We start from the raw sequence: 56711 nt of genomic DNA, 5'->3' as shown, positions 1-56711 counted from the left end.
AACGTGAGCTCGACACGCCGCTTTTTGAACTCATCAAGGACCTCCGCAATGGTCTTACCGCTTCCTATTGGAATACGATGGGCAGCCTTTTTGGCCATGACATAAAGGAAGGGTATGTGGAAGGGAAAGACCCCATCCTCGACTCCGTTCTCCGCGATATGAACATCAGCTATGAGATTCCGGCCAGCCGCCCGGGCGGAGCTGTGGGGGGAGAGTAGCACGCAGTGAGGTCAGCGTATTATGCGGGCAAACATACAATGGCCCCGGCAAAGGCAATGCAAACCTTTACCGGGGCCGTTTTTTTTTAGAGCGTGTTGGGACTTTAGTAATCGGTCTGTCCCGGTGCACCGGGACACTTTTTCGCTTATACTTCGCCCCGAAAATCCTTCCCGCAAACTGCGGGACAGGCTATTTAGCTTTGGCTAAACTCCGGTTTTCGGGTCTCGTCTAATCAAAAAATTGCTAGTTTTCGACTAGAAGACCAAAATCCCAACACGCTCTTAGAACTTGATACCGAAATACAGATTGGGCTCAAACAGGAAGTAATTCCGCCATTTGTCGTCCAGGGCTTTAAATTCATCAGGCGTATTGGTGTCAAACATCCAGTGCTGGCAGTGGACCTGCGGTTCTATGAAAAACCGTTTTTCCTTGCCGAAGGCAAAATGGTAGCCCAGGTGATAGGAATTGTACAGCTTGAAGCCATCTCCAACCTTGTTGTTGTCCTCGTCCAGGTAGGTTTTGAACTGCGGGAGGACTTCAACGGTTGCAAACAGCCCTTTCCACAGCATACGCTGATAGGTGATGCCTATTCCTGATTCCCGCACATGGCCGGGGTAGAATTCGCTTTCAGACTCTAGCTTATCCAGCAGGCCGTCCCACCACACAATGCCCATAGGCTGGAATAACCGCCAGGTCGCCAGCTTGAGCCCGATGATGTTCTTGTCATCCAGATCGCGTTTGATGTGGAGTTCTATGTGCTGTGTATGGGTCCGGTCGTCCCATGACTTCGTGGCCAGCTGAGGCAGCGTAATGACGGGCAGGCTAACCCTGTACTTACGGGCTACTTTGGCTGCGCTGCCGGTCTGCAGGTCGCGCTGAGCAAAAACACTACTAAGGGTGCAGAAGGTTAAAATGAGGAAGAGTGTGTTTTTCATTTTGAAAGAATTAATGGTGAAAAGTCGAGTGATTGATTACGCCACAAAGATGCAGGGGCAGGGCGCGGCGGTCGTCCTGAAATGAGATTGAGGACGTTTAGGAGGCTGTACCAAAATTGATGGGCGGCCCGGGCAGCCGCAGCCTATGAAAACCCGCAGGACTTCAAGCGGACAGGCGGTTTTGTAATTGTGTGGATTGGGTTTAAAAAGCTAAGGAATAGGGCCGAAACCCTGGTTTGGTGAGATTTGGGACTTTTTTGAGGGGGAGGTGTGGGCTATAAATAACCTTTTTGGAGCTTATCCAGGGTTAGGCTTCATGATTTGTGGACACGTAAGTTTGATGAAGCCATCGCTCGCAGAAAGGTAGATCAGTGCAGCTGAATAATTAGAAAGCCAGGTTGGATCTATGCAGGCCTCCAGTCAAACGAAAGGATTTTTCACCGTCAGCTCTTTATCGAAGACTTGCCCATGCTGTAAATCTTCAGAGTATAGAACTGAGCAGCCCACTTCTAAAGCAGAGGCTATAATCAGGCTGTCGTAGAAGGAAAAGCCGGAGCGGTTCGCTATCTGGCAAGAACTCTGTATCGTATTGGTAGTGTTGGTGTACACCTCATTGTTTTGTTCCATCTCAAGTAACACCTGTTGAATGTCCTGCCAGGCAAAATTGAATTTTTTGAACAGTACATTTGCTGCTTCCTTGAACACCTGAGTACTAATAATGGTCTGTTCGATTGAAATGATACTTTGAATTTTATGCTGTTTAGGCGTGTCTAAATTGGTATGGGCATAGATCAACAGATTGGTATCCAAGAAACTTTTTGATTATCGTTCATTGGCCTGATCTCGGTTAAAACGGTAATTGAATTTTTGTTCGTTTGTCACATTCAATACGGTGAAGGATACCTCTTTCTCGGATTTCTGGATAGCTTCATCAATGACAAAGGCAATGACCTCAATCTCTTTCCCGAGGAAATCATCAGGCAAGGTCAGCGTCAATTGATTGCCCTGAGCGGTAACAATAGTTCGTATCATAATAGCTTTAATTTAGAGTGCTGTGATTTTTTTGAAAAAGTCTCAGTCCATCTGCGAGGCATAACGGTGCCTGTAGTGCTGAAGATAGTGCCTCTGTTACTTTCGTCCAACTGACTCATCCGTTTACTTGTTCAAACCCTCATTTGTCCTTAAACATTGATTGTACTAGGTAAATTATCCATTGAGTACGAAACCCATAATTATGATTAAACAACCTGATAAATATTTAGAGTTCCTTTAGATATGTTGTTCTAACTGTCATTTTTCAGGTAGCTGCAACCAAGACAGTTGATATACTGACAATTAAGTGGTTTGCCACAGCAAACCTACTCAATGTCAGCATTTACGCTGAGAATTGGCTTGCTCCGATGTCGCAAACCAATTCGTATTGCGTATAACTGGTTTTGCACTACTGTTTTTGAAACGTTTCCTCAAAGTAAGGCTGATTAGCGGCATCATACTCCAGGCTGATGGTATATTCAAAGGGCTGCCCGTGCAAGCGCAGGGACTGTCCATCTGCAGACAGCTGTAGCTGAAACCGTCGGACGGGAGGTTGCTGTTTTTGTTTTGCTGTGCGTTGACCGCAGACTACGTAGGCACCATCGTAAGCTGTGGGCTTTAGCTCCAGCCATTGGCCCTGTTGTTCAAAACGGCCTTCTTCGGTGAACGCTGCTTTGTTTTCGCAGCCCTGCGTGAAATTGTCGTAGGAATAAGTCAGCCGGTAGCTGCCATTCTGCCGGAGCTCGAGCAGGTGCCCGTAGCCGTAGGTGCCGTAGCTGATTTTCCCGGATACCGGCTCCTCATACACCTCACCGGTCTGATAACTGACCACCTGCATCCAATTGCCGGTAAGGGCTGCAGCCGGGCTGTCTTGTGCCAGTGTGTCGCCGGTTTTTTCGGCATAAGCCGCACAGTCCCTTGAAAGGCTCGCACAAAGCAACCGCATACCACCGAGCCGCCCGAAGTCAGCCGGCAGGGCAGAGAAATAACTGCAAAAGACATAACCCGAAGACGGATCATAGGTATAGTACCCGGCTACCTTAGCCTGTTGCCCTTCAATGCTGGCCCGAAACCACTGCAGCTGGTCTGCCCCAGCCTGCTCCGTCCGCAGAACCTCAACGGTGCCCACCAGTTGCTGTAAGAAATCCTGAAGTAATGCAGGGGTGGGCGCAACGGAAGTGGCCGGCATAGCCGCTACGAGCAGGCCAGGGCTCTCAGGGTCACCGGGCCGGGCTTCGGCGGTCCAGAGGAACAGTTGCTGTTGTTGCTGTACCTGTGCGGTCCATCCGGCCGGGCAACGGTACTGAGTGTGGCCGCTAGGGTCTGTGACAAGGCCGGGCACCTGTGCGGATAGCGGCAGGCAATAGCTAAGAAATAAAAAGAGGATTAGTCGCATGAGTCCTGGATTGGTATTTGGGTACCGAAAAATAATATATTTTGGGCATAAGGTCTTATAGAGGGAGTGTAAAAGACTAAAAGCATCCAGGCAATGAGTAGATTATTTGATATTGGGTTAATGCTGTTTTTGCTGATTCTTCTGTATCGTATCACCCTGCTGAATAAAGAAAGAAAGCGGTTGAAGGCTGCTCTTGAGCAAAAGCCCGGCGATGAAGGAGCTGGAAAGTATCGTTTCTTTTTGTTGTTCCGGTTGAGCATGTATGTATTATGGGGCGTGATTTTCTGTTACTATGTCTGTTTCTTTCTCGTGGGGTAAGATTTCAGCGTATCTGAAAACTGATGGGCTCCGGACAACGACTACCGCTGTAATGGCAAGGAGCTGAATGGGGATTATGGGATTGGGAGCCAACTTGAAACTGCATGAAGCGATTAGCCTGCCTGATAACCCTTGTGGATTCACCCGGAATCGTTTAACTTGTAACTCGCAAAGTAAAAAATAAGCGATAATGTCAGAGTCATTTATATATGAGGAAGTGGTTGACTTCATTGCCAGGTCAAATCCACAAAACGTATTGGAGTTCAAACCTTCAGAATCCGTCAATCAAAAAGTGAGCATACTTTTGGAGAAAGAACGGGAAGAAAAGATAACGGCCGAGGAGAAGAAAGAGCTTGATTACTTTCTTATGCTGGAGCATATCATGCGTTTGGCTAAAGCTAAAGCCCGCCAATTATTGAATGCTGCATGAGCAGGTATGTAAACCGGAAAACAAGAGATGCAGTCGCAAAACGCGCCCGTTCCAGATGTGAATATTGCTTATTACATGAAGGCGATGCTTACCTCGCTTTTGAAATTGACCATATCATCAGCCTAAAACACGGAGGGAATAGCGAACTGGATAATCTAGCCTATTCCTGCGTGGCTTGCAACCGGATGAAAGGGGCTGATATTGGCTCCATAGTTCTGCCAGAAAAAGAATTTATCAGGCTGTACAACCCAAGAACAGACTCCTGGGAGGAACACTTTCGAATTATGGGTCCAAGAATAGTTCCCATTTCTGATATTGGAAAGGTCACTACCAAAATTCTCTTGCTAAATGATGACCTTCGGATATCTGAACGAGAGGCGCTGATTAGCGTCGGGCGATATCCCCCTCAGCTCCTCTAGGCCTCGCTCGCCACTTCCTACAGATATAACTAAGAAACAGGCTACGATTACTACTGAATTAACGCTGTGATTCGAAGTGGAAGTTGGTTGATGTTGGTAGATCCAATTGCGAAAACTCTATACTGCGCTAATAAAAGTTTAAGGTATGAATGATTTACCGCTAATAGGATTGGTGTTCAAAGCAACGGATTTTTCAAAAAAACCCAAAAGCATATCGAAGGTATTCGAGTTTTTGCCTTTTTCACCAACAGATTTTTGGGATAAAGGAATAGAAGGGAGTTTCGCCAATAGTAAATTAAAATCTAGACCCGGTAATTCTTCTTGGGTATATAAGGAAGTCTTTAGTTACGGAATTAATCTTCTTATCGAAGATAAATTAGAGCGCTTCCTCCTGAAATTCCATACGTCCAAAAGAGATTTGTTGAGCGTGTAACAGCCCCCTAAATACTCTGACAAAAGTCTAAAAACTTTTTTAGAGATTTAGATATGGAAAAGCAAGAAAACAGAGGCCGGAAATTCAGCAAAAAGGAGAAGCTGGAGATTCTGGATGAAGCTAAAGCTTATGGGGTCAAAGTAACTTTGGCGAAGTATGATGTGTACCCTGCAACGTACTATTACTGGAAAAAGCAGTATCAAGCTGATGGTGCTGATGGCTTAGACCATAGCGTAGCTAAGGCCAACCGGAGCCGGATACGAGAGCTGGAAAACGAACTGGTCCATTACAAGCTCATGCTTGCAGAAGAGCAGCTGAGAAGCCGGTTAAAGGATGAGCTATTGAAAAAAAAGTACCCAGAGTTGAGAAAGTAATGTTAGCAAAACTGGAGTTCCCCCAAAAAACTAGACAGGTAGCTTGATTTATAAAAACCCTTAAATTAGCTATCATGAGCAGAAGAAATTTCAACGCTGATTTCAAGACAAAAGTAGTCTTGGAAGCCCTCAAGGAGGTGAATACTTTGGCTGAGATTGCCAATAAGTATAAGATCTACCCACAGCAGATTACCAATTGGAAAAAGGAGTTTTTGTCAGGCGCCTCTTCGGTTTTCCGCAAAGGCAAGGCACTTTCCGGCAAATCGGAGGCCGAACTTGAAAAAGACCGGCTGATGCGCAAAATCGGGGAACAGGCCATTGAAATCGATTTTCTAAAAAAAAGGCTGCCCTGATGCCACTAGCAGAAAAACGGCTGCTTCTGGACAGCAGCCACCCCAAGTTGAGCTTGAGCAGGCAGTGCAGGCTGTTGAGTATTAACCGGTCCTCGCTATATTATAAACCGAGGGCAGCTTCGGAGCTGAACCTGGAGCTGATGCGCCTGATGGACAAGCATTACATCGACCACCCCTACAAAGGCGGCCCAAGGATGTACGTTTACCTGACCCAGGATAAAGGCTACAAAGTCAGCCGCAACCGGGTCTATCGGCTGTACTACGATGTGATGGGGCTCAGGGCTGTTTTCCCGGGCCCTCACACCTCGAAGCGGGGCAAAGACCATAAAGTTTATCCTTACTTATTGAGGGGCTTAGCAATTGAGCAGCCTAATCAAGTCTGGGCTACCGATATCACTTACATCCCGATGCCAAGAGGCTTTTTGTACCTTACAGCCATCATAGACCTGTACAGCCGATTTGTGGTCAACTGGTCTTTGTCCAATACAATGGACGCTGAATGGTGTGCAGGCTGCTTTGAGGAGGCTGTAGCTGAATGGGGCGCCCCTCAAATCATCAATACAGACCAGGGCAGCCAATACACCAGCGATGCGTTCACCAGCGCTGTGCTGGGCAAAGAAGTGAGGCTAAGCATGGACGGCAAGGGGCGGGCAACGGACAATGCGTTCATCGAAAACTTGTGGAAGATGGCCAAGTACGAAGACATCTACCTTAAAGCTTACGAGGACGGCATAGAGCTGCATAACGGCTTGGCCCAGTACTTCTATAATTGGAATTTCCACAGGCGGCATTCCAAGATTGGGGACAAGTACCCGAGCCAGTTGTACCTGCAATCTAGGCCAGCCTTATGTCAATGAACTTATCCACATTTTTGCTGTGGAAATCAAAAGAAAAAAAGAAGCAAAAAAAGAAAATATTATGATGATTATGAATGTGTTTTTTGTTTAATTTGTAAATCATAAATACAGCTAAAGCTGTCTAGACAATTGGGGTAAGTCCAAACAATACATGTCGCTGGGTTTGATGCGGGAGGAAGTGTTAACGATAACGGGGCTTACCCGCCATGATTTATACTATCAGCCAACGGGCCGAAAAGTAGGCAAGCAAGCCACCCATTGGACACTGTTCAAAGACCCAGTAACTCAACTCTTAACGCGTCGTAGTAACGAGGAAGTAGTCACCGGTATTATCTCTATTTTGGCTGATAAAGATTTGCCAAATTGGTATCGTTTGGTGAGTGCTACTTTACAAGTCCGAGGTTGGTATATCAACCATAAAAAAGTGTACCGGCTGGAACAGGAAAATGGCCTTTTGTGTAAGGCCAGAAAACGTAAAGGGCGTAATTTTGTCCAGTACCGCAGAGTATGCCCGCAAGGCCCATTAAGGATCATTGAAATGGATATCAAGTACGTCTGGGTAGCTGGAAAGTCCTGCTACGCCTACGTCCTGACGATATTGGATACTTTTACCCGCTTTGCCTTACATTGGGCTGTAGGCTACGTCATGAAGCAAGAACAGATCAAGGATGCCTGGGATCAGGTCATCGTGAAATACTTGCAGCCAGCGGACTTGCTCAAAGCTCAAATCAGCGTCGAAATACGCAATGATAATGGCAAGCAATTTTGCAGTAAAATGGTCCAACAATACTTTCGGGACAATCACCTTAATCAGGTTTTTACGCATCCTTACACGCCCGAGGAAAATGGCCACGTAGAGAGCTTTCACAAGACCTTAGGCAGCTCTTTGAAAGGAGCCTGTTTCCATACGCTCAAAGACTTGGAAAACCGGTTGAATAAGTTCTACCAGACTTACAATAACCACCGCCAGCATAGCTCTATAGCGATGCTCAGTCCGAGTATGTTTTGGGCACTCTGGGAGGATAACCAAATCGAAATGGAAACCTTCGATAAAAAGAAAGCTCGGTTCAAATTGAGGCTAAGTCTTCAGGATGTTTTATCTTGGAAAGAGATACACCGCTATGACTGTTCCTTCGGGTAATCAGAACCAGCAGGTGTTCCTCGCAATAATGAGGTTCCCTCGATGGGGCCTCATTATTAAAAACGTAATGGTAGGCCTACGCATTACTACCTTCGGTACAATCGTCACCGTTGGTGTTCTCGCAGAGCAAAGATAATACCATCACGAATGATTATTATTCACTAATAGAATTTTGTCCGATTCTTAGGGGGCTGAACCAGAGCGTAAAGCATGAGGAAATGGAATATAATTTAGAGGTGCATTACTCTCACGAAGATGTTCATAATGGTTTGATATTTAATAGGGCTGTAATGACTTTGATAATGGAGCTGGAAATGGATTTGGGTATTTACCCGATAAGTAAAAATGTCTTGCAAGAACAGCTTAATTCTGATAGCCGCTGACATTTTACATGCTCCGTTTTCTTGTTGAGGGGGGCAATGAACTGCATTGGAGTGACCACTGCCCCCGCTGACAGTAGCTTATTAGCAACCGTCCAAAAGTAGCCGCTGCAAGTCAGTTCCACTGACGCGGCAGCTATCCAGCCAGCATTAAGACCATAGCAGTTGCACTGCGGCTGGTGAGAGTGTATTTTGGAGGTTTTCCCCCGGTGGAAAAGGAGCTGGAGATTACGTAGGCTGTAGCGCAGCGGCAGAAAAATGGTTTTACGATTCGTTTGAACGAGTGATTGAAGTCGTCCTTCCTTCGTCTGTGAATAAGGAACAATAAGAACTATGCAGTAGCTAAAGTACTCCCTGAGAAGGGATCACCCCGCTGGCAGTAGCTTGTAAGCGGTTGTCCAAAAACAGCCGCCGCAAGTCGCTTATCCCGATGCGCCTGCTATCCGGTCAGAATCAAGACCGTAGCAGTTGCACCGCGGCTGGCTAGAGCGTATTTTTGAATACTGCGTCCCCCGGTGGAAGAAAAGGAGCTGGAGATTACGTAGGCTGTAGCGCAGCTGGGCAGCTGTACCGTCCGCCGTAACTGTAGTGCAGGCGGCCTACAGCACCGTTGCCCCGGACAACGACTATCGCTATAATGGCAAGGAGCTGAATGAGGATTATGGGATTGGGCTATATGATTATGGGGCTCGGTGGTATGATGCGGCTATTGGGAGATTTACAACAATAGACAGGTTTGCCGAAAAATATTATTCCTACTCTTCTTATGGATATGCTGCTAGCGATCCGATTAAACACATTGATGTCAATGGGGACTCACTAAATGTTTCAGAATTAATTAATGGTGATGAAAATGTTGCTGGTGATCCTGAGGGGGCTGCAAAGTTAATAGGTGATTTAGAAAGTGTTACGGGTTTAGATTTGAGCGTTGGAGAATCAGGGAATGTGTCTATTTCTGGAAGGTCAAGAGATGAGAATGGGAAAAAAGTAAAAGGGAGTAAAACAGCCAGAAAAACACTGAAAAAGCTAATTAAAAGTGAAACAACTGTTAGTATATATAACAATCCAGGAGGAGGAAATGAAGTGATTAATCACGAAAATAGAATTGGATATGATAGCAATCAATTTGGATTTTTACAAATTTATTTATCACCTGATTTGAATAAGCAAACATGGGGACCAGGCTTAACATTTTTTCATGAACTTGGGCATACCGAATATGGTGGCGGCTTAGCTGATCCTGGAGGTAAAGAAGCCTATATCACTTCTGGTGAAATAGAGATTATACCTAACAAAATCAGGAGGGAATTAGGGCCTAGATATGGACAGAGGCATGCTTACAAACATACAACAATAGGAAGTAATAGGTATCTTCCTTTTAGTAAAGGAGCACTTGATCAAATAAAGAGAGGTATCGTTCCTACAAATGGCTATCATGGCATATGACTATAGTACTGATAGCAAGAATTACTAAGGAACGTTAAAAAAATAGATTCGACATTTTGAGTCGATTATTCTTGTGCTGGGCAAGGCGCGAAGAAGGAAGATAGCCAAAGCTACCTGACTGACCTGCCCGTGTCTCGTCGCCTGTGGGCTTTGGTCACCGGAGACCGTACAAGACTTTGGCAGGCGGGTGAGCAACGTAGGCCAGCGCAAGAAGAAGCAGTCATAAATGGTGAAGTTATTATTTAAACGTTCCTAAGTGGTTGTAAGATTCGATTGACCAGAAGAACCATGATTAACAGCTTACAAAGCTTCTAATTTATTATTATGAAATTTAAATTGTTTTTTTTCATCATGTTTTCCTTGTCGATAGTTTCTGCTCAGGATGAGCATTGTTATTATTTAAATGCAATTGTACATTTACATAATGATGAACAAATAACTGAAAAAGTTAAAAATGTTTTCGGTAGTCGAATAGAGGAACAAAAGAACCCAATTGCTTATTATGTGGCAGATAGTTTAACCTTTGTAGATATAGGTATAAACTTAATAAACGAAACAGAAGATAAAGCACTCGGGCTGGATTCAAGAGCTTTTAATAGGGGTGTGACGGATTTTTGATGTAATTATTAAGCTGCATACCGCATTCTCTTTTTCCAATATTGCTCGTATCTGCCCGCAGACAGCTTGAGCGCACGGACGATAAGCATATCATCGGCATGCACATTAAGCCACCTCATGCCACTACCTCCCAAACGGGCTTTGATCAGCGTCTTGCACCCTGCCTCTACGGTGCCGGAACCGATAGGCAGCCCTTTTTCCTGCATTTGAAAATAATTCATCCGGTGCTGCTGGTTTTCCAGGTATACAACTTGCTGGCGGGCGATTTCGCGCCGCTTCTGCGTCTTGACACCCGCAGCCGCCTGACGCGCGCGCTCCACAACGAGGGCTGCGCCGCCCGGCTCGTTCAGCAGCGTACTCTTTTGCTGGCTTACCCACTGCGCACGTTTTTTGGAGGGCAGGGGCATTACTGCAGCCAGTTTGTAAAGCCGTTCAGTGACGTGGTAGTAGTCCGTTACCTGGTAGTCGGTTAACCGCTCCAGCTGTGTCCAGTTGTCGGGCGCCCCATCTGCAACCCCCACGTAAACCGGCCGTAGCCCAGCCTCTTCGAACTGTGCCTTAAGCCGCTCAGCCTCTTCTTCCAACAGATGGGTGAAAGCCCCTTTTTTCTCTTGCGCGCCAACCCCCAAGTAAATAGAGTGCAGCAACTTGCCCTCATGCCCGTAAAGGCTGATTACGCCGCACATCGCTTCCCGGTAGCCCGGTTTGCGCTTAGGCTTGCCAGGCAGGCCGTCAAGAAGGTGCACCATCGCACCGTCCCGGCTTATGCTCACTGAGCTGACCCCGCAAAGGCTTACCTCTTCCGGCATGGCGTAAGACCAGCGGCTTTCTACTTCTTTAGCGTGGCGGCTGATGCGCAGGCTCACATCACGCACAAGGTCTTTGCTCACTTCGACTTCATGGTGCTCCTTAAACCGGGCTGACACTTTCCTGGCTGAGCCCTCACAATAGTCGCTAGCCAGCAGCTTGGCCAGCCGTGGCGTCGATTTGCCTACTATGCCTGCCGTGCTGTCAGCTGGTACGTAGCTCACGCCGCCACAAACAGGCTGGTAGACGTGGCGCTTGACGCAGACTTTGCCGTAAGGTGTGGACATTAACTTTTTTTTCGCCCCTTGCTCGAAAGGCGCTGCCCTTTGTGGGTGATGGCAGTACCATCCGTATCGAAACGCTCGGCGGCAGCGCGCGTGGCGAGTTTGCCTGCTTCGTTTAGGGCTAGCTGTATCGCTTCTTCCTGGCTCAGCATGCTGCCGTTAAGCTCCATATCAACCTCTATCGTGACCTTACCCCCATCTTGCTTTACTATTCGTGCGCTCATACCTTCTTTTTGCTTTAAGATACGTATCTTTCTGTACATCAAAAATCCGTCACACCCTTTAATAGTAGGCACGCATATAAGCGTTTATATTATTATGAAAGCATTTTGCTAGAGCCTCACATAACAAACCCATCTAGAGAAAATAAGCCCTTGTATGTGTACATATCAAAAATGATAGGAAATACAATAGCTCTGGAAATTACCGAAGATGAAGTATACCCAACTCATCATTATTTTATTTCTGGACCATCATTAGTGATTGTTCTTTTAGTAGATGAAAAAGGAGATATCGTAAAGAATAGATTTATTGATGTAGTTCACCGCAACTAAAAAAGTAGCAGCCGCCGCCAGTCGCTTACACCGCCACGGTAGCTATCCGGTCAGCATTAAAACCGTAGCAGTTGCAAGGCAGCTGGCTAGAGCGTATTTGGATATTGCGCCCCCAGCCGTCCCGCATCATGCCAGTCGCTGCAGCAGCAGCCAAGACCACAAAAGCCACCAACTTGGATTCCGCCTCGCCAGGATTGCAAAATAGGCCTCCATTTTTTTAGCGGCCTGGTAATTTCCCTATTCCGCTCCGACTTTGGTCTATCAACAACATGCTGGATGCCAAGATAGCAGTAGTATTTGATTAGGAAAGAGAGGAGAAAAGAACCTAAATGATTTACTTTTTGTTTGCAATCGTGTATTTTGTCAACCAAAGAAGGTTCCAACATGCATTCAGCATTTCCTAAACGGCTCAAAGCTGCACGTCTTCAGGCAGGCGCCACTCAGGCAACCCTGGCTGCTGGCATAGGGGTGAGCAAACAGGCTATTAGCCAGTTTGAGCATGGGCGAAAAAGCCCGGAGAGTGGTACCCTCATTAGGATTGCGCAGTTTTTTGGGAAGCCGGTAGGGTACTTCATGCGCCCACTGTCCATTCAATTAGAACAGGTAGATTTCAGGAAACGGGCAAGCCTAAAAGGCAAGGCACTCGAAGCCGTAAAAGCTAAAGTGCTCGACCGTCTTGAGCCCTATCTGGAGCTTGAGGAAATCCTTGGAATAGGTATCGGGTTCACTAACCCGATTGCTGATGTCCAGATTACTCAGATTGAAAATGCTGAAGAGGCGGCCAGCCGGTTGATGGAAGCTTGGAAGCTGGGCAACAATCCTATCCCCAATATTGTGGAGATGTTGGAGGAGCACAACATTAAGGTAGTCATGGTAGATGCCGACCGTCAGTTTGATGGCTTAAGCACTATGGTAAATGGCAGGATACCGGTTATAGTGGTCAACCGCAATTGGGATACCCTTCGTGTCCGGTTTACTGTTCTGCATGAGCTTGGACATTTAGTGCTTCAGTTTCCGGAGGAAGCCGGGTACCAATTCTGTGAAAAAGCCTGCAATCGGTTTGCAGGCGCAATGCTGTTGCCAGCAGAGGTGTTTCAGGAAGAAATAGGATTAAACCGCAAAAGGGTCGCATTATCTGAATTGATCCCAATAAAGGAATATTATGGCCTCTCTTTAGCTGCAATGATCTACCGTGGAAGTGAGCTGGGCATCTTTACCCGGGGCGTTGCTAATAGGTTTTGGAAAATGAGAAACCAAAATCCGGCGCTAAAAAAAGAAAATCCTGAACAATTCGGCCACTACCTTGGGCAGGAACGATCTTCCCGCTTTGAGCAATTGCTCGCAAAAGCGCTGACCCTGGAATTGGTCACCTACAGTAAAGCAGCACAGATGGCAGGGAAATCTCTGAATGATCTCAGGAAGGAACATCAATTGGTTTAGATGCAGCCTGTTGCGGTAAAAGATGCTAATATACTGATCGATTGTGTAGAGCTGAGTTTGCTTGAGCAGGTTTTAAAGCTTTCAATCACCTTTAAAATCCCTGATTTTGTTTGGGCAGAAATCGAAGTCCCTTCACAGCGTGAAGTGATACAGCCACTTATAGAGTTGGGTTCATTAGAGGTGATTTCATTTAGCCCCGCTGAGATAGAAGGCATTCTTTCAATTAGTGATGCCCACAGCGGTATTTCCTTTGAGGACAGCTCAGCTTTATTTTTGGCTCGGGCGCTTTCAGCGATCTTACTAACGGGCGATAAAAAGCTTCGGAAAGTGGGGCAGAAAACAGGTGTTGAGGTACATGGAATACTGTGGTTGCTTGATCAACTGTTTGCTGAAGGTATGATCAGTCCGACAACAGCCTGTGAAAAAATAAGACTGCTAAACAAGGTGAACCCGCGACTACCCCCATCTGCTATTCAAGATCGGATGAAAATTTGGTGTGCTTGACTAAGTATAACGACCCTAATACGCCGCAGAACGATATTGAGGTCACTCAGGCTGAAGCAAAGCGGAAGTCCCGGTTCTTACCGGGAAGCTGCACTACTACCTACCGCTTACAGCGGCACAGGCTATTGGGCATGGAGCAGCTGGGCAGCTGTACCATCCGCCGTAACTGTAGTGCAGGCGGCCTACAGCACCGTTGCCCCGGACAACGACTACCGCTATAATGGTAAGGAGCTGAATGGGTAAGAGGTTGCCTTGCCAAGATGTAAAGGGCTAACTACCCGGTTTGATTAGTCTTTCATAAGTGGGTTTGATCCGCTCGCTAATTAGTTTTATTACCTCCGAAAGCTGAAGACCAGTGTCAAGTTTTGCTTTGTTGAGCCAAGCCCTCCAAATAATATTCCTGTCTTTATCTTCATGGAATGCCGGCTTAAAAAGACTGTGGTCTGAGCTTACTGGTGTGCCCCGTTGCCCGAATGTTTGCCGGATTGCTTCCTCTAGAGTTACATCATCCACTGTATGGTTTTTCAATAAGTGATAGACATCATAGAAATCTTTCATTCTAGTGTTCATTTCACCCAGGTCGATCATAGCTTCGAATTTTTCTGCGATGGCGGATTCGATAGAATAGGTATAAAGAACGGGAGGCTCCATATCAAGAATAACAGGGTAGGTCATTTTAATTGGGGCAGGTACGACTTTATCTCCAAAACCAATGTCTATTTGTAACCGTTGCTTAGTCCGGTGGAGGTGTGCTGTAACGCCGATTCGGACTCCCCGATAGTTGCCATCCTTAATAATGTCTTCTGTGGAAAGGGAATCTAAATTAAAGGTTACGCCATCTTCTTTGTATGGCTGCTCACAAATGTGTGTTATTGCCGCTCTAAGCGCCCGATGAGTTGGGTCAAGCTCAAGCCCCAGAAAGTCAATATCCTTTGTGACCCGGCTACGCTCTCCTTCCAGTGCATAGAGGAACGCAGCACCTTTGAGGCAGAAGTGATGCTTGTATTTTGACTGGGATATTCGGTACAGAAACCGTTCCTGAAAATAGCGAAGTAAAAGCAATTGATGGCTTTTGCCTTCTGAACGGGCGATGTGTAACAGCCGTCCCTTTACCGAAGCCACGATGTTCTTCTTTTCCTTCATAGCAGAATATTCAGATAGCGCTTTATAGTATTTTCAACCCTTAGCAGGCGGGCGAAGCGGAGCAATTTATCAATGTTTCGATCTCTTTCTTTTAGAAAGTTTTTCAGTACTTCTTTTTCAATATCCTTTCCGACTTTATTCTTAAACCGAATTGCATCACAGACTGACTTTTCCTTTTCGTAAATCGGAACTTCCGTGTTCCCTATTTTGACGTAGGTGATGCCCAGCTGCCAGTAGGCTTCACTCCAATAGTAAAGCTTTATTGGTGGGTAATCTGGCAGCGCAACCTTTTGGGACTTCTCAATGGCAATGTGGTACTCAGGAGGTACAAAGTCCGAAAGCCCGTAGTAATCCCACGCGGAAAAGAGGCATACGACACCCTTCGGGACGATCCGGCAAACCTCTTCCAGCTCGCTGTCTGCACTGACCGAAGTAAGACGGTACAGCCCCCGTTTAAGCTTAATAATGGCTCCTTTTTCCAGCAGTAGGTCAAGGTAGTGGTTGTGGAAGCCTGCTTTGAGGATCTCACCTGTTCTTGCATAGCCGTTATTCCGGCGGAATATTCCGAGAATAGCCTCTTCTTTTTCCATATTGTAGAATATACTGCTAATTTAAATAAAGGCAGTATATTTTACAAATTTTGATTACATTCATGATATTGGACAATTAGCAACCGCGCTTTTGATCTGCTGCCCAGGCTTTAGTATAGAGAGAAGCTTGGTTATCAAAAGCCTATATTGGTTACCTTTGTTTAGACTACTACGAAGTGATGTAATTACCCATTTGGCATGGAGCACCTGGGCAGCTGTACCGTCCACCGTAACCGCGTGCAGGCGGCCTACAGCACCGTAGCCCCGGACAACGACTACCGCTACAATGGCAAGGAGCTGAATGAGGATTATGGGATCGGGCTGCATGATTATGGGGCTCGGTGGTATGATGCGGCTACGTCCCGCTTCACCTCTATTGACAGGTTTGCAGAAGACTTTAGTTTTCAATCTCCTTATGCTTATGCGCAAAATAATCCCATTCTTTACGTGGAAATCAATGGAGATAGCATCGCTCCACCTGGTAATGGGCTTTCTCTCCAAAACTTCGGTCAAGCTTTGAAATGGGTTTATGGTCAAAAACTACCAACTGCTTTAGGGTTACCTTCAGTAGATGAGTGGTTTGGAGAAGGCTCTCCTTCGGCTGGGGATTATCACGATTCTGGAGATACTCAGCCTAGTGGAGTGGAAGTACTTACTGGAGGGGATAAAAAATCAGCAGGAACAGCAGATACTCCCGAAGCTGAAAATGGCTCTACTGACATAGTTGATGGTATGCCGACTCCCGCAGGAGGTGGGGCTTCAAATACAAATGGTATTCCAAATATAGTATCGACAGTAGTTAATTATCATGAAGGGGTTGGCGCTCAAGATAAACCTTGGACAAAAGATTGGAAAATAAAGAGACCTACCTTTAACTCTCCAACTAGGACTAGTGACGGTAATACATTTTCTCATAATGGGCGCGATTCAATAATGAGAACGGGAACTAATGGTAATGGTAAAAGGGATACTATGATTTATATTAGGCGCACTAAATTTTTGAGGAGAGACAGCATTGAGGTGATTTATAAGTCTAAAAATTGATTAATATGATTTTTTTTCATGGGCATCGATTTGCAATTTTCGCATTTGTGTTTTTGGTGTCAGGGTGTGACGGATTTTTGATGTACAGAAAGATACGTATCTTAAAGCAAAAAGAAGGTATGAGCGCACGAATAGTAAAGCAAGATGGGGGTAAGGTCACGATAGAGGTTGATATGGAGCTTAACGGCAGCATGCTGAGCCAGGAAGAAGCGATACAGCTAGCCCTAAACGAAGCAGGTAAACTCGCCACGCGCGCTGCCGCCGAGCGTTTCGATACGGATGGTACTGCCATCACCCACAAAGGGCAGCGCCTTTCGAGCAAGGGGCGAAAAAAAAGTTAATGTCCACACCTTACGGCAAAGTCTGCGTCAAGCGCCACGTCTACCAGCCTGTTTGTGGCGGCGTGAGCTACGTACCAGCTGACAGCACGGCAGGCATAGTAGGCAAATCGACGCCACGGCTGGCCAAGCTGCTGGCTAGCGACTATTGTGAGGGCTCAGCCAGGAAAGTGTCAGCCCGGTTTAAGGAGCACCATGAAGTCGAAGTGAGCAAAGACCTTGTGCGTGATGTGAGCCTGCGCATCAGCCGCCACGCTAAAGAAGTAGAAAGCCGCTGGTCTTACGCCATGCCGGAAGAGGTAAGCCTTTGCGGGGTCAGCTCAGTGAGCATAAGCCGGGACGGTGCGATGGTGCACCTTCTTGACGGCCTGCCTGGCAAGCCTAAGCGCAAACCGGGCTACCGGGAAGCGATGTGCGGCGTAATCAGCCTTTACGGGCATGAGGGCAAGTTGCTGCACTCTATTTACTTGGGGGTTGGCGCGCAAGAGAAAAAAGGGGCTTTCACCCATCTGTTGGAAGAAGAGGCTGAGCGGCTTAAGGCACAGTTCGAAGAGGCTGGGCTACGGCCGGTTTACGTGGGGGTTGCAGATGGGGCGCCCGACAACTGGACACAGCTGGAGCGGTTAACCGACTACCAGGTAACGGACTACTACCACGTCACTGAACGGCTTTACAAACTGGCTGCAGTAATGCCCCTGCCCTCCAAAAAACGTGCGCAGTGGGTAAGCCAGCAAAAGAGTACGCTGCTGAACGAGCCGGGCGGCGCAGCCCTCGTTGTGGAGCGCGCGCGTCAGGCGGCTGCGGGTGTCAAGACGCAGAAGCGGCGCGAAATCGCCCGCCAGCAAGTTGTATACCTGGAAAACCAGCAGCACCGGATGAATTATTTTCAAATGCAGGAAAAAGGGCTGCCTATCGGTTCCGGCACCGTAGAGGCAGGGTGCAAGACGCTGATCAAAGCCCGTTTGGGAGGTAGTGGCATGAGGTGGCTTAATGTGCATGCCGATGATATGCTTATCGTCCGTGCGCTCAAGCTGTCTGCGGGCAGATATGAGCAATATTGGAAAAAGAGAATGCGGTATGCAGCTTAATAATTACATCAAAAATCCGTCACACCCTGGTGTCAAGTTGCAGGAATGGAGAAGCTACTGATGACTACATCATTAATTTTGAGGGAAAAGATTTTGTTTGTGCTTTGGAAGAAGGGTATGAATATCACCATGTACTTGAATGTTATTCATCGGATCGCTACAAATTAATTATGTCCTATGCTGGAGAGGTAAAGCATGGGCCGGTGAATATTTATTTTCCAAATGATTCCCTATACATTGAAGCGAAGAATGTGAATGGAAAATTGGAAGGTGAATGGAAAGAGTATTCTGAAACCGGAAAACTTAAATCCTATAGTTATCTCGTCGACAACATAGAATTTTATAGTAAATCCTTAGACACGGCAAGAAATGAGTTTGTCGGTAAATTGCCTGTTGAAATGAGCGTAAATCGCTTAGCAGATAGTACTGAGCTTTACTTTAAGCTATTGTACTCTAATCTTGAGGTTTTTTACACTGGAGCTACTTTTGAGTATAGATTGGATCAAAATCGGATTGTAAGATTTAATTCTTCCTCAGAAACGAATAATCTGAAGCTTAAATTACCAATGACCCTCAATGGCGAAATCGACATATCCTTCATTGAATTGGACACGGGATATTTATTTCAGGCAGGTGAAGAAATGACAGTGCTTGTTGATAGTGCACATACGGACATCAAACTTATCGGAAATATTACTTCGGATGAAGGTAATCTTGAAATTCTGAAGAGCCATCTCAGGAAGGGTAGAAAATAGAATTAAGCATAGAGAAGAAAAACCATGCAGGCGAGTTTACTAATGTGCATATTCCAGCGTCACTGGTTATTCGTCAATGTAAGTGATTTGCAACAAACCCCTGAAACTGGAGGTGCTTCAGCGGTGGCAATACCCTTTACATTAGGAGAAGCAAGTATTGGCTTCGCCCAAATAGCAGATGGGCTTTTTGGCGAAGCAGATCCTAATTCAAGCCTTCATAGCACAGGTAGTATTCCTGGTATTGTGACAGCTGAAGCAGGTGGGACACCTGAACAAGTTCAACTAGCTGACGCAATGGGTCAATTCATACCTGGAGTCTTTTCAGGAGGAAATATTCTAGGAGGGGCTAAAGATGCCACCGGTGCTGCCGTCTCTATCTATACAGGTCGGCTAAAGCAGGGCAAGGTACAAGGATTACAAGCATACGATGCGTATAATGATACCAAGGGTGTTGTTGAAGCATCAAAAGCTTATGTAGAAAGTAACCAATACCAATCCTCAGGAAAAGAACTTTCTAAAAAAAGAAGTAAATGACATTAAAAACTTTATAGATGGACAATAAAGAAAGGGTTTATTCTAATTCAATAAATAAATTCTGGGGCCTATTTCTAGTGATTAATTGTCTCACTATCATTGTTGGTTATATTTTTGATGAGTATGACTTTGTTACACATATGTTGACTTTAGGTGTTTTTGATATTGTGGTTTTATTTTACGTTTTCTGTAAACAAAAGGTCAAACGAGTTGAGGTTTATGAAAAAGACAAAGAGGCTGTGATTGTTTTCTCTTATTTATTTGGGCGAAGAAAAAAGAAACGTATAATTATAGATGAGCTTCGCATTAAGTATGAGGAAGAGCAAGTTAGTAGGGCAACAAGGTATCGTATCTTAAAACTATTTGATAATGAGGGCAACATAATTTGTCAAATATCACCTAGCTTGATGATTTGGGACAAAGCAACGATAGATGAACTTACTCGTGATCTTTTATCTTTAAAAGAGGTTCAAGGTAACAAATTGCCAAAGTGAAAGGGGGGGGGCACTGAACTGTATCTGCGCCCAAAGCAGATACAGGGGTATTTCAAAACATACCCCGCTGAAAGTAGCCTGCAAGCAGCCGTCCAAAAGCCTCCGCCAGTCGCTTACACCGCCACGGTAGCTATCCGGCCAGGAATAATACCGTAGCAGTTGCACTGCGGCTGGTGAGAGTTGTATTTTGGATGTTGTGTCCCCCGGTGGAAAAGGAGCTGGAGATTACGCAGGCTGTGGGTCAGCGGCAGAAAAATGGTTTTACGATTCGTTTGAACGAGTGATTGAAGTCGTCCTTCCTTCGTCTGTATACTGACGATTAAGTGGTTTGCCACAGCAAACCTACTCAATGTCAGCATCTACGCTGAGAAGTGGCTTGCTCCGATGTCGCAAACCACTTCGTATTGCGTATAAATAAGGAACAATAAGAACTATGCAAGAGCTGGAGGACTGCCCTAAGAAGGTATCACCCGTCGGGCGGGCGTAGCCTTAATAAGGACCTCCCTTGAAGTAAAGAGCAACTTATTTTATCGTAAAACCGTTAACTTCGTACAACCACAGATTAATCCACTCAAACCGAAAACCATGGGTATTGATCTAATGAAACAGCAGTTAATGGAGCGCATTCAAACGGGTGATGAAAAGCACATTCGGGTATTGCTTGCCGTTAGTAATGCCCTGGTTGCAGAAGACTTCGACCTTGAGGCTTACGAGGCTTCACTCAAGCCAATGACTTTGCAAGAACTAATTGCCAGAGCAGAGGCTTCTAACGAAGATATTGAAGCCGGAAGGGTTTACACTCGTGAAGAAGTGGAAGCAGCACTAGGTCTATGAAGTTGAAATATACGGCTAATGCGCAAAGACGCTTACGCCAGATCATGGACTTTAATGGTGGACGTAAGGGGAAGAAGATCGTAACCGATATTCTGGATCGGGCTGATGAACTAGAGGATTATCCTGAACTCGGCCCGGAGGAATACAACCTCAAATCTTTAGGTCAGGGTCACCGCTCACTACTGGTCGGAACAATGTAAAAGGTCATTTACCTGATCGCTAAGCCTTTCATTGCAATTACTGATATCTTTGACGTTCGGCAAGATCCGGACAAGATGAAGCCGTGAGTGAATACAGCGGTTGTGCCCTCTTTGGACGCAGTAAAGCAGTGTTCGGCGTGTAACCAGCCCCCCTACCGCGCCTCATCCTCATAATCATCACAGTGGTAGTGGCGGTACTGCCGTTGGCTGCTCACTTTCTGGGTTTTGCCGCCGTTTTTCTTGTCGTCCAGCATCTGCTGAATGAGGCGGTGGCGCTCGGCAGCGATGTCTTCCCGGGCCTCCAGGTCTGCGGTCCGGTCAAAGAAGAGGGTGCCGTCGATGAACGTCTTTTCTGCCCGGCTGTACATGGACAGGGGGTGGCCGGACCAGAGCACTACATCGGCATGCTTGCCTGCTTTGATGCTGCCCACGTATTCATCCAGGTGCAGGAGTTTGGCAGGGTTCAGGGTCACAAACTTCAGGGCGTCTTCTTCGGATACGCCACCAAAAAGTACGGCTTTGGCAGCTTCCTGATTGAGGCGGCGGGCCATCTCGGCATCGTCTGAGTTGAAGGCCACCGTGACGCCCTGCTCATGCATCAGCGCACCATTGTAAGGGATGGCTTCCTGCACTTCGTATTTGTACGCCCACCAGTCGGAGAAGCTTGAGCCACCGGCGCCGTGGGCCGCCATTTTGTCCGCCACTTTGTAGCCTTCCAGGATGTGGGTAAAGGTATTGACGCGGAACCCAAACTGCTCGGCTACCTTCATCAGCATATTGATTTCGCTTTGCCGGTAGGAGTGGCAGGTGATGAAGCGCTCTCCGTTGACAATCTCCAGTAGCGTCTCCAGGTCGAGGTCGCGGCGGTAGGGGGCACCCGAGGCTACCTTTTCGCCGTAAGCGACGGCCTGCGTGAATTTATCCACATACACCTGCTCCACGCCCATGCGGGTCTGTGGGAAACGGATGCGGTAGTCTTCGCCCCAGTTCGACTGCTTGACGTTTTCGCCCAGCGCAAACTTGATGAAGGGAGCGGCTTCCTTAAATTTCATTTCTTCCGGCGTGTAGCCCCACCGCAGCTTGATGATGGCCGACTGCCCGCCAATGGGGTTGGCAGAGCCGTGCAGCAGTTGGGAGGTCGTCACTCCGCCCGACAATTGCCGGTAGATGTTGACATCTTCGGAGTTCACCACGTCGCCAATGCGCACTTCGGCTGTACTGGCTTGTGAGCTTTCGTTCACGCCCCGGCTGATGGCAATGTGGGAGTGCTCGTCAATAATGCCGGGCGTGAGGTGGAGCCCGGTGGCATCGATGACCGTTGCGCCCTTGGCCTTCAGCCCCTGCCCAATGGCCGCAATTTTGCCGTCCCGCAGCAGTACATCGGTGCCTTCCAGTATGCCGTCCGCTTCGTTGGTCCAAACCGTGGCGTTTTGGATGAGATAGGTTTTGGGCTCAGGGCGCTCTGTCCAGCCATAAGCGGTGAAGGGGTAGATGAGGTCGCCCATCTCGGGTAATTCCGGAGTAGGCGCCGGTTTTTCTGATGCCTCGTCTTTTTTATCCGCTTCAACTGGTTTTTCGAAGGCCGCCCGCCAGTCTACCCATTGCCCATCGGCCGATTGCCCGCGGCCGCTCCAGTTGCGCCCGTTGAGGGTACCGGAGAGGCGAACCTGCCCGGTGGAGTCGGGGGCAAAAGAAAGGGTCAGCAGTTCATCCGCTCTTTCCAGTTTGACCTTTACGGAGGTGGAATCCGTGGTGTTGATTTTGGCAGCGGGCTGCTCGTCGGTGCCGGTGATTTCCAACGCATAGGTGTCGCTGCCGACTTTGAGCTCGTACTGCCCGGTCAGCTGAGGGGTGGTGATGGCTTTGTGGGTGTAGGCTTTGCCCTTGACCCAGGTCTGGTAAATTTCCGTGCCGTCCCCAAAGAGGGAGCCATCGGTGACGATAAAATTGGCCAGCTTGCCTTTTTCCAACCCTCCGAGGTGGTCCGTCGCCTGCACCAGTTCTGCCGGGGTGTAGGTCAGCGCTTTCAGGGCGGCGGTGGTGTCGAGCCCGTACTGTACCGCTTTGCGCAAATGCTTGAGGAAGTCGGTCTTCTTTTCCAACCCATCTGCCGTAAAAGCGATGGGGATACCGGCATTGGCCAGGCGGGCAGGATTGGAAGGGGCAAGCTCCCAGTGCTTCAGCTGTGCCAGGGTGACCTGTTGGGCATCGTAAGGGTCGGTCACATCGTAGGCATCCGGGAAGTCGAGGGGGAGAATGAAGGCGGTATTGAGGTTTTTCAGGGCATCCAGGCGCTGATATTCGTCTCCCGTGCCTTTGAAAATATAGGTTTTGTCAAATTCTGCCCCCAGCTTCGCCGCCCGCAGGATTTCCAGCCGGTCGCCAATCGCAAAAAACTGAGGCAGCTCCTGCACGGCATTCCAGGCTTCCAGCGACAGGTTGACCTCTTCGCTTTGCTGTTGGTACCAGCCGGCATCGTAGTAGGTTTGGCGGAGCAGTGCGATCATGCCCATCAGGGAATTGGGATAACTCTGCGTGGAGGTCCCTTTGCTGAAGGCAAGCGCATGGCCGGCCTTTTCGGCGACAATCATTTCGTGGGCGCGTTCGTCCCCCAGCCCTACCAGCGTCATCGTGCCGCGTGAAATCCCATCCATCCGCTGAGCTGCTACGGTACCAAAGCCGATTTGGCGCAGGGTTTTGGCCGCTTTGGCATCCGGGTTGAAATGGGCATGGGCTTCAAAGTCGGGCTTCAACGCTTCATTCCAGCTGTAGGCCCCCTCTTTATTGGACAGCATCTGTGGCTTGCGGTCAGGAGATTTGCCTTCCGCCTTAGGCTCCGGCATGCCGTAGTCGCTGTAGAGGTCGATAAAAGCGGGGTAGATGACCTTGCCTTTGACTTCCACCTCCACAGCGCCCTGTGGTACCTGCCCACCGGCCACCACGGAGACCACATAGCCATCACGGATGACAAGCGTGGCATTTTCCACTTTGGTGTCATAATCGGTGAAAACCGTCGCCCCGGTTAGGGCGTAGTAGCGTTCGCGCGGGTCTTCCACGCCGTTGTTGGGGAAGGTAACCTGTGCGGATAATTGGATGGAGAGCATGCCCAGCAAGAGGAGAATGGTGTTTTTCATACGTATCGCAGTAGTTTGGAACAAAATATAAAAAATCCGGCTTTGTTTAGACTATGTTTGGGGCGGGTTCGTCATGAAAAATCAAGGAATTGTGGTTCTGGCGTCATCTTTTTTGGCGCGTTTGGCGGGCCAAATAAGCTAAAAAAGATGACGCCAGAACCACAATTCCTTGATTTTCAATAGGACTAAGCTCCAAACATAGTCTTAGACTTTCAACCATTAGTTGCTGAAAAGACTTAATAGAAGTATGGAAGCCAAGGAAACTTTTTTGCAGCATCTGCAGCGCAGCCTTTCGCAGGGCACTTTCGTAAACTGACCCTTAGCAAGCCGGGCGGTGCGGACAAGTCGTTTAAGAATGTCTACGCCCGCCTCATCGAGCTGAAGGGGGCGTCGCAGGTGTCCTTTACCCTGCGCTACAGCACCAGGGACATCACGAAGAACCATCCCCCGGAGGAAGCGGTGCCGATGATCGGGCTGTGGCTGGGAGAGGACTTCCTGAATGCAGATTTACTAACCACCGAAGCGGATTACAGCCTGCAGTACAACCGCAAGCGGAAGCCCCGTCTGCATCAGCGGCAGGCCTCAAAAGCGGCACCACCCCCGAAAGCGCACAACAAGCCCAAGCAGTATTTCATCGAAGCTTCCGGCAATGCCTACCTGCAGGCCATGGGCATCACCACTGCTGAAGGCAAGGTACGGGCGGACGGGCAGCGCAAGTTCCGCCAAATCAATAAGTACATCGAGATTGTGGATAGCCTCCTGCAGCAGCACGGAGACTTCCCCCGGCAGCCACATATTGTCGATATGGGCTCGGGCAAGGGTTACCTGACTTTCGCTCTTTATGACCACCTTGTCAACAACCGGGGCTGGCAGCCTTCCATTACAGGTATTGAGCTACGGGAAAACCTGGTCGGCTTTGGCAATGAACTGGCGCCCAAAGTGGGGTTTACCGGGCTGCAGTTCCGCGCCCAGGATATTTTTGAGTACGAGCCAGAGCGCATTGACATGCTCATCGCCCTGCATGCCTGCGACATCGCCACGGATATTGCTATTGCCAAAGGCGTACAGGCGGGAGCGGAGATCATCATCGTGGCGCCCTGCTGCCATAAGCAGGTCCGCAAAGCCATGCAGCCCACCGAAGGCTTACAGCCCATGCTCCGGCACGGCATCCTGCAGGAACGGCAGGCCGAGCTCGTCACCGATGGCATCCGCGCCCTGCTGATGGAAGACCGGGGGTATGAGACCAAGGTATTCGAATTCGTCTCCACCGAGCATACGCCCAAAAACCTGATGATTGTGGGCATTAAGGGCCGCCGCAATGCTTCCGCCCTGGCCGAGGTGGAGCGGATTAAGTCGGACTTTGGGGTGGGGGAGCATTACCTGCAAGGGCTATTGGACTGATAAGGGCATAAAAAAAGCCCTACCAAAAGCAGGGCCCTGAAATATAAAGCTATGAAAACTAAAAAATCTTATAGTTGAACCCATTGGGGCGGTAAAGAGCCCGCCCCAACAGTTCCTGTGTTTTACTCTTTCTCGTCGCTAACTTCGCGACCACCATCAAGGCGGTCCTGAAGTTCTTCGAGCTCTTCCCACTTACCTTCGTGCGCAAGTTTAGCTTGCTTAGCCCAGGTAGCAGGGTCGTGCATCCGGTAGCGGGGACCTGCCTCATCGAGGATCGCCTGTACCTTTTCAGTAGGTGCATTGGCGAGGTCTTCCCAGGTGTGGATACCGCCTTCGTTCAGCAGACCTTCGATTTTCGGGCCTACGCCCTCGACCATCTTCAGGTCATCCTGATTGATTTTCTTACCGGAAGGTAAGGTAATTTTTTCAGATTTGGAAGCTTTTGCCTTTGGCGTTTCTTCTTTTGCCTTTGGAGCAGGTGCTTCTTTCTTTTCAGGAGCCGGAGCCGCTACTGCTGCTGCGCCGTTGCCGTTAGCAGAACCATTAGGCATAACGTTAACGTAAAGGCGGTTCTTGCGGCGGCGGCGGAAGGTTACGGTGCCTTCGATGCCTGCGTGCAGCGTGAAGTCTTTGCCCATGTAAACGTTTTCGCCCGGGTGGTACTTGGTACCGCGCTGACGAACGAGGATGTTGCCGGCTTTAGCGTGCTGGCCTCCGAATAGTTTAACGCCGAGTCTTTTCGATTTACTGTCCCGGCCGTTGTCCGTACTACCTACACCTTTCTTGTGTGCCATGTCTTAAACAATTTTAGGTTTTACAAAAACCGCACCCCTGGCCGGGGATTAAACGGCGATACTGTCGATTTGGATTTGGGTGAAGTGCTGACGGTGGCCGTTCTTACGACGGTAGCCCTTGCGGCGCTTCTTTTTGAAGACGATAACTTTGTCTCCTTTCTGGTGGCCGAGTACCGTAGCGCTTACCTTGGCGTTCAGCGTCGGCGTGCCTACAGAGACTTTGCCGCCGTTGTCGACGAGCAGTACGTCCTCGAAGGATACGTTGTCTCCTTCACTGGCTTCTAGCTGGTGGACGAAAAGCTTCTGCCCTTCCTCAACTTTGAACTGTTGACCAGCTATTTTTACGATTGCGAACATGATTCTATCTGTTTGAAAAGATGAATATTGAAATTGAGGGGCAAAGATACAATACTCGCGCCAGATTACCAAGCCTTTCGGGCTTCCCTACTTTCCTTTGCCCTGCAGGAGCACCAGCAGGGTGTAGAACATGATTTTAAAGTCCAGTGCCAGAGACATATTCTCAATGTAAAGAATGTCAAACTTCAGCCGCTGTAGCATTTGGTCCAGGTTGGAAGCATAGCCATATTTTACCTGTCCCCAGGAGGTGATTCCAGGGCGTACCTTGAGCAGGTGTTTGTAGTGCGGGGCTTCTTTGGTGATCAGGTCAATGAAATACTGCCGTTCCGGCCGCGGGCCAACGAGCGACATGTCCCCTTTCAGCACATTCCAGAACTGCGGCAGCTCATCCAGCCGCCACTTGCGCATCACTGCTCCCCAGGGCGTGCATCGGTTGTCGGTATCGGAGCTTAGTTGTGGCCCATCCTTTTCTGCATCTGTAAACATAGACCGGAATTTGTAGATCATAAAGGGCTTGCCGTTCAGCCCGATGCGTTCCTGCTGAAAAATAATGGGGCCTTGTGAGGACAAGCGTACCCGGGTGGCGATGTACAGGTACAGGGGCGATAGGATCAACAACATCATCGCGGAGGCCGTCAGGTCAATGAGCCGCTTGACCAGGCGTTGCCACTTCGGCATCAGGTCCTGCCGGATTTCGATGAGTACTGCCCCGTAAATGTGGCTCATCTTTACGGTGCCCAGCATAATATCGTACATGTCCGGGATGATCTTGACCAGTACCTGCTCATCAAAATCAAACAGGATGTTAAGCAGCTCCCTGAGGCGATTGTGCTCTGAGGTCTCAATAGCGATGATGACCTCTTCTATATTCAGGTCTATGATACTTTGCTCCAGTACATCCATACCGCCAATCCGGGGCAGGTGAGCGGATAGTTCCTCCTCTTCTGTACCGTTCAGGCTGATGAAGCCGATAAACTTATTGCCCAGCCCTTTCTCCCGGCCACTGATTTCTTCGTAGAGTTCCACGGCTTTTTGGTTGCTGCCAATGATGAGCGTATTGTAGGTGATCAGGCCTTTCTTCAGGCGTTGGCTGGCGCGGGTCAGAATGTACATGCGCACCGTGGCCGTCAACAGGAAGTGCAGCAGGAATAGTGTGGTGAAGGAGGCCCGGTAGGTCGTGTAGTTGGTAACGAAGTCATCCAGAATGAGGGTGAAAAACAGGAAAGTGACCCCCAGAAAACTTAGGAAGAAGGTCCGGGCAAGCGTAGCCAGGCGGGAAAGGCGGTAAATATCCCGGTACTGATCAAAAATGGAGTAGAAAAGCAACCATCCGGTAGGAATAACCAGTACGCCGTACCAGAAATTCGTATCCGTACTGATCACCGACCAGTCCGGTTGAGGGGCTTCCAGCTGCTTGCGGTACACGAAAAAACAAGCCCAGGACAGCATGGCTGTAATGAAGTCTGCCACCTGATATTGCAAGGTGTGCAAACGGCGCTGTCGGTTCATGTTTTTTTGCATGTAGATAAGTTGCTTGGTTCAGGACTGAGCAGTTAGAAATGCAACAGCTTTATATTATCCATCAGGACTACTGCTTCATTCCGTACGAATTGCCCATTCTCAATAGGGATAAGAGCCTGAAAAACAATTTGGTATTCATCAAGCCCGGATTCCACAACGGCAGCGGAAAGGTTGAAGTAGATTTTTTTCCATTCCCCGGAAGCGTTGAAACCAGAAAGGAAAATAGCCTGCCCGTTGCCTATAGTCCCTGCATTGTCAAAGCCAATGATCCCGAAAGTAACCGGCACATCGGATTTATAGTCTACCTCCAGATATACGCTTGTGGTAAAAGGGCCGGTAAGGTCCGCGTAGCGCTCAAAGGTGGCTGCCTCTACAATGGCTGCGGAGGTGTCCAGCTCAATGCGAAGGGAGCGGCCTTCAAAGGCATCTTCATCTACAGATGACATTTGTGAAAGGCTGCCTCGTCGTATTTCGGAAAAAATCTGCGTCCCTTCATTAAAATCCTCAATAAAGGCAAATTTGGTGTTGTCGCTGTAGCGAAAGACCGGGCGGATGGTATCCGTGGTGTTAGGCCCCAGGTCAGCTTGTGTTTCAAAGTTGGCAAAGAAAGGGTAAATATCCGGGCTGTTGCCCAGCCCATTGTCCTTTACGCCGGCCTGCACCACTACTTCGGATACGCCCTCCTCCAGTACGGGCACCGTAGCCGGCAAAGAGTAGGCGCCTACAAAGCTACCGTTTACAGACACCCAGGCTTCGGAGATATTTGAGGAAGCTGAGCCCTCGTCAGCAGCTGTTTGTACACTCACGGAAGGAATGTGCAGGTAAGCTGGGACTGGTTCTTCCGGATTGATGATTTCACAGCTGGTTAGGAAAGCCGCAGCTAAAAACAGAGCGGGTAAGAGGGAAAAGTTTTGCTTTTTCATAGCTTGATAGTTTGTCGGCTCTTATAAGCAAGAGCCAGAATTTAGCGTCAAAGGTTGGGTGGCAGAGGGATTAAAATCCCAAAAACGTTGTCCGGCTTGCCAGATTACACCGCCTTCGTCATTTAACAGACGAAGTCAGGAGGGTGACTTGGCAGCTATCAGCCGCTTTTCGATCTGGTCCATGATCTGATGTGCCAAATCCAGGGCGCGGTAACCATCTTCAATACTGACTACCGGTCGTTCATCCCTTTCAATGCTATGGGCCAGGGACTCCAGCTCCATTTTGATGGCATTGACCGGGGCGGTTTCCGGCATGGAGAGATGGATGTAGCGCTTGCCGCTCTGCGTTTCCAGCTCCATGAGGTTATCCTGTGGCAACTGAGCAGGGTCGGCATCGGTATCGTAAAGGCGGACGACCTGTGCTTCCTTTTCCAGGAAATCGAGGCTGATGTAGGCGTCCTTTTGGAAAAAGCGCACCTTGCGCATCTGCTTCATGGATATTCGGCTGGCGGTAAGATTGGCGATGCAGCCATTCTCAAACTCTATGCGCGCATTGCAAATATCGGCGCTCTCGCTTACCACCGGCACGCCACTTGCACTGATGGATTTCACCGGCGATTTCACGAGGCTTTGAATGATGTCCAAATCGTGGATCATCAAATCCAGGATCACACTGACGTCCGTACCCCGAGGGTTGAAGACCGCCAGGCGGTGTGCCTCAATGAACATGGGGTTGAGTGGCTGATCGCCCAATGCCAGCAGTGCCGGGTTGAAGCGCTCCACATGGCCTACCTGCACCTTTACGCCCTTTTCTTTGGCCAGTTGCAGCAGGGTTTTGGCTTCGTCCATGGTGTTGGTCAGGGGCTTCTCTATAAACAGGTGTTTGCCCTGCCCGATGACCCGTTTGGCGAGCTCAAAGTGGGTGGTGGTTGGTGTCACGATATCGATCACATCCGCTGCAGCGATTAAAGCATCCAGGTCGGTCCAGCGCTGCACGCCATACTGTTCCTCTGCCTGCCGGGCGGCCGCATCATCGGGGTCATAGAAGCCAATCAGTTCGTAAGTCTCCTCCGCCAGCTGAATGCACTTGAGGTGGATTTTACCGAGGTGGCCGGTGCCCAAAACGCCAATCTTTAACATAGGTGGTCCTTTTTTTACGGCTGCAAAAGTAGGGGATTTTCGGCATATTCCCCATTTCACGGTTTACCGGGTGTGTATAACAAATTGCACAAAACACAAAGGCAACCCTCTGCATTTAAGCCCTATGGCTGCTGGGGTAGAGCTTCCCGCTCTGCTCCAGCTTATCCAGGAGAGGCAAACGGCAAATGCTGGCAAGCTATTCAAAAAGTGCAATTTGTTATGCACACGTTTACCGGTAGTACATCAGGATCGCCCCAAAGAGCGTGATCAGCGCAATCAGCACCGTAGCCATGCGCATGGAGTATTGTATATGGCTGGTGAAGGTCTCGATTTCCTCCCGCATATCCGGGTACTTGGGCATCACCTCAGCTTCCATTTTTTCTTTGTTGAACAAGTGCGCCGCGCCAAATTCCACCCGCGCCTTGATCAGCTTGCGGTAGCTCTTCAGCACCTTCACCCGGAAGTAGACATTGACAAACAGCATGGCCACAAACAGGCCGATAACGATAGATATGAGCAGGATGTACATGGTCTGTAGATTCGTTGGTGGACAAAAATACGTTTCTGCGGGGGCTTTGGTTTGAAAAAGAGAGAATTCTGTTGCTGCTTTGAATGGCTTTGGCAACAATTCCCCAAAAATCCTCATTTTAAGGGCAGACAATCATCAAAACCAACGCTAATGAGTCATAAGCCCGCTCTGCTAGTCTCCCTGCTGGCTTTTTTCGCCCAACTAAGCTTCGCACAGCAACCTTTAAGCTACTACCTGCCGGACATTGAATACGATGAGCGAATTCCGACTCCGGAGTCCTTTTTCGGGCATCAGATTGGGGAGTGGCACCTGAGCCACGATAAACTGGTGTACTACATGAAAGCATTGGCGGAAGCCTCTCCCCGCGTGACGTATACCGAGTATGCCCGCAGTTACGAAGGCCGGCCATTGCTTTACCTGACCATCACCTCCCCGGACAATCACAGCCGGCTGGACGAAATACAGGCGCAGCATGTGGCTCTTTCCAACCCGGAAACCAACCGCAAGCCCGCGAAAGAGCAGCCCGTGGTCCTCTATCAGGGCTTTAGCATACATGGCAACGAAGCGAGCGGGGGCAATGCAGCACCTCTGGTTGCCTATTACCTGGCGGCGGGGCAGAGTCCGGAAGTCCTGCAAACCCTGGAAGAGGCGGTTGTTTTGCTTGATCCCTGCTTCAACCCGGATGGCTTCCACCGCTTTTCCACCTGGGTAAATATGCATAAGAACCTGCACCTCACTCCCAACCCTCAGGATCGGGAGTACGACGAAAGCTGGCCCGGCGGCCGCACCAATCACTACTGGTTTGACCTCAACCGCGACTGGCTGCTGGTACAGCATCCGGAAAGCCGGGGCCGCATTGAGGTTTTCCATCAATGGAAGCCCAATGTGCTGACGGACCACCACGAAATGGGCTCCAATGCGACCTTCTTCTTTATGCCGGGTATTCCGTCCCGGACCAACCCCATCACTCCGCCCCTGAATCAGGAGCTGACCGGGCGCATCGGCAATTTTCATGCGGAAGCCCTGGACGACATCGGCTCATTCTACTACACCAAGGAGAGCTACGACGATTTTTACTACGGGAAGGGCTCCACCTACCCGGATGCGAATGGCGGTATTGGCATCCTGTTCGAGCAGGCGAGCTCGCGCGGGCATGTGCAGGAGACGGAGAATGGCCTGCTGACTTTCCCCTTTACCATCCGCAATCAGGTACGCACGGCGATTTCTACCCAAAAGGCGGGGGTGGCGCTGCGTCAGGACCTGCTGCAGTATCAGTATGATTTTTACCGGGAGGGGCTGGAAGATGCGCGGGGCGCCAAAGTCAAAGGCTACGTATTTGGAGCACCGGAAGACCCGGTACGGACTTCGGCTTTTCTCGATCTTTTGCTGAAGCATAAAGTGCAGGTCTATCAGCTGGAGCGGGAGGTGGAAGCTGATGGGGTGGTGTATGCGCCGGGTCAGAGCTATGTGGTGCCTGCAGAACAGGCGCAGTACCGGCTGGTGAGAGGCATGTTTGAGACCATGACCTCCTTTACCGACAGTATTTTTTACGATGTGTCCAGTTGGACGCTGCCCTTGGCTTTTGGCATGGACTACGCGGAGCTGGGCGATGGGCAGTTTAGCAATCGCTTGCTTGGTCAGCTCGTAGAGGCGGTACCGGAAGCTGCTTTTGCTGCTCCGGAGCAAAGTGCCTACGCTTATCTGCTGGAATGGGAAAGCTACTGCGCTCCGAAAGCGTTGTACCAGATTCAGGCAGCTGGCCTGCGCACCAAAGTCGCTACCGAACCCTTTGTGTTAAATGGAAAGGCCTATCAGCGGGGCACAATTTTGGTACCCGTTCAAAATCAGGAAAAGTCTGCCACTGAAATCCATGAGCAAGTCAAAAAGGCAGCGGAGGGCTGTGCGGCGATTACGGCTGTTAATACGGGGTTGACCCCAACGGGCATAGACCTCGGCAGCCGGAGTTTTGAACGGCTGGAGGCGCTGAAGGCCGCCCTGATCGTAGGGGAGGGCGTTTATGCCTATGAAGCGGGCGCGGCCTGGCACCTGCTCGATCAGCGCTACGGCATCCCGCTCACGATGCTGGAAACCAATGAACTTGGACGGGCAGACCTGACCGATTTTAATACGATTATCATGGTCAATGGCAGTTACGGCAGCATTAGCCAAAGCGGCAATAACAACTTGCGCGAATGGGTAAGCGATGGCGGCAACCTGATTGCTGTTAAATCCGCCATTGACTGGGCTGACCGGCAGGGGCTGGCGAAGGTGAGCCCCATTGGAGATGCCCGGGAGGCTTCCGGGCAACGGCCCTACGAAAAGCTTGGTGCGGACCGGGGCTCTGATCGCATTGGTGGTGCCATTATGGAGATCGAAGCTGATCTGAGCCATCCACTGTTTTTTGGGTATTCCCGCTCCTCTATTCCTGTTTTCCAGCGGGGCACTACAGCCTATCGCCCCACCAGCAACCGGTACGCCACGCCTGCCGTTTATGCGGAGCCACCCCTGATTAGTGGATATGCCCGGCCGGAGCATGAGCGCAAGCTGGCGGGAGCTGCTGCCGCTATAGTCAGCGGTGCAGGGCAGGGACGGGTCATCTGCCTGCCTTTTGACCCCAATTTCCGGGCTTTTTGGTACGGCACCAACCGTATTTTCGCCAACGCGCTTTTCTTTAGCGATGCAATTAGTGGCAGCGCAGTGGAGCGGGCGAGTGGAAAGCCGAACGGCCGGTAGCCTAAACTATCAAACCTGATTAATAGCAACAACCATGAAGGCCATATAAGCCCAATCCTATTTCCCGCCTTCGCTGCCACCGGATGTTGATCCGAAAGGGGTGGAAGGGGATATGCCGGAGGTAGCGCCTGAAGGAGCGGATATGGCCTCCTGACGTTATTGAGCTATCTTAACTCTTAACGGAGCCGTTGCAAGATCTCCTCTGACGGGGGCTGTAATTTTTCCGTCTTACCTGCATAATCAAGGAGGTAAAGCACATGGCGCATTGCCGCAATTCTGGCGCGCTCCCGCTCATTGCCTTTGACAACGAACCAGGGGTTGGCCTCAGTGGAAGTCTGTTCGAACATACGCGCTTTGTATGCCGTAAAAGCATCCCATTTTTCCTGGGCAAGGAGGTCGACCGGGCTGACTTTCCATTGCTTAAGGGGGCTCGACAGGCGGTCTTCGATACGGCTGCGCTGCACCTCGGCATCTATGGAAAACCAAAACTTGACCAGAGTAATGCCATCATCGGTGAGCATGCGCTCCACGGTATTGACCTGCTGCATAAACAGCTCGTACTGCGGCTGCGTACAGAAGCCCATGACCGGCTCCACCACCGCCCGGTTGTACCAGCTGCGGTCAAAGAAGACCATTTCCCCGGCATTGGGCAACTGCCGGATATAACGCTGAAAATACCACTGCCCGCGCTCTTCCTCCGAAGGCTTGCCCAGGGCTACGATGCGGTAGTGGCGTGGGTTAAGAAATTGAGAAAAACGGGCAATCGCACTGCCCTTACCGGCGGTATCCCGGCCTTCAAAAAAAATCGCCAGCCGTTGCCCCTGCTCATGAATGTGCTTTTGCAATTTTAGCAGTTCCACCTGCAGGAAATACAACTCGTGTACATAGTCCGGATTGACCCCATAGTGGCGCAGAACGTCCTCGTCAAACTGCTTGTCCTCTCCTTTTTTCAGGCTCATTACTTCTTTAGTTTTACCTCGTAGAGGTCTTTGCGCCGGTCTTTGAGCGTATTCACACTACCGTATTCGTGCAGCTCTTTGAGCAGTTCCAGGTTGACATCCGCAATCACCGTCATCTCGGTATTGGGAGTAGCCTCAGAACGGATGGCATTGGTAGGGAATGCAAAGTCGGAAGGGGTAAAGATGGCAGACTGAGCGTAGTTGATGTCCATATTATTAACGCGGGGCAGATTGCCCACTGCCCCCGCCATGATGACATAGCACTCATTTTCGATCGCCCGCGCCTGCGCACAGAGCCGGACCCGGTTGTAGCCATTCTGTGTATCGGTGAGGAATGGCACGAAGAGCAGCTGCATGCCCTGATCTGCGTAGATGCGGGCCAGCTCCGGAAATTCCACATCGTAGCAGATGAGAATGCCCACCTTGCCGCAGTCGGTATCAAAGACTTTCAGCTCACTGCCTCCCTTCATGCCCCAGGCGTCCCGCTCAGAAGGTGTGATGTGCACTTTCTGGTATTTTTCCCATGTACCATCGCGCCGGCACAGGTAAGACACATTATAGAGATGCCCATCCTCTTCTACTTTAGGCATACTGCCTGTAATGATGTTGACGTTGTAGCTGACGGCAAACTCCGTGAATTTCTCGCGCAGGGCATTGGTATACCCGGCCAGTTCCCGTATGGCACGAGCCTCCCCCAGGTGGTTGTAATCTGCCATAAGGGGCGCTTCGAAAAACTCCGGAAAAAGGATGAAATCGGACTGATAGTCGCTCACGGCGTCTACAAAGTACTCCACCTGCCGGATGAGGGCATCAAAGTTGGGAAACAAGCGCATCTGCCACTGTACGATACCAATACGCACATCCGATTTAGGGACATTGATGAGCTTTTCCTCTTCCTGATAGTAGATGTTGTTCCATTCCAGCAGGGTGGCATACTCTTTCGAGGCTTTGTCCTCCGGCAGGTAATTTTGAATGATTTTACGGACGTGGAAATCATTGGACAGCTGAAAGGTCAGGGTGGGATCGTAGATTTCCCGCATCTTCACCTGATTGATGTACTCCCGTGGCGTCAGCTCATCGGCATATTCCCTGTATTTGGGGATACGCCCTCCGGCAATGATAGAACGCAGGTTGAGCGATTCGCAGAGTTCCTTGCGGGCATCGTACAGCCGCCGCCCCAGGCGCATACCCCGAAACTCAGGGTGTACGAAAAGCTCAATGCCGTAGAGTACATCTCCGTTTTCATCATGTGTATTGAAGGTCTCGTTACCGGTAATCTGATCGTAGGTGTGTTTATCGCCATACTTGTCATAGTTGACGATGATAGAAAGCGCACAGGCCGCCACTTTATCGTCAACGACTACGCAAAGCTGCCCTTCCGGAAAAACCTTGAGCAGTTTTTGTATGGCCTTTTTATTCCAGTGCGTCACCCCACCGCCCGAATAGGCTTGGATCATGGCCTCTTTAAGGCCGATGTAATCATCCAGGGTGAGGTTGCGGAGTTCTATTTTCTTTGTTGCGACTTCCATGTTTCGATTGTTGTACTTCGAATAAACGAGCGGGCAGTGGCCCTTGTTGAGTCTGGTATTAAATTCAGCCCAGTCAGGACCGCAGGATGTAGCCCATGCCGTAGAGTGTTTCGATGAGGCCCTCCGCGCCCAACGCCTTTAGTTTCCGGCGGAGGTTCTTCAGGTGAGCGTACAGAAAATCATACCCATCTATGTCTTCTGCCTCTTCGCCCCAAAGGTAGTCAATCAATTGGTCTTTGCTCACTACGCGATTGCGGTTGCGGGCCAGGAAAAACAGGATGTTAAACTCTTTTTTGGTGAGCTCCAGACGTTGCCCGCCAATCCATACAGTGGCTTCGTCAGGCCGGACAACCAGGCTGTCCAGCCGGAGCTCCCGCTGATACAGCCCGGTGCGGCGGCGTACGATGGCTTTCAGGCGGGCGTGGGCTTCTGCTAAATCATATGGCAGAGAGAGTACGTCATCGTAGCCCGATTCCAGGGCCTCAATCCGATAAGCGGGTAGGGTAGCGGGGGTGAGCAACAGCAGCCCACCCTGCATCTCCTGCTGCCGGAGCAACTGCCCCAGGCGTATGGCGCTGCCTTTTTCGAGCGGCTCTGTTACCACTACAGCATCGAATTCCACCTGTAGCACTTTCTGTACAGCAGCCTTCGGCTGAGCAACCGTTTGGCCCTCCAATCCCTGTCTTTTCAGGTATCGCTGCAGGGCTATTCGGGAGGAGGATTCAGCTCCGATAAGTAAAACCTTCATATTTTTTTATTCAGGGCGGTAAAATTCAGTTTTTATTCAGAATCTGCGCGCTTTTTTGCCTGAAAAAATGAGCAGGAAAGGTAAATCCACAGACAAAGCACGCCCTAAAAAGCGGAGCACTGGGCAGGAGGATGCCCCCCGGCCCAAAAAGGCCGGCAGGGCCAGCAAACCACCAAAATACAACCATCCGCAGTACTGGCTAAGTGAGGAAGCCAATCTGCAATAGCAAATATTATGACCAAAACGATCGCGCTTCTTCAGGAAGCTACATACGAACAGGCTTCTATTGAGATTGCAGAGCGGGGTTATAGCATCATTGATGGCTTTCTCAGCCCTGCAGAAGTGGATCTGATCCTGCAAACCATCCATGCAGAGGAAGCAGAAGGTGCATTCAATCCCGCTGGTGTTGGGCAGGGGGCTGACTTTCAGCGCAACCGGACCATTCGCAGGGATGAAATCCGATGGATAGACCACAATGATCCTCCCGTATCCTGTTTGCCTTACTTTGAACGCCTGCAAAATATGATCCGATACCTCAATCGTACCTGCTACCTGGGGATTCGGGACATGGAGATGCACTTTGCTGTTTACCAGCCGGGTGGTTTTTACAAACGCCACCTCGATGTTTTCCACCGCACGCAGTCGCGTAAGTTGTCCGCTATTTGCTACCTCAATCCGGAATGGACGGCAGCCGATGGTGGCGCCCTGAAACTATACCTGCCTAACGAAGATGGCACAGAAGAGACGCTTACCGTACTGCCGGAAGCCGGACGCCTGATGCTGTTTGAAAGCCATGCCATTGAGCACGAAGTTGAAGTTGCCCACCGCGAACGGTGCAGCATAACCGGTTGGCTCAAGGACGAAACCCAATTATTCTAAACAATGATCCATCCGCATACTCAACTGCAATACATCGACGACCACAAAGGCTATGGTGTATTTGCTACCCGGTTTTTGCCCAAAGGCACCATTACCTACGTCAAAGACAGCCTGGAAATGGAGATCAGCCCGAACACCTACCGGAATCATAATCCCGAAATGCAAGCCGCTATTGAGAAGTATTCCTACATTGACGAACGCGGGTACCGTATTGTCAGCTGGGACTTCGCCAAGTATGTCAATCATTGCTGCAACTGCAACACCATGAGCACCGGCTATGGCTTTGAAATTGCCATTCGTGACATTCAGCCCGGTGAGGAAATCACCGATGAGTACGGCCTCTTCAACCTGACACAGCCTATGGACCTGCAGTGTGCGCATGATTGCTGCCGCAGACAGCTCCGCCCCGAAGATTTTGAGCAATACTATAAGGATTGGGACCTGAAGCTGCGCGATGCCCTGCCCCAAATCTGGAAGGTCGACCAACCGCTCGCAGCCCTGCTCGACGATGGTACTAAAATCGGTGTCGATGCCTTCCTGAATAATCCGGAGGCTTATCGCTCGGTCTACCAACTCAAGGCGCAATCCCTGGAAACTTACACGCCTGGAGACAACGGCATACAATTGCATCTGACCTGACCCATTTGTTTTCTTTGATTTTCGTATTTTGGACTTCCTATCCGCCCCGTAAACAAAGAACAGTTGCGGGGCGTATTTTTTAGGGTTTAGGGCTTACCTTTGTTGCCCCCATGTTCGCTCAGCTAAAAAAAAGTATATGGAATCCACCTACTCTGCACTACCCGATGACGCCCCCGTCATCCGGGAACTCGATTTAGAAGCTGTACCCCAAGGCACTTTACAGCGTTTTTGGCTCCACCTCGTGACCGATGGCATGGGTATGCCCGTATTCATCCCGGTTATAGTGGCAAGAGGTGTGGAAGAGGGCCCGGTAGTGGGGTTGACCGCTGCGGTGCACGGCAATGAGCTCAATGGGATACCGGTGATTCAGCGCCTTTTTCGGGAGATTGATGCCCGGGAAATTAAAGGCACTATAGTAGGTGTGCCTGTGGTGAACCTGCCGAGCTTATTGCGCAAGAAACGGCGCTTCATCGATGGCACTGACCTCAACCATATTATGCCGGGCCGGGAAGACGGCAACGTCAGCCAGGTATATGCTTACCGCATCGTTAACTGGATAGTTGCCAAATTTGACTACCTCATTGACCTGCATACAGCGAGTTTTGGCCGGGTCAATTCCTATTACATCCGGGCAGATATGAGTAGTGAAATTACCCGCCGTATGGCGTTGTTGCAAAACGCTCAGATTATCGTCCATAACCCGCCTTCCGATGGTACGCTCCGTGGGGCTGCCGATGAGTTAGGCATACATGCTATCACACTGGAAGTCGGCAATCCCAATACTTTTCAGAAAGGGCATATTCGCTCCGGGCTTACCGGTATCCATAATGTGCTGGCCCACCTGGGCATGACAGGGGATACGGTGGAAGAGCCGGAAGAGCCTGCAATTCTGTGTAAGGATTCCAGCTGGCTGTATACGGATACGGGGGGGATTCTCACGGTGCAGCCGGGCCTGACGGAGCGCGTTAAAGCCGGGCAGGAAGTCGCCACCCTGCGCAATATCTTCGGGGACTTTATCAAGCGTTACACCGCGCCGCACGATGGGGTGGTCATAGGAAAAAGCGTGAGCCCGATCAATCAGACCGGGGGGCGCATCCTCCACCTGGGCATTCCGATGTAGTACGGCCTGTACTTTTGTCCGCATTCAGTCAATTTGATGGCGCAGGCGTCCCGAAATTTACTTAAATTTGATAGTCTTGCTATCATAATCACAGAAAGAAAATTCATTAGCATGCTTAAAACAATTTTGCCGCTGCTGTTGCTCGGCCTAAATGCGGCTTTCCTGCACGCTCAGGTCATTTACAGCGAACCGGCATTCCCAACTCCCGAAGATGAAGTCACGGTCTTTTTCAACGCCTCGGAAGGCAACGGTGGGCTACAGAACTGTGGGTGCGATGTGTACCTGCACACAGGTGTGATTACCAATCTTAGCTCAAGCCCTGCCGACTGGCGCTATGTGCCGACCACCTGGGGACAGGCCAACGATGACTGGAAGATGACACCGGTGCCCGGGGAGGACAATCTCTACAGCTACACCTTTTCGCCTTCGGTCAACGCCTATTACGGCGTACCCGGCAGTGAGACGGTAGAGCAAATGGCTTTCGTGTTCCGCGATGCTGCCGGTAACCAAACCGGAAGAGCAACGGGCGGTGGCGATATCTTTCTTGAGCTATTCGAAGCTGGGGTTGGTTTTACAGCCGTACTGCAAAGCCCTGCCAGCAATGCCATCATCGCACAAACCGGAGAAACCATACCGGTGCGGGTAGCCATTTCGGAAGAAGCTACTATAACAGTTACCGATAACGGTGAAGAACTGATCTCTGAGGCCACAGCGCTTCTGGAGTATGACCTGATTGCCGGTGAAGCGGGTACCCACCTGGTCGAAATCACGGTAGACAATGGCGAAGAGAGTATCGTGCTGGACTTCGCCTACGCCGTTCCTCTGGATGTTGCCCCTCAGGCTGTGCCTACTGACCTGGAGCCTGGTATCACTTTCGAATCCGGTACCCTCCGCCTGAATCTCTTCGCTCCCAACAAAGAGCACGTCTTCGTCCTCGGCAGCTTCAACGATTACCGCCCGCTGACGGAATACCAAATGACGCCCTCCGCTTCCGGTAACTGGTGGATAGAAATTGATGGACTGGACCCCGAAGGGCCACACACTTTCCAATACCTGGTCGATGGCAGCATCCGGGTGGCAGATCCTTACAGTACGCTGGTGCTGGACCCCGGCAACGACCCCTTTATTGAAGAGGAGGTGTATCCGAACCTGCCCGATTATCCGGATAATGCGCAGGGGATCGTGTCACTGGTAGACCCGCAGGTGGCGGAGTACGACTGGCAGGTGGACAATTTCGAGCGCCCGCCCAAAGAGCGGCTCGTGGTGTATGAGCTGCTGGTACGCGACTTCCTCGAAAGCCACAGCTATACCGATCTGATCGACACCCTTGACTACCTCAAGCGCCTTGGCATCAATGCCATTGAGCTGATGCCGGTGAATGAGTTTGAGGGTAATATCAGCTGGGGCTACAACCCGTCCTTCCACATGGCGCTGGACAAGTACTACGGACCGATTTATGAGTTCAAGCGCTTTGTGGATGTCTGTCACCAACGCGGGTTGGCGGTCATTATCGACGTGGTGTACAACCATGCCTTTAGCCAAAGCCCCCTTGCACAGCTGTATTGGGATGGGAATAACTTCCGCCCAACACCTGACAACCCCTGGCTGAATGAATTTGCCAAGCACCCTTTCAACGTGGGCTACGACTTCAACCACGAAAGCCCGCACACCAGGGAATATGTTAAACGCACTATGCGATACTGGCTGGAGGAAATGCGGGTGGATGGCTTCCGCTTCGACCTTTCCAAAGGATTTACGCAAGTAGAAACCACCGATGTGGGCGCCTGGAGTGCCTATGACCCGTCCCGCTTGGTCATCATCAAAGATTACGCAGATGAAATGTGGGATGCCTCACCGGGCTCCTACGCCATTATGGAGCACCTGGGCGACTGGGCCGAAGAAGTGGAAATGGCTAACTATGGCGAAGGCATGCTGATGTGGAATAACATGCAACCGCAGTACAAAAATGCGGTGCTCGGCTTTGGCTCCAATCTTTCCGGCGCTTCCTACACTCACCGTGGCTGGGATGTACCGGGTATCGTGTCCTACATGGAAAGCCATGATGAGGAGCGGCTGGTGTACGAGGCCCTGGAGTTTGGCAGTTCACAGGGCGACTACAACGTGAGAGAGCTGGAAACGGCGCTGGACCGGGTAGCGGCCGGCGCTACGATGTTCTACACCATACCCGGGCCTAAAATGCTCTGGCAGTTTGGGGAGCTGGGCTATGATTTTTCCATCAACTACTGCGAAGATGGCAGCATCAATCAGGATTGCCGGACCGGCCCCAAGCCTATCCGCTGGGACTTTCTGGAGGAAGAAGGGCGGCGCGACCTTTACGAAACGATGAGCGACCTCATCCTGGTGACGCAGGCCTATGACGTATTTCATACCGATGATATTGAGTTTGACCTGGCGCCTTCCACAAAGGTGATCAAACTGCGGCACGAAAGCATGGATGCCGTGGCTGTCGCCAACTTTGGGGTGACCAATCAGAGTGCTTCTCAGGTATTCACGCAGACGGGCACCTGGTACGAATACTTCACCGGAGAAACCTTTCAGGTGATTACCCCCAATCAGTTGCTGCCGCTGGAGCCAGGAGAATACCGTTTGTATACCACAGAACCGCTGGAAACGCCTACTTCTACTCAGAATGAACGGGCAATTAATGGCTTTGAGCTCCGCGTTGCGCCCAATCCTACCGCCGGCGAGCTTCTCGTGAGCTATGACTTACCAAAGGCAGCGGAAGTACAGCTGGAAGTTGTCAACCTGCAGGGGCAGACCGTACATCAGGAAAACCTGGGGCAGCGCAGCTTTGGCTGGCATGGGGAAGCCCTTGATCTTAAGTTGCCGGCTGGAAGCTATGTGCTGCGTATCATGGCTGGGCAACGGGTAGAGACTACGTTTGTGGTGGTGCAGTAAGGCATCAGTCTATGAAATTATGTGGCGCCGCTTTTGGGAGTGTTTTGCTTCCCGGGAGCGGCGCTTCCTTTTGCACTGTAGTGTGTTTGCCCGCTTTCGTCGGTAAAAAAACAGCGTTGATAGATTAAATCTCTTTAAATCACTGATATTTCCAATCTTTAAGCTGCAATAATTTTAGGCAGGTCAATCCTGCTTTCATTGCCCATCATCTGTTACGTAAATAAAACTGCCCGCAGTGCCTTTCGCTGCGGTATTCATGCCGGTACCATCGGCAAAACACTAAAATGCAGTCCAATATGACGCTATTAACAGGTAATGGGATGCTCAACCGGCAACCGCTCGTCCGTATGTCAGAGCAATTGCAGCAAACGCCACTTAACTTCGACGATCTTATCATTCACTCCCGGCTTAGGGATTTTGACAAATCCGTCAGTGATTCCGGCCTGTCAATCAAGCTGGGGCATATTGGCACGGAGCGTTACTTCTTCAGGAACCGTCAGGTCAGCCTGCAGCGTGGAGAATACCTACTGGTGAACCGCCATCAAACCTTCGATTGTTTTATCCGTAATCCCACGCCGGTGGAGGGCTTTTGCTTTTACCTGAGCCCACGCCTGATTCAGGAAGCTGCCTCAGGCTTGTCGCGCAATACGGAAGATTTGCTGGACCACCCGGCACCGAAGTCCAACAAAGCACCTCGTTTTCTGGAAAAGATTTACCGGACGGATGAGAATGAGCTCGGCCGCTATCTCGAACAACTGCGCCCGGCCCTTGCTGCCCATCAGCAACTCGATTTCAATCAGGTATTTTTTGATGTGGCAACAGCACTCCTGCGCACCCACTGGCGTACCGAACAGGAGATGAGGGGCATTGACTGTGCCCGGCGGTCTACACGGGAAGAACTGTACCGCCGTTTGTGCACCGCCCGGCAGTATATTTATGATAATTACTGTAACGATTTGCAGCTGGAAGAGCTGGCTAAAGCGGCATTGCTATCCAAATATCACTTGCTGCGGACTTACAAGCAGGCATTCGGTATCACGCCTTATCAGCAGGTGCTGGAACTGCGCCTGGAGAAAGCAACTGACCTGGTACAACAAGGTGAAAAACTGAGTAGTGTCGCCCGGGAGCTCGGCTTTTCTGACCGTCGTTCCTTCACCAAGGCTTTTAAGAAGAAGTTTGGGGTCGCGCCTTCTCATTTCCGGGTAGAGCATAAGGGCGCTGTTGCAGCCGTTTAGTTGGTGTAATCCTAGCGTGGGAACTTCATCTTATAGTCCACCTTGATTTTGCCTTTTTTGATGCTGTCCAGCTTTCGGCGGATGAGGCGGCGCTTGATCGGCTTGAGGTGCTCCGTGAACAGGATGCCATCAATGTGGTCGTATTCATGCTGAATGACCCGGGCATTAAATCCGGTGAACACTTCCTCGTGCTCCTCGAAGTTCTCATCCATATAGCGCAGGCGAATCTGTGCAGGGCGCTCCACTTCGCCCCGTACATCCGGAATGCTCAGGCAACCTTCCTCATAGGGCCAGGGATTGCCCCCTTCTTCTACTTTATGGGCATTGATGAAGACTTTTTTAATACCTTCCTCCTCGCTGTCTTTACGCTCGACCTGTGCGGTGTCGACCATGAAAATGCGGATAGAACGGCCAATTTGGGGAGCAGCAAGCCCCACGCCCTCGGCAAAGTACATGGTCTCCCACATATTCTCGATCAGTTCTGCAAGGCCGGGATAGTCCGGCTGTATGTCTTCTGCTTCCTTTTTAAGGACAGGTTGTCCGTAGGCGTAAATGGGCAGTATCATGATTGAATTAGTACCGGTTTTGTTCTAGATAATCCCGCAGGATGAGGACGGCGCTTACTTTGTCTACAAGGCCTTTGTCCTGTCGCTTTTTCCGGCGGGCACCACTTTGACGAATTACAGATTTGGCCTCTTCGGAGGTGAAGCGTTCATCCTGCATAACAACTTCCACTTCGGGAAAAAGTTTGCGCAGCTTCCGGGCCAACCCCACCACCATATGATGGATTTGGGCCGGATTGCCATCCGGATAAAGGGGCTCGCCAACGACGATGGTTTCGACCTCTTCTCTGTTCAGGTAATCCTGCAGATAGGCTTCCAGCCCGGAGGTAGGCACCGTGTCCAACCCGGTCGGGATGATCTGCAGCGGGTCGGTAACTGCCAGCCCGGTGCGCTTAGTGCCATAGTCGATGCTCAGAATCCTTGCCAAACGTAGTGATTTAGGGCGCAAAGGTAAGACAGTTACCGCTAAAAAAGGGCAAACGCATTATTTTTCCTTTTCAAGGGCTTCCATATCCCGGACCAGCAGCCGTTTGCGGTCGAAAGTGAGGATGTCTTTATTGCGCAGCTCGTTGAGGACGGTGGTCACGGTTTGCCGGGAAGTGGCGGTGAGGTTGGCTATTTCCTGATGGGTGAGGAACTTCCGGACCAGCATTTCGTAGCCCACGCGCTGTCCTTTTTTGTGAACCAGGCTGACCAGGTAGTCAATAATGCGGGTACGGGAATCTTTGAAAACGAGTGATTGCAGACGGTTCTCCATTTCCAGCATTCGGGAGCCCATGGTGCGCATCAGGAAGAGGGACAGGGCACTGTGCTCCCGCATCATATCCTGTAGGTCTCCTACCGTCATGATGCAGGTACGGGTCTGCTCCATAGCGTAAGCAAAGTCATGCCGCCTGTTTTCGCCGATCATCGACAGCTCCCCAAATACCTCACCGGGGCCGATAATGGCTTTGGTGACCTCCTTGCCCTGATCGCTGTAGGTGCCGATTTTTACCCGGCCTTCGGTGATGAAGAACATGCGGTCGGCGTATTCATCAGGCAAATAAATATAGCTGCCTTTGTCAAATACTTTGTGCTCGTGGGTATCCAGGTCGCCCCGCTTAATCTTACGCGGGCAGAGGATGCCGCTCAGGTCAATATTTTCCAGGTACCAAAGGGACTGCTCGCTAGTCATAGCCTTTCAGGTTTAGTTTGCGGAGGTGTATAGCTTTGAAAATAAGCTAACCAATGGTTAACGCCGGTTGCGTGCTCCCATTTCAAAGATCATCCGGGGAAAGTGTCCGGCACAGAACATTTACGACAAATAGATGCTGCCCCCCATTGAGTGTGGAATCTCAAATAACCCTATTCATCGGGGCGCAAATCAAACCGTTTTTGCATTTCCTGAAGCAGGGGGTTGGTTTCCCGCATCTCCAGGTATTTCTCTTTGCTGGTCATCAGGCGTTTGGGCTTGGGTGGGGGCTCCGGGGCGCTACTTTTATCGACTTCCACCCGCATCATGATGCCCGGCGCTTTGAGGGTGGCCCGCAGGTGCTCTACCAAGCCGTCTTCCTGCCGTATGGTATTTTCTGCCAGATTGGAGGAGACTGTCACCTGTATTTCCTGTTCACCCAGGAGTGCGAGCTCGGCATTGCGCATGATCACTTTCACCGATTCCTGCTCGCATTGGTCAATGTATTGGCCCCAGGCTTCCTGTGCCCGCTCCAGGGTGATGGGCTCTGCTGTTTCTTCCTTAGTTGTTTGCGCCTCTTCTTCCTTAATTTCAGCCAACATCGCGTCCAGCTTCTTCATCTTGGGCAGGACGTGCTTGGTCTTTTTTACAGGCGTGGGGGCGGCGGGTTTTGTTGCTGAATCCGGTGGTGGGGCTGCAGGCGCTTCTTCCGCAGTTGGGGCGGGCGTCTCCGCTGTAGGGGCCGCTACGGGCTTAGGCGCAGGCTCCGGGACCTGTGGTGGTGGGGCTGAGGTGCTTACGTCAGCCGTTTTTTTTTCCGGGGCAGGCGCAGACAACTGAGCTTCAGACAGCTGAAAGGCCCGGTTGATGTAAGTCATTTTGAGCAGCGCCATTTCAACGTGCAGGCGCTTGTTGCGGGCCAGACGATAGCCCAGGTCACAGTCGTTGGCAATATTCAGGGCGGTGAGGAGCAGTTGGGCGGGCAACAGCCGGGCTTGCTGCTCGTACCGGTCTTTTAGCCCACCGCTGACTTCCAGCAAATCGAGGGTTTGGGCGTCTTTGCACACCAGTACATTACGCAGGTGCTCTGCCAGCCCGTTGATGAAGAGATCAGGGTCAAAACCCTTGCGCAGGATTTCATCAAAAATCAGCAGCATCTGATTGCGGTCCTCCTGCAGCATGGCGTCCACGACCCGGAAATAGTAGTCGTAGTCCAGCACGTTGAGGTTCTCAATGACATCCTCGTAGGTAATGCGGTTGCCACTGAAGGAGACGATGCGGTCAAAAATGGACAGAGCATCCCTTAGTGCGCCGTCTGCCTTTTGTCCGATGATATGCAGGGCATCCGGGTCGGCCTGAATGTCTTCGGTATCGCAAATGCTCTGCAGGTGATCGACCATATCCTGCACCTGTATCCGCCGGAAGTCGAAAATCTGGCACCGGGACAGGATGGTCGGGATAATCTTGTGCTTTTCGGTGGTCGCCAGGATGAAGATGGCGTAGGAAGGCGGTTCCTCCAGGGTCTTCAGAAAGGCATTGAAGGCCTGTTGGGAAAGCATGTGGACCTCATCAATGATGAAAATCTTATACCGGCCCTGCTGCGGCTGAAAGCGCACCTGCTCTATGAGTGCGCGGATGTGCTCCACGCTGTTGTTAGAGGCGGCATCCAGCTCAGTGATGTTGAAGGAGGCATTCTCACTGAAGGACTTGCAAGAGTCGCAAACCCCGCATGGCTCGTGGTCCTCGGTTACATTCTGACAGTTCAGCACCTTGGCCAGGATACGGGCACAGGTGGTTTTGCCGACCCCCCGGGGGCCACAAAAAAGGAATGCATGCGCCAGGTGGTCGTTCTGCAGCGCATTTTTTAGCGTAAGCGAAACGTGCTGTTGGCCCACCACTTCATCGAAGCGGGTAGGGCGGTACTTTCTGGCGGAAACAATAAAATTGCTCATGCATGGCTATTTTCGAGGTATGCAAAGATACAAAATTTCGGGCGTTTACCGGCCAGGTTTGTAGCGGCTGGCATCGAGTAGGGCCTGTGCGTCCTCCAGCGCAATGAGGTCCTGCATCGTCGCCTCCGGGTGTCGTTGCATGTAGGTCCGGACGATCTGCCAGCCCACCCAGTTGGCGGTGCGGCCGGGCGCTTCTTCCGGCATGCCCGGAGAGTGAGGGCTGTAATCCACGAGTTTTCGGATTTTGCGGCTGTCCGTTTCGTACATCAGGTCCTCTTTGATGAAGAAAGCCCACATTTCCAGCTCATTATCGTTTAGCCACTCCACCTGCTCGCCGGTCACTTCCAGTTTGACGCTGTCCGGAGCGTAAGGCAGGAGTTTGTCCAGGATGTAGAGCTTTTTGCCGTTGTTGACCATCAGGTCGATAAGGCGTTGCTGCCGGGGCGGAGGCACGAGCCCGTTGATGAGGGTCTGAATGGCTTTGGAAGTCAGGTGCTGCCGGTTGAAGGTACGGGTGAGGTAAGCGGAAAATGCCGGATCGCGGGGGTTCAGCTTTTGGTAGGGGTAGTCCTCTCCGAGAAAATAATCCAGAGAAACTCCCAGGTCGTTTTCACCGTACACGAAAGCCGCTACCGCGTATTCCGAAATCAGGGTAGAGACAGTGGGCACCGGCTCATCGGGGAAATAATACTGGAAAAACCGGAACGCCTGCTCCAGTTCCTCCTCTATATCTGACAGGTCCGGATAGTGCACCTGTACGGAATCGTAAAGGTTGCGTACCGGCTCGTGCTGCAGGAACCCTTTGACATAGGGAGCGGGCCCATCGGGTGCCATGCGCGGGTCGTTGGCCCGGAGGATGCGGCTAAAGTAAAGGTCGCCCAGTTCCGGATAGTCTTCCATCAGCCCTTCCAGAGCTGCCTGCATGTTATTCGTATCCAGCTGAAAGAGCGCCTGATCGAAGCGCCGGATATCCACCTCCGCTTCGATGCCTGAAACATCGGGTATAAATTCCTGTTCCCCTGTTTGGCAGCCCCAAATCAGGGTGGTTGCTATCAAAAAAGTGAACAAATGCATTCGTTTTGCGCTCATAAAAGTTGAGTTTATAATCTGAAACCGCGAAGCTAATGGTATTGCATTAAACATTAACGTTGTGTTTTTTATATTTTACCGCCACGTTTGACGATGTACGTTTATTTTTGCATCAAGAGCACAGACGCTTCCTGATCATACACCTGCTTACAAAAACTGAAGAAGATGAAAAAAATTGTTGTTTTTGCTGCTTTCCTGATTGGACTTTCCACCTTAGCGGAAGCTCAGCAGGCGGTCCGCTTTGGCTTTCAGGTCAGCCCCGCTTTCAACTGGATGTCTACCGATAAAAACTCCATCAGCACCAATGGTACCAACCTGGGCCTTAAAATGGGGCTGATGGGCGAGTTTTACTTTCAGGAAAACTATGCACTGGCCACAGGCTTAGGGTTTTCTTTCAATTCAGGGGGTACGCTGCTGCACTCCAATACCGGTATCTACTGGGCCAACTCTGAAGTCCCTGCCGATTGTGCCTTCTTCATGGAAGAGCAGCAGGCGCCCAATTTGAAATACTCTATACAGTACGTGGAAATCCCGATCGGGCTGAAAATGCGCACCCGGGAATTCGGCTACATCCGCTACTTTATGGAGCCTAATGTTGGCATCGGTTTCCGCACGCAGGCCAAAGGCGATATTCGCAATGCTGATGATGCTGAAGAATGCAATGACATCAATATCCGGCCAGACGTGCGCCTGCTGAACCTTTTCTGGGGGCTGAATGGCGGCATTGAGTACAGCGTTTCAGAAAGCACTTCTTTGGTGGCAGGCATCGGCCTGCAGTTCGGCTTCACGGATGTGACCAAAGATGATGACACCGTTTACCTGGACAACAGCGTTTCCAATCAGGATGCTGAGGATAGCAAAGGCGTAGCGCGGGGCGTTGTGCTGCGGCTGGGGGTGTTGTTTTAGAGAGGGTTGCACGCAAAGGCCGCAAAGGAAGGGTTTCGCAAAGGCCGCAAAGGAAGAGTTTCGCAAAGGCTGCAGCGCAAGAGGCGCACTTAGAACGCTTAGCGCACTTTGCGTCACCCTCTGTGTACGCTGCGTGAAACTTTCATAGTGGATTTCACGCAAAGGCAGCACAAAGGAAGGGTTTCGCAAAGGCCGCAGCGCAAGAGGCGTATCTGGAATGCTTTGCGCACTTTGCGCTCCCCTTAGCGTACGCTGCGTGAAACCTCACCCCCATCAGCGTGAACCTTTCATCGAACCAGCACTGGATAATTTGCCTGAAAAGCTTTACCTTTGCGGCCCAAAAGCTGCCTGGCGCACTGCCGGGTAGTCTTAAATTCCGGGCACAAAACAAACAGGGTATGAGCACAAACATGGCAGAACTTCAAGACTACCTCGAATTTTTCGTTATACAGGCATTGAAAGAAGATGTGGGCGACGGTGACCATACTTCCCTGGCTTGTATTCCCTCAGATGCGCGGTCAAAGGCCCGCCTGTACGTTAAAGATCCGGGCGTGATCGCCGGGATGGACGTTGCCGCCTACATTTTCCGGCATGTGGACCCCAGCTCAACCTTTACCCTAAAGGTGAAAGACGGTCAGCCCGTCAGTTACGGCGATGTGGCTTTTGAGGTAGAATGTAATGCGCAGGCGTTACTGCGTGCCGAGCGCCTCGTGCTCAATACCATGCAACGCATGACCGGTATCGCTACCCTGAGCAACCGCTTCAAATTTGAGGTGGAAGACCTGAATGTGACCATCCTCGATACGCGTAAGACCACGCCGCTGATCCGCCCATTGGAAAAACTGGCGGTGAAGTTGGGCGGCTGTGACAACTACCGCTTCGGCCTTTTCGACTGGATTATGATCAAGGACAACCACATTGATGCCTGTGGCAGTATTACGGCAGCCATCGAGCGGGTGGCGGCTTATCAAAAGGAAAAAGGTACGGACCTTGGCGTTACAGTGGAGGTCCGCAATCTGGTAGAGCTGCACGAGGTCCTTCAGGTTGGGCAGGTCACCCGTATCCTGCTGGACAACTTTGAACTGCCGCTGATGGAAGAAGCCGTGCACACGGTCAACAAGCGCTTTGAAACAGAGGCTTCCGGCGGCGTCAACATTCACAACGTCCGCGAAGTGGCGCTAACGGGTGTGGACTACGTCTCTGTAGGTGCGCTGACGCACTCGGCTCAGAGTTTGGACTTGAGCTTGAAGGTGGTGGTGGCGTAGGGGAATCGAATTTCCGCGCTGAAGAGAAGTTTTTCCCAATCAGCGCGGAATAGAGATTGTCCAGCCTAATTCTTCTTGATGATTTTGTAAGCCCCCTGTATTCCGAAGTACAACCAATAGGTCCCTGCCGGGAGAGCCGTCAGGTTAATCTGCTGGTCATTTACGGTCTGTTGGCTAATAAGCTGACCGGTTGTACTATAGATGCTGCACGCACCTTCAAAATCCCCTTCTATACTTATGATGCCATCCTTGGTTGGGTTAGGGAAGAGGGTTAGTGGTGCAATTGGTGGGGCTATGGATTGCGTCCCAGTCAAATAGCCAATATCAAAGACCCTTGTAAAGCCTGGCTGTTCACTCTGGAAAGTATTTTCAAAGGATGCACCTGCTACCCGGCTCCCATCAGCAGAAATTGAGACAGCAGAAGCAAATTCATCAGTTCCCAGGTCTCCTTCCAGCCGCAGCCCAATTGGTACATAGGTTTGCCCATTCCATTGATAAACCTGTAAATAACCAACAAATATATCCCAGGTATCACTATGCGGGGCTCCGCAGACAATTCGGTCACCATCAGCAGAAATCGCTACGGTCCAACCCAAGGCATCTACAAATGCTCCGTATAATGGGTCCCCCCTTGGGACCCATTGGCTTTCCTGAAATGAATAAACTTGTACTTTGCCTGCGAGAATGAGATAAGAAGAATCTCGGGGGCTTCCGACCACAAGCATATCGCCATCGGCATTCAGTTCAAGGTCTAAACCAAAATAGTCCTCAAAGTGGTTCCCCCGGAGCGTTTGCCCTTTTTGCACCCAGTCGTTACCATTGAAGCTATAAACGTGTACACTGCCTCCACTGGTACTATCCACACTATTGTAATTTCCGACAGCTAAAATCGTTCCATCGCTATTCAGGCTTACCACCGATGCAAAGGCCCGGTCAGGGTTTTCTGCAACAACAGGCTGTCCAAGCAAAGCCCATTCGGCACCATCCCACTCATAGACCTTCACTTCGCCAAAAGCGTCTTCTGAGGCAGCCTGAGTACCTACTGCAATTCGGTTTCCATCACCTGACATAGCAACGATATGACCAAAACTTATTAAAGCTTGACCTTCCGGGCCGCCTTCCAGCATACTTCCCATCTGTTGCCAATCTTCATCTTCCCAGGTGTACACTCGTACGGCTCCACGCCTTGCAGGGTTGATTTCGAAGTAGCCAGGCAGGCCCGTGACTACCCGGTTGCCATCATCAGAGATGTCAACAGCAAAGCCCTGCTGATCGGCAAACCCGAACGGTTCTTTAAGGGCAGAACCCAACTGCTCCCAGGTGCCATTCCGATATTCCATTACTCTTGCCTGCCCACTGAGCGTCCATTCCCCATCATGAGAAGGGGCTCCAATCACAATACGGCTCCCATCTCCGGAGAGTGCGACAGAAAACCCGCTTTTGTCGCCGGCCTCCTCCCCAAGGATGTCACTTCCTGCCTGTATTTGAGCGGGAAGGAGGGTGGCTGCACAATAACAATAAAGGAGCGTGAGAAAAAGCTGTTTCATAAGTTTTGAATTTTGAGGTTAGCGTTTTTACGATTATAGGGGTTGAAACAGTTCCAACACTTTAACTTGAGGGTACACACTTCCCTTTTCCTTAGTATCCGTTGTATAAGTTAGAATGAAGTGCTTCATAATTCGTGGATTCAAGTAATAGAGGTGGCTAAACTCCTTCACGAGACCGCAAGGCTGCTAAAAGAGCTGAGCGGCAACAGATAAGCTCACACCCAAACCACAAACACCCGCTTCCCCTCCACTTCCTCCCACCCATGCGCCGGCACGTCCCCCTGACGGCGTGGGTCGAAGATGAGGAGGTAGCCTTCATCCATGCCTTGCCGCTGCAGGTAGTCCGCGAGTTGCAGCAAACCGCGCTGATGCGCCTGCTCCCCGTACCAGCGTTTGAGCTCTATGATGTATTTGTGGTGATTGTAGGTGACAACGACATCCAGCCGCTTTTCTTCGGAGATTTGTGCCTCCTTAAAGTCGTGCCCTTTGCCATTGATGATGGGCTTTAGAAAGGCCAGGAAGACGAGGCGCCAGTGCCGTTCCAGAAAATGCTCGTCCCGTTTGCTGTGCTGCTCGCGCAGGTACTGCTGGAAACGGAGCAGTGCCCGCTCCAGGTCGAGCCCCTGTCCATCGGGGGTAGTGTAGAGTCCCGGAGAAACCTCTTGTTCCTGACTGAGTTGTTCCCGATAGTACTTTGCCGTCATGTAGCTGTACAGGCGTTGCTCATAAATTCTGTTGTGAATGCTGAGCCGCCCGTTAGACTTGAAAATACCGTATAAACGCCCCATTGCCGTTATGGGCTCATCCGGATTGAAAGGTATGTTTGCTCCATTTATAATCACCTGAAAAGCCAGGTTGTACAGTTCCGGATTGTTCTCGAGGTTTTTGATCAGGCTCTCGAAGTTGGTATTGTCTTCCCGCAGCAATTGCTGTACGGCTTGCTCCAGGTCGGCTTCAGTTAATGCTTTTTCTGTTTTTGCCAATAGGATGTCCTCCGCCATGATTTTGCAAAGCTTGCTCACCAGAAAGGGATAGCCGGAGGTGTAATAGTATAGCCTATTCGCCAGATGCGGAGCATTGAGTTGCACGTGCTGTTCCTGTGCGAAGTCCTCCAGCATAGGCACGATCTCCTCTGGCAGAAAGCTCATCGTCACTTTGAAATCGGCAGCGATATTCCAGGGGCTGTTGTATTGCCCGGTATTGTCTTCTCCCGGCCGGATTCTGGATTTCAGGGACTTTACATCATGTACGCCCGCGAGTACCACACTGTGAAAGGTCGCATGCTGGGGAGAGAACCGGTCGAGGTATTTGCTCCGCAGCATGCCCAGAAAGCGGAGGAAGGGCCAGTAGTTGCTGCTTGCATCCACTTCGTCGATGAGCAGGACCAGTTTTTTCTTCGACCGATGCGCCAGGTGTGTGATTAGCCTTGACAGCCCATCCATTCCATCGGCCTCCGCCTCTTTTTCCCGAATAACTTCAAATAGTTGTTTATCCTGATATTCCAGGGTTGTTTTCATATGGTTGAGCACCATTTGCGCAAAAGCAGCGTCTGTTTCATGCCACTTACTGTCAATGCCCTGAAAGTTCATTCTTATGGGGAGGTACGCACTGCTGTTTGAAAGCGCATCGTTTAGTGTAGCCAGCATGGTGGTTTTGCCGTACTGCCGGGGCCGGTTGATGGTGAAATACCGGCCTTTCTCCACCATTTCCAAAATATGCCCGAGTTTGGCGCTAATGTCCGCCATATAATGCATAGCAGGATAGCAAGTACCCGTGACATTGAATTCCTTAGCCATATTCAACTTTTCTATACTCGCTAAAGGTACGGAAAATAATACCATCAATTGTGTCCTCTTGGTTGTAAAACAAAGCCCCGCCAAGCTGATCCATTGGTCACTTAGCGGGGCTGCTGTTTGTAATCAGGTCCTGTTGGTTTCACACCGGATAGCCTTTCATGGTCATCCAAAGGAGTAGGCAAAAAGATGCCAGGGCCAGCCAGAACCGGATGTCCTGATAGAGGCGGTAAGTACGCTCTTGCATGGTATTGAAGTTGGTTTAAGCAATAGATAAATGCGCTGCAGAAATTTTCGCTCAGCGATGCTGATTGGTCCTACTAAGCAGGCGAAATATTTACTTCAAAAACGATGCCATAGTGGTTTTTTGTAATGTGAGTGTTGGATGGGGCAGGAGGGTTCACGCAAAGGGAGGGAAAGATCGCGCAAAGTTCGCAGCGTGAGGGCCGTCCTCGGGAATGCTTCGCGCACTTAGCGTGCACCTTAGCGTACGCTGCATGAAACCTTCATACGGTAGTTCACGCAAAGGGGAGGAAGGGTTTCGCAAAGTTCGCAGCGTAAGGGCAACCTCCGTAATACCCCGCGTGCGCTGCTTGAAACTTCGCGCTCCCCGCGTGCACCTTAGCGTCCGCTGCGTGAATCCCATTTCGGGCAACCTACCGTGCAGCCAGTGCCTGATTGATCCGCCGCACCAGCCCCGGGCCTTCGTATACGAGGCCGGAGTAGATTTGGATGAGGTCAGCGCCGGCATCCAGTTTCTCGATGGCATCCTCAGGGCTGCTAATACCGCCTACGCCGATGATTTTGAAAGCACCGTTGCTGCGCTGTGCCAGGTACCGAATGACCTCAGTTGCGCGCGCTTTGACAGGCTGACCGCTGAGCCCTCCTGCACCTATGGCTTCCACTTTTGCGGCGGGCGTGGTCAGGCCTTCCCGGCTGATCGTGGTATTGGTGGCAATGAGGCCATCGAGCTGCGTCTCCCGGGCAATATCGAGGATGTCGTCCAGTTGCCCATTGGTGAGGTCCGGAGCGATTTTGAGGATTAGGGGCTTAGGGGCCGGCTTAGCCCGGTTGAGATCCTGCAACAGTTGAAGCAGCTTTGACAGAGGCTCTTTTTCCTGAAGATCGCGCAGGTTGGGCGTATTGGGCGAACTGACGTTGACCACAAAGTAGTCAACGTAGGGAAATAACGCTTCGAAGCATTTGACATAATCATCAGCCGCCTGCTCGTTGGGGGTCACTTTGTTTTTGCCAATATTGCCGCCAATGATAACGCCTTTGGGCTTGCCGTACCGCTTTAGGCGTTCTACCAGGGCTTCCACGCCATCGTTGTTGAAGCCCATCCGGTTGATGAGGCCCTCGTCAGCCGGAAGGCGGAACAGGCGGGGCTGCGGGTTGCCGTCCTGCCCCTTTGGCGTAACGGTGCCGACCTCAATAAAGCCAAAACCAAGGTTGGCCATCGTCCTGTAGTGCTTCCCGTCCTTGTCAAATCCGGCGGCGAGGCCTACGGGGTTCTCAAAAGTCAGCCCGAAGAGCTCACGGCGCAGGGCAGGATGCTTATAGCGGTATAGACGCCGCAGCAACGTGCCGACGCCAGGCACCGACAATCCAAAATTGAAAAGGCTAAGGGTAATATGATGGGCCCGCTCCGGCGAGAAGCGGAAGAAGAAAGGTTTGAGCAGGGATTTATACACGGCTTTTAGTCGCAAAAATAGGCGATTGCGGGCATAAAAAAAGGCCAGGTAGCATTTTTCTACCCAGCCGGAATCATAATCCCAAAAACTATTCTTGATCAGACTTTTCAGACAAGCCTGGTTTAATCATGTATTGTAGTTTCACAAATATACTTATTTGTTCATTTACCGCCAAATGAATTGAGCGCTATAGACAAAAAAAGTGGTACAGTGCCCGAATTTCCTGCTTTTATTTAGAGGCACCCTCTTCTGCACGCACCAGAAGCTGAAAGCCGTTTCCGTGAATATTGACGATTTCAATGTTTCCGTCTCTCTTCAGGTACTTGCGGAGCTTGGTGACGAATACGTCCATACTACGCGCTGTGAAGTAATTGTCTTCCCCCCAAATCTTAGTCAGGGCTTCCGAGCGTGGCAGAATGTCGTTCATGTACATGGCAAACATCCGCAACAGTTGTGCCTCCTTTGGCGACAGCTTATTTTCTTCTTCTTCCGGGCCATCGGGGTCAAACGTCAGGATACGTAAGGGGAAGTTGAAGTGATACTTGCCGATGCTGAACTCCTTGATTTCTTCCCTGGGGTCCGCTTTTGCCTGACTCCTCTTGAGAATAGCCTGAATGCGGTAAAGCAGCTCTTCAGAATTAAAGGGTTTGGAAATGTAGTCATCAGCTCCGATTTTAAAACCTTTGACTACATCCTCCTTCATCGTCTTTGCTGTGAGGAAGATGATGGGCATCTCCTCATCCTTTTCACGGATTTCCTTAGCCAGGGTGAACCCATCTTTTTTGGGCATCATGACATCAAAAATGCACAAATCATAGGTGCCGTCATTATATTTTTCCAAACCCTGCTCCCCGTCGGTTGCGAGGGTAACGTCATAGTCGTGCATTTCCAGATAGGAGCGCAGGACATCGCCAAAATTTTGGTCATCTTCTACCAGAAGTATCTTGTTTTCTGCCATAGTCGGAGGTTTTCTGTTCTGGAGTTTGTTTTGTTGCGGACAGCCGGGCGCCGCAGCGTTAACTTATTGTTTGCAGGGAAAGAAGAGCGTGAAGCTACTGCCTTTGCCCAATTCACTTTTCACATCAATTTGCCCCTGATGGGCGGTCATCATCGCTTTGACATAGCTTAAGCCCAGGCCAAAACCTTTTACATCATGTACGTCACCGGTGTGCACACGGTAGAATTTGTCAAAGATATGCTTACGCTGCTCT

At 50.5% G+C, this 56711-nt stretch carries 59 protein-coding genes (2 of these 59 only partly in view); 31 read left to right on the top strand and 28 right to left on the bottom strand.

Features of this window, described 5'->3' with window-relative positions; genetic code table 11:
* A protein-coding gene (locus tag ACO08I_RS12635; RefSeq protein ID WP_044220610.1) for a DUF4294 domain-containing protein crosses the window boundary here: on the top strand, positions 1-218 show its 3' end. 418 nt of this gene lie to the left of the window's left edge; the window shows 218 of its 636 coding nt (coding positions 419-636); its start codon lies off the left edge, out of view; its stop codon occupies positions 216-218.
* Positions 219-500: 282 nt separating this feature from the next.
* On the opposite strand, the gene ACO08I_RS12630 is transcribed toward ACO08I_RS12635, so the two are convergent.
* The 4 genes from ACO08I_RS12630 to ACO08I_RS12615 all read right to left on the bottom strand — a co-directional run bounded on the left by ACO08I_RS12630 (position 501) and on the right by ACO08I_RS12615 (position 3582).
* Positions 501-1154, bottom strand: coding sequence for a hypothetical protein (locus tag ACO08I_RS12630; protein WP_421949494.1), 654 nt, complete (start codon positions 1152-1154; stop codon positions 501-503).
* Positions 1155-1574: 420 nt separating this feature from the next.
* The gene (locus ACO08I_RS12625; RefSeq protein WP_421949493.1) at positions 1575-1964 is read right to left on the bottom strand and encodes a PIN domain-containing protein; all 390 of its coding nucleotides are present in this window, start codon (positions 1962-1964) and stop codon (positions 1575-1577) included.
* 12 nt (positions 1965-1976) lie between these two features.
* Positions 1977-2186 carry a hypothetical protein gene (locus ACO08I_RS12620; RefSeq protein ID WP_421949492.1) on the bottom strand — a complete coding sequence of 70 codons (210 nt, stop codon included), beginning with the start codon at positions 2184-2186 and terminating at the stop codon, positions 1977-1979.
* Between the two features lie 409 nt (positions 2187-2595).
* Positions 2596-3582 (bottom strand): hypothetical protein, encoded by a 987-nt coding sequence (locus ACO08I_RS12615; RefSeq protein ID WP_421949491.1) that lies wholly within the window; start codon positions 3580-3582, stop codon positions 2596-2598.
* Positions 3583-3675: 93 nt separating this feature from the next.
* On the opposite strand from ACO08I_RS12615, the gene ACO08I_RS12610 reads away from it, so the two are divergent.
* From ACO08I_RS12610 to ACO08I_RS12565, 10 genes are all read left to right on the top strand, one after another.
* Positions 3676-3900: a hypothetical protein gene (locus ACO08I_RS12610; protein WP_421949490.1), complete on the top strand. Its 225-nt coding sequence runs from the start codon at positions 3676-3678 to the stop codon at positions 3898-3900.
* Between the two features lie 190 nt (positions 3901-4090).
* Complete coding sequence (locus ACO08I_RS12605; RefSeq protein WP_421949489.1) at positions 4091-4330, top strand: hypothetical protein; 240 nt, start codon at positions 4091-4093, stop codon at positions 4328-4330.
* Positions 4327-4749: an HNH endonuclease gene (locus ACO08I_RS12600; RefSeq protein ID WP_421949488.1), complete on the top strand. Its 423-nt coding sequence runs from the start codon at positions 4327-4329 to the stop codon at positions 4747-4749. Before ACO08I_RS12605 ends, ACO08I_RS12600 begins: the two co-directional genes overlap by 4 nt.
* A gap of 145 nt (positions 4750-4894) precedes the next feature.
* Positions 4895-5182 (top strand): hypothetical protein, encoded by a 288-nt coding sequence (locus ACO08I_RS12595; RefSeq protein WP_421949487.1) that lies wholly within the window; start codon positions 4895-4897, stop codon positions 5180-5182.
* Between the two features lie 53 nt (positions 5183-5235).
* Entirely contained in the window at positions 5236-5556 is a 321-nt protein-coding gene (locus ACO08I_RS12590) for a transposase (protein WP_421946841.1), read from the top strand.
* Between the two features lie 74 nt (positions 5557-5630).
* Positions 5631-5909 carry a helix-turn-helix domain-containing protein gene (locus tag ACO08I_RS12585; protein WP_044220061.1) on the top strand — a complete coding sequence of 93 codons (279 nt, stop codon included), beginning with the start codon at positions 5631-5633 and terminating at the stop codon, positions 5907-5909.
* Positions 5909-6766, top strand: coding sequence for an IS3 family transposase (locus ACO08I_RS12580; protein ID WP_421947430.1), 858 nt, complete (start codon positions 5909-5911; stop codon positions 6764-6766). Before ACO08I_RS12585 ends, ACO08I_RS12580 begins: the two co-directional genes overlap by 1 nt.
* A gap of 151 nt (positions 6767-6917) precedes the next feature.
* Positions 6918-7907, top strand: coding sequence for a transposase (locus ACO08I_RS12575; RefSeq protein ID WP_421949486.1), 990 nt, complete (start codon positions 6918-6920; stop codon positions 7905-7907).
* 968 nt (positions 7908-8875) lie between these two features.
* Entirely contained in the window at positions 8876-9733 is an 858-nt protein-coding gene (locus ACO08I_RS12570) for an RHS repeat-associated core domain-containing protein (protein WP_421949485.1), read from the top strand.
* A 324-nt stretch (positions 9734-10057) separates the two neighbouring features.
* The gene (locus tag ACO08I_RS12565) at positions 10058-10351 is read left to right on the top strand and encodes a hypothetical protein (RefSeq protein ID WP_421949484.1); all 294 of its coding nucleotides are present in this window, start codon (positions 10058-10060) and stop codon (positions 10349-10351) included.
* A gap of 8 nt (positions 10352-10359) precedes the next feature.
* On the opposite strand, the gene ACO08I_RS12560 is transcribed toward ACO08I_RS12565, so the two are convergent.
* Entirely contained in the window at positions 10360-11445 is a 1086-nt protein-coding gene (locus ACO08I_RS12560; protein WP_421947395.1) for a hypothetical protein, read from the bottom strand.
* Positions 11445-11666 (bottom strand): hypothetical protein, encoded by a 222-nt coding sequence (locus tag ACO08I_RS12555; protein WP_350177394.1) that lies wholly within the window; start codon positions 11664-11666, stop codon positions 11445-11447. Before ACO08I_RS12555 ends, ACO08I_RS12560 begins: the two co-directional genes overlap by 1 nt.
* Before the next feature lie 714 nt (positions 11667-12380).
* Here ACO08I_RS12555 and ACO08I_RS12550 point away from each other — a divergent pair.
* The 3 genes from ACO08I_RS12550 to ACO08I_RS12540 are packed head-to-tail and all read left to right on the top strand — an operon-like array spanning position 12381 to position 14183.
* A complete protein-coding gene (locus tag ACO08I_RS12550) occupies positions 12381-13436 on the top strand; it encodes a helix-turn-helix domain-containing protein (protein ID WP_421949483.1) in 1056 nt (351 codons plus the stop codon).
* On the top strand, positions 13437-13940 hold the full coding sequence (locus ACO08I_RS12545; RefSeq protein ID WP_421949482.1) for a hypothetical protein: 504 nt from the start codon (positions 13437-13439) through the stop codon (positions 13938-13940).
* 36 nt (positions 13941-13976) lie between these two features.
* Complete coding sequence (locus tag ACO08I_RS12540) at positions 13977-14183, top strand: hypothetical protein (RefSeq protein WP_282776560.1); 207 nt, start codon at positions 13977-13979, stop codon at positions 14181-14183.
* A gap of 27 nt (positions 14184-14210) precedes the next feature.
* On the opposite strand, the gene ACO08I_RS12535 is transcribed toward ACO08I_RS12540, so the two are convergent.
* Both ACO08I_RS12535 and ACO08I_RS12530 read right to left on the bottom strand, forming a co-directional pair.
* Positions 14211-15083, bottom strand: a complete 873-nt coding sequence (locus ACO08I_RS12535) for a nucleotidyl transferase AbiEii/AbiGii toxin family protein (protein ID WP_421949481.1) — start codon at positions 15081-15083, stop codon at positions 14211-14213.
* Positions 15080-15673 (bottom strand): type IV toxin-antitoxin system AbiEi family antitoxin domain-containing protein, encoded by a 594-nt coding sequence (locus ACO08I_RS12530; RefSeq protein ID WP_421949480.1) that lies wholly within the window; start codon positions 15671-15673, stop codon positions 15080-15082. Before ACO08I_RS12530 ends, ACO08I_RS12535 begins: the two co-directional genes overlap by 4 nt.
* A gap of 198 nt (positions 15674-15871) precedes the next feature.
* Between ACO08I_RS12530 and ACO08I_RS12525 the strand changes: the two genes are divergently transcribed.
* The 8 genes from ACO08I_RS12525 to ACO08I_RS12490 all read left to right on the top strand — a co-directional run bounded on the left by ACO08I_RS12525 (position 15872) and on the right by ACO08I_RS12490 (position 20960).
* Positions 15872-16717 carry an RHS repeat-associated core domain-containing protein gene (locus ACO08I_RS12525; protein WP_421949479.1) on the top strand — a complete coding sequence of 282 codons (846 nt, stop codon included), beginning with the start codon at positions 15872-15874 and terminating at the stop codon, positions 16715-16717.
* Between the two features lie 119 nt (positions 16718-16836).
* The gene (locus ACO08I_RS12520) at positions 16837-17058 is read left to right on the top strand and encodes a hypothetical protein (RefSeq protein WP_350177394.1); all 222 of its coding nucleotides are present in this window, start codon (positions 16837-16839) and stop codon (positions 17056-17058) included.
* Entirely contained in the window at positions 17058-18143 is a 1086-nt protein-coding gene (locus tag ACO08I_RS12515) for a hypothetical protein (RefSeq protein ID WP_421947395.1), read from the top strand. Before ACO08I_RS12520 ends, ACO08I_RS12515 begins: the two co-directional genes overlap by 1 nt.
* The gene (locus ACO08I_RS12510; protein ID WP_421949478.1) at positions 18113-18898 is read left to right on the top strand and encodes a hypothetical protein; all 786 of its coding nucleotides are present in this window, start codon (positions 18113-18115) and stop codon (positions 18896-18898) included. The genes ACO08I_RS12515 and ACO08I_RS12510 overlap by 31 nt, the downstream gene beginning before the upstream one ends.
* 24 nt (positions 18899-18922) lie before the next feature.
* The gene (locus ACO08I_RS12505) at positions 18923-19432 is read left to right on the top strand and encodes a hypothetical protein (RefSeq protein WP_421949477.1); all 510 of its coding nucleotides are present in this window, start codon (positions 18923-18925) and stop codon (positions 19430-19432) included.
* Between the two features lie 17 nt (positions 19433-19449).
* A complete protein-coding gene (locus ACO08I_RS12500; RefSeq protein WP_421949476.1) occupies positions 19450-19926 on the top strand; it encodes a hypothetical protein in 477 nt (158 codons plus the stop codon).
* Between the two features lie 585 nt (positions 19927-20511).
* Positions 20512-20760 (top strand): hypothetical protein, encoded by a 249-nt coding sequence (locus ACO08I_RS12495; RefSeq protein ID WP_282779181.1) that lies wholly within the window; start codon positions 20512-20514, stop codon positions 20758-20760.
* Entirely contained in the window at positions 20757-20960 is a 204-nt protein-coding gene (locus tag ACO08I_RS12490) for a hypothetical protein (protein WP_421949475.1), read from the top strand. Before ACO08I_RS12495 ends, ACO08I_RS12490 begins: the two co-directional genes overlap by 4 nt.
* Positions 20961-21112: 152 nt before the next feature.
* Here the strand turns inward: ACO08I_RS12490 and ACO08I_RS12485 are convergent, their stop codons facing one another.
* Positions 21113-24094: an amidohydrolase family protein gene (locus ACO08I_RS12485; protein ID WP_421949474.1), complete on the bottom strand. Its 2982-nt coding sequence runs from the start codon at positions 24092-24094 to the stop codon at positions 21113-21115.
* Positions 24095-24490: 396 nt separating this feature from the next.
* On the opposite strand from ACO08I_RS12485, the gene ACO08I_RS12480 reads away from it, so the two are divergent.
* A complete protein-coding gene (locus tag ACO08I_RS12480; RefSeq protein WP_421949473.1) occupies positions 24491-25495 on the top strand; it encodes a class I SAM-dependent methyltransferase in 1005 nt (334 codons plus the stop codon).
* 122 nt (positions 25496-25617) lie between these two features.
* Here ACO08I_RS12480 and rpmA read toward each other — a convergent pair whose 3' ends face one another.
* The 6 genes from rpmA to ACO08I_RS12450 form a co-directional block, all read right to left on the bottom strand.
* On the bottom strand, positions 25618-26289 hold the full coding sequence (gene rpmA / locus ACO08I_RS12475) for a 50S ribosomal protein L27 (protein WP_044220667.1): 672 nt from the start codon (positions 26287-26289) through the stop codon (positions 25618-25620).
* A gap of 48 nt (positions 26290-26337) precedes the next feature.
* Complete coding sequence (rplU, locus tag ACO08I_RS12470; RefSeq protein ID WP_044220670.1) at positions 26338-26646, bottom strand: 50S ribosomal protein L21; 309 nt, start codon at positions 26644-26646, stop codon at positions 26338-26340.
* Between the two features lie 87 nt (positions 26647-26733).
* Complete coding sequence (locus tag ACO08I_RS12465; protein ID WP_421949472.1) at positions 26734-28155, bottom strand: sugar transferase; 1422 nt, start codon at positions 28153-28155, stop codon at positions 26734-26736.
* Positions 28156-28199: 44 nt separating this feature from the next.
* Positions 28200-29090 (bottom strand): hypothetical protein, encoded by an 891-nt coding sequence (locus ACO08I_RS12460; RefSeq protein WP_282778807.1) that lies wholly within the window; start codon positions 29088-29090, stop codon positions 28200-28202.
* Positions 29091-29225: 135 nt separating this feature from the next.
* Complete coding sequence (locus ACO08I_RS12455; RefSeq protein ID WP_282778805.1) at positions 29226-30230, bottom strand: Gfo/Idh/MocA family protein; 1005 nt, start codon at positions 30228-30230, stop codon at positions 29226-29228.
* Positions 30231-30459: 229 nt separating this feature from the next.
* Complete coding sequence (locus tag ACO08I_RS12450; RefSeq protein WP_039730538.1) at positions 30460-30759, bottom strand: hypothetical protein; 300 nt, start codon at positions 30757-30759, stop codon at positions 30460-30462.
* A 150-nt stretch (positions 30760-30909) separates the two neighbouring features.
* Here ACO08I_RS12450 and ACO08I_RS12445 point away from each other — a divergent pair, with 150 nt between their 5' ends.
* Positions 30910-33492, top strand: coding sequence for a M14 family zinc carboxypeptidase (locus tag ACO08I_RS12445; protein WP_421949471.1), 2583 nt, complete (start codon positions 30910-30912; stop codon positions 33490-33492).
* A gap of 176 nt (positions 33493-33668) precedes the next feature.
* Here ACO08I_RS12445 and ppk2 read toward each other — a convergent pair whose 3' ends face one another.
* The 3 genes from ppk2 to ACO08I_RS12430 form a co-directional block, all read right to left on the bottom strand.
* Positions 33669-34451 carry a polyphosphate kinase 2 gene (gene ppk2, locus ACO08I_RS12440; protein ID WP_421949470.1) on the bottom strand — a complete coding sequence of 261 codons (783 nt, stop codon included), beginning with the start codon at positions 34449-34451 and terminating at the stop codon, positions 33669-33671.
* The gene (locus ACO08I_RS12435) at positions 34451-35980 is read right to left on the bottom strand and encodes a carbon-nitrogen hydrolase family protein (RefSeq protein WP_044220688.1); all 1530 of its coding nucleotides are present in this window, start codon (positions 35978-35980) and stop codon (positions 34451-34453) included. Before ACO08I_RS12435 ends, ppk2 begins: the two co-directional genes overlap by 1 nt.
* A 73-nt stretch (positions 35981-36053) precedes the next feature.
* Entirely contained in the window at positions 36054-36728 is a 675-nt protein-coding gene (locus ACO08I_RS12430; RefSeq protein ID WP_282778792.1) for a winged helix-turn-helix transcriptional regulator, read from the bottom strand.
* 234 nt (positions 36729-36962) lie between these two features.
* Between ACO08I_RS12430 and ACO08I_RS12425 the strand changes: the two genes are divergently transcribed.
* From ACO08I_RS12425 to ACO08I_RS12405, 5 genes are all read left to right on the top strand, one after another.
* Positions 36963-37607 carry a 2OG-Fe(II) oxygenase gene (locus ACO08I_RS12425; RefSeq protein ID WP_282778787.1) on the top strand — a complete coding sequence of 215 codons (645 nt, stop codon included), beginning with the start codon at positions 36963-36965 and terminating at the stop codon, positions 37605-37607.
* 3 nt (positions 37608-37610) lie between these two features.
* Positions 37611-38246, top strand: coding sequence for an SET domain-containing protein (locus ACO08I_RS12420; RefSeq protein ID WP_044220697.1), 636 nt, complete (start codon positions 37611-37613; stop codon positions 38244-38246).
* A gap of 136 nt (positions 38247-38382) precedes the next feature.
* Positions 38383-39366 carry a succinylglutamate desuccinylase/aspartoacylase family protein gene (locus ACO08I_RS12415; protein ID WP_282778782.1) on the top strand — a complete coding sequence of 328 codons (984 nt, stop codon included), beginning with the start codon at positions 38383-38385 and terminating at the stop codon, positions 39364-39366.
* A gap of 111 nt (positions 39367-39477) precedes the next feature.
* Positions 39478-42285, top strand: coding sequence for an alpha-amylase family glycosyl hydrolase (locus tag ACO08I_RS12410; protein WP_421949469.1), 2808 nt, complete (start codon positions 39478-39480; stop codon positions 42283-42285).
* A gap of 296 nt (positions 42286-42581) precedes the next feature.
* Complete coding sequence (locus ACO08I_RS12405; protein ID WP_421949468.1) at positions 42582-43520, top strand: helix-turn-helix transcriptional regulator; 939 nt, start codon at positions 42582-42584, stop codon at positions 43518-43520.
* An 11-nt stretch (positions 43521-43531) separates the two neighbouring features.
* Here ACO08I_RS12405 and def read toward each other — a convergent pair whose 3' ends face one another.
* The 5 genes from def to ACO08I_RS12380 form a co-directional block, all read right to left on the bottom strand.
* The gene (gene def, locus ACO08I_RS12400) at positions 43532-44086 is read right to left on the bottom strand and encodes a peptide deformylase (protein WP_282778776.1); all 555 of its coding nucleotides are present in this window, start codon (positions 44084-44086) and stop codon (positions 43532-43534) included.
* A 7-nt stretch (positions 44087-44093) separates the two neighbouring features.
* Positions 44094-44510, bottom strand: a complete 417-nt coding sequence (ruvX, locus tag ACO08I_RS12395; RefSeq protein ID WP_282778773.1) for a Holliday junction resolvase RuvX — start codon at positions 44508-44510, stop codon at positions 44094-44096.
* A gap of 57 nt (positions 44511-44567) precedes the next feature.
* A complete protein-coding gene (locus ACO08I_RS12390; protein ID WP_282778771.1) occupies positions 44568-45257 on the bottom strand; it encodes a Crp/Fnr family transcriptional regulator in 690 nt (229 codons plus the stop codon).
* 170 nt (positions 45258-45427) lie between these two features.
* Entirely contained in the window at positions 45428-47206 is a 1779-nt protein-coding gene (locus ACO08I_RS12385) for a DNA polymerase III subunit gamma/tau (RefSeq protein ID WP_282778770.1), read from the bottom strand.
* 45 nt (positions 47207-47251) lie between these two features.
* Positions 47252-48295, bottom strand: a complete 1044-nt coding sequence (locus tag ACO08I_RS12380) for a hypothetical protein (RefSeq protein WP_421949467.1) — start codon at positions 48293-48295, stop codon at positions 47252-47254.
* A gap of 165 nt (positions 48296-48460) precedes the next feature.
* On the opposite strand from ACO08I_RS12380, the gene ACO08I_RS12375 reads away from it, so the two are divergent.
* Both ACO08I_RS12375 and nadC read left to right on the top strand, forming a co-directional pair.
* Entirely contained in the window at positions 48461-49201 is a 741-nt protein-coding gene (locus ACO08I_RS12375; protein ID WP_421949466.1) for a porin family protein, read from the top strand.
* Positions 49202-49599: 398 nt separating this feature from the next.
* On the top strand, positions 49600-50466 hold the full coding sequence (nadC, locus tag ACO08I_RS12370; RefSeq protein ID WP_421949465.1) for a carboxylating nicotinate-nucleotide diphosphorylase: 867 nt from the start codon (positions 49600-49602) through the stop codon (positions 50464-50466).
* 65 nt (positions 50467-50531) lie between these two features.
* Here the strand turns inward: nadC and ACO08I_RS12365 are convergent, their stop codons facing one another.
* The 5 genes from ACO08I_RS12365 to ACO08I_RS12345 form a co-directional block, all read right to left on the bottom strand.
* Positions 50532-52013 carry a T9SS type A sorting domain-containing protein gene (locus ACO08I_RS12365; protein WP_421949464.1) on the bottom strand — a complete coding sequence of 494 codons (1482 nt, stop codon included), beginning with the start codon at positions 52011-52013 and terminating at the stop codon, positions 50532-50534.
* A 215-nt stretch (positions 52014-52228) separates the two neighbouring features.
* Positions 52229-53809, bottom strand: a complete 1581-nt coding sequence (locus tag ACO08I_RS12360) for an AAA family ATPase (RefSeq protein ID WP_421949463.1) — start codon at positions 53807-53809, stop codon at positions 52229-52231.
* 653 nt (positions 53810-54462) lie between these two features.
* The gene (locus ACO08I_RS12355; protein WP_421949719.1) at positions 54463-55500 is read right to left on the bottom strand and encodes a quinone-dependent dihydroorotate dehydrogenase; all 1038 of its coding nucleotides are present in this window, start codon (positions 55498-55500) and stop codon (positions 54463-54465) included.
* Positions 55501-55729: 229 nt separating this feature from the next.
* On the bottom strand, positions 55730-56458 hold the full coding sequence (locus tag ACO08I_RS12350) for a response regulator transcription factor (protein WP_282775529.1): 729 nt from the start codon (positions 56456-56458) through the stop codon (positions 55730-55732).
* Positions 56459-56521: 63 nt separating this feature from the next.
* Positions 56522-56711, bottom strand: the 3' end of a protein-coding gene (locus ACO08I_RS12345; protein WP_282775530.1) for a sensor histidine kinase. Its footprint extends 1340 nt past the window's final position; only the last 190 of its 1530 coding nucleotides appear in the window; the start codon falls outside the window, past its right edge; it ends in the stop codon at positions 56522-56524.

This window comes from Phaeodactylibacter xiamenensis (assembly GCF_965229835.1).
Taxonomy (GTDB): domain Bacteria; phylum Bacteroidota; class Bacteroidia; order Chitinophagales; family Saprospiraceae; genus Phaeodactylibacter; species Phaeodactylibacter xiamenensis.
The sequence above is the reverse complement of the archived record's forward strand: the minus strand, read 5'-3'. Positions and strand labels throughout refer to the sequence as shown.

Coding starts and splice junctions, on each gene's coding strand:
- ACO08I_RS12630 (WP_421949494.1), bottom strand. CDS start 1,154: ATGAAAAACACACTCTTCCTCATTTTAACCTTCTGCACCCTTAGTAGT.
- ACO08I_RS12620 (WP_421949492.1), bottom strand. CDS start 2,186: ATGATACGAACTATTGTTACCGCTCAGGGCAATCAATTGACGCTGACC.
- ACO08I_RS12615 (WP_421949491.1), bottom strand. CDS start 3,582: ATGCGACTAATCCTCTTTTTATTTCTTAGCTATTGCCTGCCGCTATCC.
- ACO08I_RS12610 (WP_421949490.1), top strand. CDS start 3,676: ATGAGTAGATTATTTGATATTGGGTTAATGCTGTTTTTGCTGATTCTT.
- ACO08I_RS12605 (WP_421949489.1), top strand. CDS start 4,091: ATGTCAGAGTCATTTATATATGAGGAAGTGGTTGACTTCATTGCCAGG.
- ACO08I_RS12600 (WP_421949488.1), top strand. CDS start 4,327: ATGAGCAGGTATGTAAACCGGAAAACAAGAGATGCAGTCGCAAAACGC.
- ACO08I_RS12595 (WP_421949487.1), top strand. CDS start 4,895: ATGAATGATTTACCGCTAATAGGATTGGTGTTCAAAGCAACGGATTTT.
- ACO08I_RS12590 (WP_421946841.1), top strand. CDS start 5,236: ATGGAAAAGCAAGAAAACAGAGGCCGGAAATTCAGCAAAAAGGAGAAG.
- ACO08I_RS12585 (WP_044220061.1), top strand. CDS start 5,631: ATGAGCAGAAGAAATTTCAACGCTGATTTCAAGACAAAAGTAGTCTTG.
- ACO08I_RS12580 (WP_421947430.1), top strand. CDS start 5,909: ATGCCACTAGCAGAAAAACGGCTGCTTCTGGACAGCAGCCACCCCAAG.
- ACO08I_RS12575 (WP_421949486.1), top strand. CDS start 6,918: ATGTCGCTGGGTTTGATGCGGGAGGAAGTGTTAACGATAACGGGGCTT.
- ACO08I_RS12565 (WP_421949484.1), top strand. CDS start 10,058: ATGAAATTTAAATTGTTTTTTTTCATCATGTTTTCCTTGTCGATAGTT.
- ACO08I_RS12560 (WP_421947395.1), bottom strand. CDS start 11,445: ATGTCCACACCTTACGGCAAAGTCTGCGTCAAGCGCCACGTCTACCAG.
- ACO08I_RS12555 (WP_350177394.1), bottom strand. CDS start 11,666: ATGAGCGCACGAATAGTAAAGCAAGATGGGGGTAAGGTCACGATAGAG.
- ACO08I_RS12550 (WP_421949483.1), top strand. CDS start 12,381: ATGCATTCAGCATTTCCTAAACGGCTCAAAGCTGCACGTCTTCAGGCA.
- ACO08I_RS12545 (WP_421949482.1), top strand. CDS start 13,437: ATGCAGCCTGTTGCGGTAAAAGATGCTAATATACTGATCGATTGTGTA.
- ACO08I_RS12535 (WP_421949481.1), bottom strand. CDS start 15,083: ATGAAGGAAAAGAAGAACATCGTGGCTTCGGTAAAGGGACGGCTGTTA.
- ACO08I_RS12530 (WP_421949480.1), bottom strand. CDS start 15,673: ATGGAAAAAGAAGAGGCTATTCTCGGAATATTCCGCCGGAATAACGGC.
- ACO08I_RS12525 (WP_421949479.1), top strand. CDS start 15,872: ATGGAGCACCTGGGCAGCTGTACCGTCCACCGTAACCGCGTGCAGGCG.
- ACO08I_RS12520 (WP_350177394.1), top strand. CDS start 16,837: ATGAGCGCACGAATAGTAAAGCAAGATGGGGGTAAGGTCACGATAGAG.
- ACO08I_RS12515 (WP_421947395.1), top strand. CDS start 17,058: ATGTCCACACCTTACGGCAAAGTCTGCGTCAAGCGCCACGTCTACCAG.
- ACO08I_RS12505 (WP_421949477.1), top strand. CDS start 18,923: ATGCAGGCGAGTTTACTAATGTGCATATTCCAGCGTCACTGGTTATTC.
- ACO08I_RS12500 (WP_421949476.1), top strand. CDS start 19,450: ATGGACAATAAAGAAAGGGTTTATTCTAATTCAATAAATAAATTCTGG.
- ACO08I_RS12495 (WP_282779181.1), top strand. CDS start 20,512: ATGGGTATTGATCTAATGAAACAGCAGTTAATGGAGCGCATTCAAACG.
- ACO08I_RS12490 (WP_421949475.1), top strand. CDS start 20,757: ATGAAGTTGAAATATACGGCTAATGCGCAAAGACGCTTACGCCAGATC.
- ACO08I_RS12485 (WP_421949474.1), bottom strand. CDS start 24,094: ATGAAAAACACCATTCTCCTCTTGCTGGGCATGCTCTCCATCCAATTA.
- rpmA (WP_044220667.1), bottom strand. CDS start 26,289: ATGGCACACAAGAAAGGTGTAGGTAGTACGGACAACGGCCGGGACAGT.
- rplU (WP_044220670.1), bottom strand. CDS start 26,646: ATGTTCGCAATCGTAAAAATAGCTGGTCAACAGTTCAAAGTTGAGGAA.
- ACO08I_RS12465 (WP_421949472.1), bottom strand. CDS start 28,155: ATGAACCGACAGCGCCGTTTGCACACCTTGCAATATCAGGTGGCAGAC.
- ACO08I_RS12460 (WP_282778807.1), bottom strand. CDS start 29,090: ATGAAAAAGCAAAACTTTTCCCTCTTACCCGCTCTGTTTTTAGCTGCG.
- ACO08I_RS12455 (WP_282778805.1), bottom strand. CDS start 30,230: ATGTTAAAGATTGGCGTTTTGGGCACCGGCCACCTCGGTAAAATCCAC.
- ACO08I_RS12450 (WP_039730538.1), bottom strand. CDS start 30,759: ATGTACATCCTGCTCATATCTATCGTTATCGGCCTGTTTGTGGCCATG.
- ACO08I_RS12445 (WP_421949471.1), top strand. CDS start 30,910: ATGAGTCATAAGCCCGCTCTGCTAGTCTCCCTGCTGGCTTTTTTCGCC.
- ppk2 (WP_421949470.1), bottom strand. CDS start 34,451: ATGAGCCTGAAAAAAGGAGAGGACAAGCAGTTTGACGAGGACGTTCTG.
- ACO08I_RS12435 (WP_044220688.1), bottom strand. CDS start 35,980: ATGGAAGTCGCAACAAAGAAAATAGAACTCCGCAACCTCACCCTGGAT.
- ACO08I_RS12430 (WP_282778792.1), bottom strand. CDS start 36,728: ATGAAGGTTTTACTTATCGGAGCTGAATCCTCCTCCCGAATAGCCCTG.
- ACO08I_RS12425 (WP_282778787.1), top strand. CDS start 36,963: ATGACCAAAACGATCGCGCTTCTTCAGGAAGCTACATACGAACAGGCT.
- ACO08I_RS12420 (WP_044220697.1), top strand. CDS start 37,611: ATGATCCATCCGCATACTCAACTGCAATACATCGACGACCACAAAGGC.
- ACO08I_RS12415 (WP_282778782.1), top strand. CDS start 38,383: ATGGAATCCACCTACTCTGCACTACCCGATGACGCCCCCGTCATCCGG.
- ACO08I_RS12410 (WP_421949469.1), top strand. CDS start 39,478: ATGCTTAAAACAATTTTGCCGCTGCTGTTGCTCGGCCTAAATGCGGCT.
- ACO08I_RS12405 (WP_421949468.1), top strand. CDS start 42,582: ATGACGCTATTAACAGGTAATGGGATGCTCAACCGGCAACCGCTCGTC.
- def (WP_282778776.1), bottom strand. CDS start 44,086: ATGATACTGCCCATTTACGCCTACGGACAACCTGTCCTTAAAAAGGAA.
- ACO08I_RS12390 (WP_282778771.1), bottom strand. CDS start 45,257: ATGACTAGCGAGCAGTCCCTTTGGTACCTGGAAAATATTGACCTGAGC.
- ACO08I_RS12385 (WP_282778770.1), bottom strand. CDS start 47,206: ATGAGCAATTTTATTGTTTCCGCCAGAAAGTACCGCCCTACCCGCTTC.
- ACO08I_RS12380 (WP_421949467.1), bottom strand. CDS start 48,295: ATGAGCGCAAAACGAATGCATTTGTTCACTTTTTTGATAGCAACCACC.
- ACO08I_RS12375 (WP_421949466.1), top strand. CDS start 48,461: ATGAAAAAAATTGTTGTTTTTGCTGCTTTCCTGATTGGACTTTCCACC.
- nadC (WP_421949465.1), top strand. CDS start 49,600: ATGAGCACAAACATGGCAGAACTTCAAGACTACCTCGAATTTTTCGTT.
- ACO08I_RS12365 (WP_421949464.1), bottom strand. CDS start 52,013: ATGAAACAGCTTTTTCTCACGCTCCTTTATTGTTATTGTGCAGCCACC.
- ACO08I_RS12360 (WP_421949463.1), bottom strand. CDS start 53,809: ATGGCTAAGGAATTCAATGTCACGGGTACTTGCTATCCTGCTATGCAT.
- ACO08I_RS12350 (WP_282775529.1), bottom strand. CDS start 56,458: ATGGCAGAAAACAAGATACTTCTGGTAGAAGATGACCAAAATTTTGGC.